Origin of the sequence: Bartonella sp. TT110JLCBS, assembly GCF_042193405.1 — a bacterium.
Classification (GTDB): domain Bacteria; phylum Pseudomonadota; class Alphaproteobacteria; order Rhizobiales; family Rhizobiaceae; genus Bartonella.
This window is the reverse complement of record NZ_JBHILT010000007.1, coordinates 1-55,918: the sequence shown is the minus strand read 5'-3', so window position 1 is coordinate 55,918 and position 55,918 is coordinate 1. Positions and strand designations below refer to the sequence as shown.

26 protein-coding genes, 3 tRNA genes and 3 pseudogenes are annotated in these 55,918 nt (G+C 36.6%); 16 read left to right on the top strand and 16 right to left on the bottom strand.

Features of this window, described 5'->3' with window-relative positions:
• Both ACFILW_RS04480 and gpsA read left to right on the top strand, forming a co-directional pair.
• Positions 1-228, top strand: a pseudogene (locus tag ACFILW_RS04480) (cytochrome o ubiquinol oxidase subunit IV); the annotation flags it as partial.
• 397 nt (positions 229-625) lie between these two features.
• On the top strand, positions 626-1,633 hold the full coding sequence (gene gpsA / locus ACFILW_RS04475) for an NAD(P)H-dependent glycerol-3-phosphate dehydrogenase (protein WP_375621955.1): 1,008 nt from the start codon (positions 626-628) through the stop codon (positions 1,631-1,633).
• A gap of 1,648 nt (positions 1,634-3,281) precedes the next feature.
• Here gpsA and fabI read toward each other — a convergent pair.
• The 3 genes from fabI to fabA are packed head-to-tail and all read right to left on the bottom strand — an operon-like array spanning position 3,282 to position 5,936.
• The gene (fabI, locus tag ACFILW_RS04470; protein WP_375621954.1) at positions 3,282-4,100 is read right to left on the bottom strand and encodes an enoyl-ACP reductase FabI; all 819 of its coding nucleotides are present in this window, start codon (positions 4,098-4,100) and stop codon (positions 3,282-3,284) included.
• Between the two features lie 48 nt (positions 4,101-4,148).
• Positions 4,149-5,369, bottom strand: coding sequence for a beta-ketoacyl-ACP synthase I (gene fabB, locus ACFILW_RS04465; protein WP_375612835.1), 1,221 nt, complete (start codon positions 5,367-5,369; stop codon positions 4,149-4,151).
• A 57-nt stretch (positions 5,370-5,426) separates the two neighbouring features.
• Positions 5,427-5,936 carry a 3-hydroxyacyl-[acyl-carrier-protein] dehydratase FabA gene (gene fabA / locus ACFILW_RS04460; protein WP_273722474.1) on the bottom strand — a complete coding sequence of 170 codons (510 nt, stop codon included), beginning with the start codon at positions 5,934-5,936 and terminating at the stop codon, positions 5,427-5,429.
• 231 nt (positions 5,937-6,167) lie between these two features.
• Here fabA and irrA point away from each other — a divergent pair, with 231 nt between their 5' ends.
• Entirely contained in the window at positions 6,168-6,680 is a 513-nt protein-coding gene (gene irrA, locus ACFILW_RS04455; RefSeq protein ID WP_375621953.1) for an iron response transcriptional regulator IrrA, read from the top strand.
• Between the two features lie 46 nt (positions 6,681-6,726).
• On the opposite strand, the gene ACFILW_RS04450 is transcribed toward irrA, so the two are convergent.
• The 4 genes from ACFILW_RS04450 to ACFILW_RS04435 form a co-directional block, all read right to left on the bottom strand.
• Positions 6,727-7,293 carry an SH3 domain-containing protein gene (locus ACFILW_RS04450; RefSeq protein ID WP_375621952.1) on the bottom strand — a complete coding sequence of 189 codons (567 nt, stop codon included), beginning with the start codon at positions 7,291-7,293 and terminating at the stop codon, positions 6,727-6,729.
• Between the two features lie 1,611 nt (positions 7,294-8,904).
• Positions 8,905-9,138: a 30S ribosomal protein S21 gene (rpsU, locus tag ACFILW_RS04445; protein WP_100128225.1), complete on the bottom strand. Its 234-nt coding sequence runs from the start codon at positions 9,136-9,138 to the stop codon at positions 8,905-8,907.
• Between the two features lie 186 nt (positions 9,139-9,324).
• The gene (locus tag ACFILW_RS04440; RefSeq protein ID WP_375621951.1) at positions 9,325-10,998 is read right to left on the bottom strand and encodes a formate--tetrahydrofolate ligase; all 1,674 of its coding nucleotides are present in this window, start codon (positions 10,996-10,998) and stop codon (positions 9,325-9,327) included.
• Positions 10,999-11,716: 718 nt separating this feature from the next.
• Positions 11,717-11,793 (bottom strand) — tRNA-Arg (locus tag ACFILW_RS04435).
• A gap of 367 nt (positions 11,794-12,160) precedes the next feature.
• On the opposite strand from ACFILW_RS04435, the gene ACFILW_RS04430 reads away from it, so the two are divergent.
• The 3 genes from ACFILW_RS04430 (at position 12,161) to pgi (ending at position 18,286) form a co-directional block, all read left to right on the top strand.
• Positions 12,161-13,300 carry an efflux RND transporter periplasmic adaptor subunit gene (locus tag ACFILW_RS04430; protein ID WP_375621950.1) on the top strand — a complete coding sequence of 380 codons (1,140 nt, stop codon included), beginning with the start codon at positions 12,161-12,163 and terminating at the stop codon, positions 13,298-13,300.
• Complete coding sequence (locus ACFILW_RS04425) at positions 13,297-16,431, top strand: efflux RND transporter permease subunit (RefSeq protein WP_375685240.1); 3,135 nt, start codon at positions 13,297-13,299, stop codon at positions 16,429-16,431. Before ACFILW_RS04430 ends, ACFILW_RS04425 begins: the two co-directional genes overlap by 4 nt.
• Before the next feature lie 190 nt (positions 16,432-16,621).
• On the top strand, positions 16,622-18,286 hold the full coding sequence (pgi, locus tag ACFILW_RS04420; protein WP_375645688.1) for a glucose-6-phosphate isomerase: 1,665 nt from the start codon (positions 16,622-16,624) through the stop codon (positions 18,284-18,286).
• 341 nt (positions 18,287-18,627) lie between these two features.
• Here pgi and ACFILW_RS04415 read toward each other — a convergent pair.
• The 4 genes from ACFILW_RS04415 to rplU all read right to left on the bottom strand — a co-directional run bounded on the left by ACFILW_RS04415 (position 18,628) and on the right by rplU (position 25,067).
• A tRNA-Ser gene (locus ACFILW_RS04415) sits at positions 18,628-18,717 on the bottom strand.
• A 1,621-nt stretch (positions 18,718-20,338) separates the two neighbouring features.
• On the bottom strand, positions 20,339-22,870 hold the full coding sequence (gene ptsP / locus ACFILW_RS04410; protein WP_375685239.1) for a phosphoenolpyruvate--protein phosphotransferase: 2,532 nt from the start codon (positions 22,868-22,870) through the stop codon (positions 20,339-20,341).
• Between the two features lie 1,435 nt (positions 22,871-24,305).
• Entirely contained in the window at positions 24,306-24,575 is a 270-nt protein-coding gene (gene rpmA, locus ACFILW_RS04405) for a 50S ribosomal protein L27 (protein WP_375621946.1), read from the bottom strand.
• Between the two features lie 12 nt (positions 24,576-24,587).
• Positions 24,588-25,067: a 50S ribosomal protein L21 gene (gene rplU, locus ACFILW_RS04400; protein ID WP_375685238.1), complete on the bottom strand. Its 480-nt coding sequence runs from the start codon at positions 25,065-25,067 to the stop codon at positions 24,588-24,590.
• 285 nt (positions 25,068-25,352) lie between these two features.
• Between rplU and ACFILW_RS04395 the strand changes: the two genes are divergently transcribed.
• Positions 25,353-25,442, top strand: a tRNA-Ser gene (locus tag ACFILW_RS04395).
• Positions 25,443-25,916: 474 nt separating this feature from the next.
• Here the strand turns inward: ACFILW_RS04395 and ACFILW_RS04390 are convergent.
• The 4 genes from ACFILW_RS04390 to ACFILW_RS04375 all read right to left on the bottom strand — a co-directional run bounded on the left by ACFILW_RS04390 (position 25,917) and on the right by ACFILW_RS04375 (position 30,485).
• Positions 25,917-26,900 carry an MFS transporter gene (locus ACFILW_RS04390; RefSeq protein WP_375685237.1) on the bottom strand — a complete coding sequence of 328 codons (984 nt, stop codon included), beginning with the start codon at positions 26,898-26,900 and terminating at the stop codon, positions 25,917-25,919.
• Positions 26,825-27,136 carry a hypothetical protein gene (locus ACFILW_RS04385; RefSeq protein WP_375672781.1) on the bottom strand — a complete coding sequence of 104 codons (312 nt, stop codon included), beginning with the start codon at positions 27,134-27,136 and terminating at the stop codon, positions 26,825-26,827. Before ACFILW_RS04385 ends, ACFILW_RS04390 begins: the two co-directional genes overlap by 76 nt.
• 926 nt (positions 27,137-28,062) lie before the next feature.
• Positions 28,063-29,268, bottom strand: a complete 1,206-nt coding sequence (locus tag ACFILW_RS04380; RefSeq protein ID WP_375621943.1) for an ATP-grasp domain-containing protein — start codon at positions 29,266-29,268, stop codon at positions 28,063-28,065.
• Positions 29,265-30,485, bottom strand: coding sequence for a hypothetical protein (locus ACFILW_RS04375; RefSeq protein ID WP_375685236.1), 1,221 nt, complete (start codon positions 30,483-30,485; stop codon positions 29,265-29,267). Before ACFILW_RS04375 ends, ACFILW_RS04380 begins: the two co-directional genes overlap by 4 nt.
• Before the next feature lie 1,856 nt (positions 30,486-32,341).
• Between ACFILW_RS04375 and ACFILW_RS04370 the strand changes: the two genes are divergently transcribed.
• Entirely contained in the window at positions 32,342-33,553 is a 1,212-nt protein-coding gene (locus ACFILW_RS04370; protein ID WP_375685235.1) for an MFS transporter, read from the top strand.
• 319 nt (positions 33,554-33,872) lie between these two features.
• Here ACFILW_RS04370 and ACFILW_RS04365 read toward each other — a convergent pair whose 3' ends face one another.
• Positions 33,873-34,142, bottom strand: coding sequence for a hypothetical protein (locus ACFILW_RS04365; protein ID WP_375621941.1), 270 nt, complete (start codon positions 34,140-34,142; stop codon positions 33,873-33,875).
• Between the two features lie 1,286 nt (positions 34,143-35,428).
• Between ACFILW_RS04365 and ACFILW_RS04360 the strand changes: the two genes are divergently transcribed.
• From ACFILW_RS04360 to ACFILW_RS04325, 8 genes and pseudogenes are all read left to right on the top strand, one after another.
• Entirely contained in the window at positions 35,429-41,533 is a 6,105-nt protein-coding gene (locus tag ACFILW_RS04360; RefSeq protein ID WP_375685234.1) for a Vomp family autotransporter, read from the top strand.
• 630 nt (positions 41,534-42,163) lie between these two features.
• A complete protein-coding gene (locus ACFILW_RS04355; RefSeq protein ID WP_375685233.1) occupies positions 42,164-44,503 on the top strand; it encodes a hypothetical protein in 2,340 nt (779 codons plus the stop codon).
• On the top strand, positions 44,460-46,124 hold the full coding sequence (locus tag ACFILW_RS04350; protein WP_375685232.1) for a hypothetical protein: 1,665 nt from the start codon (positions 44,460-44,462) through the stop codon (positions 46,122-46,124). Before ACFILW_RS04355 ends, ACFILW_RS04350 begins: the two co-directional genes overlap by 44 nt.
• 38 nt (positions 46,125-46,162) lie before the next feature.
• Positions 46,163-46,630: pseudogene (locus tag ACFILW_RS11235) on the top strand (adhesin); the annotation flags it as partial.
• 171 nt (positions 46,631-46,801) lie between these two features.
• Positions 46,802-47,911: pseudogene (locus tag ACFILW_RS04340) on the top strand (YadA-like family protein); the annotation flags it as partial.
• 415 nt (positions 47,912-48,326) lie between these two features.
• A complete protein-coding gene (locus ACFILW_RS04335) occupies positions 48,327-48,569 on the top strand; it encodes a hypothetical protein (protein ID WP_375621938.1) in 243 nt (80 codons plus the stop codon).
• Positions 48,570-48,887: 318 nt separating this feature from the next.
• On the top strand, positions 48,888-49,259 hold the full coding sequence (locus ACFILW_RS04330; RefSeq protein WP_375685230.1) for a hypothetical protein: 372 nt from the start codon (positions 48,888-48,890) through the stop codon (positions 49,257-49,259).
• A gap of 383 nt (positions 49,260-49,642) precedes the next feature.
• The gene (locus tag ACFILW_RS04325) at positions 49,643-55,699 is read left to right on the top strand and encodes a Vomp family autotransporter (protein ID WP_375685229.1); all 6,057 of its coding nucleotides are present in this window, start codon (positions 49,643-49,645) and stop codon (positions 55,697-55,699) included.
• Positions 55,700-55,918 lie beyond the last annotated feature (219 nt).

The following is a 55,918-nucleotide window of genomic DNA, read 5'->3' as shown; positions in this document are numbered from 1 at the left end:
GAAATGCCCATGGGGCAGGGTCTAAGTACGCAAACTCCTGTAGATCAAGCACCTGGTTCAGAAATGCCCATGGGGCAGGGTCTAAGTACGCAAACTCCTGTAGATCAAGCACCTGGTTCAGAAATGCCCATGGGGCAAGGTCTAAGTACGCAAACTCCTGTAGATCAAGTACCTGGTTCAGAAATGCCCATGGAGCAAGATCCAAATACGCAGTTTCCTGTGAAGTAGTTGTTAGAAATATCTATGGAGCTGATGCGGTATGTATCAGCTCGTAGAAGAAATTCGTAGGATATAAAAAAGGAGATAAGTACAAGATATCAGTGGAATAAGTATCATGATTTTGAATATACTTTTAGTTTAAAAGAGAAAGTCCGTGGGGTATTTAGTCAAGCTTTAATTTTTGAGACAAATAGCTATTTGTAGAATATACAAAAAGTGATGTTTGTAAAATTTACTACAAAGAAAGAGAATGTGCGAAACAAGTTTTTATATTGTGTGAGATAAAAAAGCTACGAAGCAGTAATATTTTTAGATTTAAAGAATTTATATTAAAGATAGCATTAAAATTATTGTAATAATAATATGCAATTGAAATCAAAAATTTAGAGAATAATCAGAAAATTTAATGAAAACCGTTGCAATGACAGTTATTGGTGCTGGTTCTTTTGGTACTGCATTAGCGATTGCTGTTGCCCGTAATGGTCATAGTGTTTTACTTTGGGGGTATGATCCTCAACATATCAAAGAATTACAGGAACAACGTTGTAATCAAGTATATTTACCCGATATTCGATTTCCTGAAAATTTATTACTTGAAGCTTCGCTTGAAACTGCAATAACAGCAAGTCACAATATATTAATTGCTGTTCCAAGTCATGTATTTCATCAAGTTTTGTATAATGTTCAACCTTATTTGGATCAGCATTCACGTGTTATTTGGGCAACGAAGGGTTTAGAACATGGTACAGGACGTTTCTTACAAGAAGTTGCTCGTGAGATTTTAGGTGAAAAAATTCCTTTAGCTGTTTTTTCTGGACCCACTTTTGCTAAAGAACTGGCTATAGGTTGGCCTACTGCAATGACGATAGCAGCGTCTGATGATGTATTTGGTAAAGAATTGCAGCAACTTTTTCATTGTGACAAAAGTTTTAGAGTTTATAAAAGCTCAGATATGATTGGTGTTCAATTAGGGGGAGCAGTCAAAAATATTATTGCTATTGGTGCAGGAATATCAGATGGCATGGGATTTGGGGCAAATGCCCGAATAGCTCTCATCACACGAGGATTAGCTGAAATCAGTCGTTTAGGGGGGGCTATGGGTGCTGAACTTTCTACATTTATGGGAATGACAGGCTTAGGTGATCTGGTTTTGACGTGTACTGATAATCAGTCGCGTAATCGCCGTTTTGGAATACTGCTTGGTAAAGGAATAGATATAAAAGAAGCGGAAAAACAAATTGGTCAGGTTGTGGAAGGATATTTAAATACCAAGGAAGTACATATGTTGGCGCAGCGTATTGGGGTAGAAATGCCCATTGTAGAACAAATTTATCAAATTCTCTATTGTGGTAAAAACATAACTGAAGCGGCAAACACATTATTAAACCGCACCCTCAAGGACGAAATACAATGATGTTCTGTTTTTTTAATAATTCCAATCGTAAAAAATAGAAACATGCTATGATAGACATATAAAATAGATTGTATTGATGGTTGTATAAGACAGTCATATTCCAGCAAGTTATAGATTCATATCATTCGATTCTTTATGAAACATGGCTGAAATATAAAAGTTTTGGTTTTTGTCTAAGAGCTATCTCTTTGAAGATAAATTATCGTTTCCACTTACACATGTTTATGTAATGTAATGAACAAGATATTTTTATTGTCTCTTAAATTCATCTCACAATGATATTTGCAAACAGAATAATACAAGACTCATTAGATAGAAGCATCTTATTTATGTAACGTATAAGCTAAGAATATCGGGGCAGGGATATTGTGTATCTCTGTTTTTGTAATTCTTTAAAACAAGAAGACAATCTATTTTGAGAAGAAGATGAAATTTTAAAGATGAAAACCAGTTCCCATTTCTACAATCATTTTTAAATTCAGTTTTACGCTATCTAAAGCAATATCTTTTAAATAATAGAGATTATCTCACACCTTTATTTTCTCACATGTCAATTCTGTTTTTTATATGCAAGAAATGATTTTTGGAATTATAACTTTGAAAGTCTAAGATTGAGAAAATGTTATTGTACTTGTTTGTGACTGTCAGTTAAACTAAAAAATAATGTGATTATAAAGATAATAAATTGATTTATATGAATAATTTATTTTATTTTTGTATTGAGTTAATTAAAAAATATGTGTTTTCTTGTCACAAGCGGGTTAGTATATGGATAAAAATTATTAAAAATACTTCTAATGAATCATCTCAAGTGTCAAGTGTTGTTTCAACACATGGCAAGTAAAATGACGGTGTCAGTTTGTCATCTGTATAAACATTAAAATGGTGATAAAAAAAGGATTTTATATACTTCACAGGGATTTTTTATACGTTTTACAGGTACCATTGTGAAATGGAATGGCGTGCATTGAGAGATATCTTTTAAAAAAATGCATGAAGGAGCAACAGCTATAGTGTTTTTGGGTGTTCTATTTTACCTGACATATCAGAGAAACGCTTTCATTAAAGAACGAGCAAAATAAAGGTGTGAGGTAAAGAGTAATCTCCATTATTAAAAAAACATTGATGTAGATGCTTTTAAAATCGTAAAATCTCATTAAAGAATAATAGTAAAATTAACGATTGATTTCTTTACGCCTTCATATTCTTCCTAAATTAGATTGTATTTGCGTTTCAAGAATAAATCAAACGGTAGAAATATTTTTTTCAATTTGCTACACAACAGCTGAAACTAAGGATTTTAATAATTCTCTAATCTCTGTTTCAAACTGCGGTGACATGAGGGTTGGATATTGATTTATAAGCAATGGCAAAAGCGTATACTTTAGTAAGGTAAATGACGTAATAAAACACAAACTTTATCAACCATGAATTGAAGAAATATTCCGGCTTTTTATAAAATATTTTGCGAAACAAGGCATCGTACATCTGGTTTTGTATTCACTTATTCTTACAAACACTTGTACACATGCCTTACGTCATATTATTATAAGTCAATACACTGTTATATAGCTGAGAAAGTACTCAATACCCGATTAAAGCACTATGCACATGATTGATTTTATTTTTTAGTGCAATGAAATAAAAATTATCCTTCTTGAGAATCGTCACTTTTTTTTAGTTCTTCAAGTATTGGCATAGACATGATGTTATAGCCTGAATCAACATAATGGATTTCACCTGTAACACCTGATGATAAGTCAGAGAGTAGATAAAGAGCAGATTTTCCAATTTCATGAATATTTACGGTACGACGTAATGGGGCATTACGGCGTTGATGTGAAAATATTGCACGTGCAGCTGCAATACCATTACCTGCTAAGGTTCTAACAGGACCAGCTGAAATTGCATTGACGCGGATATTTTGAGGACCAAAGTCCGCTGCTAAATAACGTACCATAGCTTCTAAAGCGGCCTTAGCAACGCCCATGATGTTATAATTAGGGACGACTTGCTGTGAAGCACCATAGGTAAGAGTTAGAAGTGTTCCTCCATTGGGCATAAGCTTACCGGCGCGCTGGGCAATTTCAGTAAAGGAATAAGCTGAAATCACCATCGTGCGTTTAAAGTTTTCACGTGTTGTAACATCAACGTAACGCCCTTTTAGCTGATTTTTATCTGAAAAACCAATGGCATGGACAATAAAATCAATTGTTTTCCATTCTTTTTCAAGTTGCTCAAAGACGTAGTCAACGTCTTCAATTTTTTCAACATCGCACTCTAACACTAATTTGCAGCCCAGTTTATCTGCTAGGGGATGAACACGTTTTCCAAAAGCATTTCCTTGATAAGTCAACGCTAATTCAGCTCCTGCTTGTGCGAGCTGACAGGCAACGCCCCAAGCAATTGAATGGTCATTCGCAATTCCCATAATAAGGCCGCGTTTGCCCTCCATCAAACCTTTCATATTATTCTCCGTAAGACCGTATTTTTTTCAATTACTAAGAACTTTTGTTTATACATAACGTTGGAAAACAAGCGTTGCATTGGTACCGCCAAAGCCAAAAGTATTTGACAATACGGTATTCAGTTGTTGATGATCACGTCGTTCACGAACGATAGGCATATCAGCAAAAGCTGGATCAAGTTCTTCAATATGGGCACTTTCACAAATAAAATTATGATTCATCATTAACAATGTATAGATTGCTTCGTGAACACCTGCTGCTCCCAAGGAATGTCCTGTTAGAGATTTGGTAGCTGAAATAGGGGGGCATTGATCACCTGCTCCAAAGACACGACGGATAGCTTCTATCTCAGGAGGATCACCAACAGGAGTTGCTGTCGCATGGGGATTGATATAATCAATTTTATTATTGACTGTTGCAAGGGCCATGCGCATGCACCGCTCCGCTCCCTCTCCTGATGGGGCAACCATATCATGTCCATCGGATGTCGCACCGTATCCAACGATTTCTCCGTAGATTTTTGCACCACGTGCTTTAGCAAGTTCTAAATCTTCAAGGACTAAAACGCCAGCCCCTCCAGCAATGACAAAACCATCACGATTAACATCATAAGCGCGTGAAGCTTTGTGAGGGGTGTCATTATATCTGCTGGACATAGCGCCCATGGCATCGAATAAAACAGAGAGTGTCCAATCCAAATCTTCGCAGCCACCGGCAAAGATGCGCTTCTGTTTACCATATTGAATCATTTCGTAAGCATTACCAATACAATGATTGGAGGTAGCACAAGCTGAAGAGATTGAATAATTGATCCCCTTTATTTTAAAGAAAGTTGCTAATGTTGCAGATGCTGTAGAACTCATCGCTTTAGGGACAACAAAAGGTCCAACACGTTTTGGACCTTTTTGGCGTGTAATGTCAGCAGCTTCTACGATTGAATGTGTTGAAGCACCTCCAGAACCCATAATAATACCCGTGTGTTCGTTCGATACTTCATGCGGTTCTAGACCCGCATCAGCAATTGCTTGATCCATAGCGATGTGATTCCATGCTGTTCCACGCCCATGAAAACGTAGAGCACGTCGATCTACGAGTTCTTCTATATTAATATCAGGTTTGCCATAAACTCTGCTACGAAAGCCTAATTCGGCATATTGAGGTGCGTAAGAAATTCCGGATTTTGCTTCGCGTAAACTGGTTAAAACAGCTCCAGGGTTATTTCCAATCGCGGAGACAATTCCCATTCCGGTTACAACAACTCGACGCATTCATACCTCCTCGTTCCATATAGAATAGTGAAAAGTTCTTTCTGACGGAAATAACGTTCAATCTTCTTTGAATAAAGCAACGCGTAAATCATTCGCCTTATAAATAGTCTCTCCATCTGCTTTTAGCCACCCATCAGCTATTCCTAAGACTAAATTTCCACGTCGAATACGCTTAAAATCTATTTCATATTCAAGAATTTTAGTTTGTGGAGTTACCATCCCTGATAACTTTACTTCACCTGTTGATATCGCTCTTCCTTTTCCTGGTTCGCCTAGCCAACCAAGAAAAAAACCTGTTAATTGCCACATACCATCCAGTCCGAGACATCCTGGCATGACGGGATCGCCTATAAAGTGACAATTAAAGAACCACATGTCTGGTGTAATGTCAAATTCGGCGCGAACCATTCCTTTATCGTATTTACCATCAGTTTCACTAATTTGAGTGATTCGATGAATCATCAACATTGGCGGTGCTGGCAATTGCGCATTACCTCTACCAAACATTTCGCCGCGAGCGCAGCTTAGAAGCTCTTCATAAGTGTAGCGAGACTTTTGTTCAGCCATTGTTACTCCATTTATTTCCATATATCTTTATTTCTGCGCTTTTCCCAACCTACTTTTAGAGCAAATTTTAAAGAGAGGGAAATGATTTTATATCATTTTTAATGACAAAAGCCTTTTTTTATGTATTCTACATAGGTAATTATTTAAAAATGGAATACAAGATTACACCATACTATTCCCATTTTTTTGTATTTTGATCTTATTTAGCAGGAATATATTTGGGTTTGTAATATGTCAGTGAGTGCAGACAATTTAGATATGAATGAAGAGCAACAGTGCACAAAAGAGTGTGGAAAAATTGTGCAATATTATTCCATTTCTATGTTAGAAAAACGTTTGCGTCAAAATGGTCTGCGTCCAACACGTCAGCGGTTGGAACTTGCACATATGATTTTTTCTCAAGGAAATCGTCATATTACTGCTGAAGAGCTCTATGAGGAAGCGGTGAGGGCAGGTGTACCTGTATCTTTAGCAACGGTTTATAATACGCTTCATCAATTTACGGAAGCGGGATTATTACGGATTATTGCCGTAGAAGGCTCAAAAACTTGGTTTGATACCAATACCTCTGATCACTACCATTTTTATATAGAAGGTGAAAATCGTATTCTTGATATTCCTTACAATTTGGAAGAATCTCCCATTATTAGAAATTTGCCTAAGCCACCAGAAGGTATGGAAATTTCACATGTTGATTTAATCGTGCGATTGAAACCAAAAAATCGATCTTGTGATAGGCAGTGAGGATATTCAATGAGGAATAAAAATTAAACTTGTTGAGTTTGAGTATTCACCAGCCTTTTACTTTTACTTTTTCATCAGGATAGATTCCCCATAACTGTGGTTGTTGAAGCCATCCGCGCGTATTATTAATATTTAATTCGCACCATTGTCCATCACATTGGCGGATATTACCAATGACATTAGGTTCTACTTCTGCCACAAGTTCTGCGTTGTCGGTGGGATTTTTTCGTAGCATTAGTCTTTTAGTTTTATCTTTTTGCCATGGAATAGTTATAGCAGTTCGCTTTCCCGATAAAAGCGATTGATACACCCACCCCTCATCGCCTTCTGCATCACGAATTTTGCGCCATTGATCATATTCTTGAATGATTTCAATAGGTAAGCCCTTCTTTTTGTAAGTAAAAATGATAGAATAGTTGCTTCCTGGTCCGACGCGTACATTAACGCTGGTGGGTTTAATCGAAGCAAATCGCGGAAGTGGTAAACCACTGGGCCCTAAATTTTGATTAAATGTTTGTGCATGCAACAAATGAGGTGAAACGAATACAATGACTGTTGCTATTAAGATACATGATGCGAGTATTGAAACGCGAAACCAACGAGAATTTTGCACACCGAACTCCTTTATTTCATCATATATTGGAAATTTAAAATCTGAAAGATAAGACTGGAAACTGATAAAAAGTATGACACACTGCTCGTTAAAGAGATCTAAACGATTAGAAAATTGCTACAAAAATATCAAAATAAGGAAAACAAAAGCTTGTATTTCTTAGTGCATATCTTGTTTATGAGAAAATGACTGTAAATAAAATTGGATTTTTATGGAGCTATATGCATACGTGATAAAATAGTAAAGTATATTTGGGTCGTAGCAATTTTTGTGCAGTAGATTAGGGTTGAAGTGTTGTATCTCTTTTCTGGGTTTATTTTTCGAAATAAAAATATAGGTATACATATTATGAACAAAAAACTGTTCAGTGAAGGGGTTATTGTATAGCTTGAAAAGAAATTTTAAATGAACCAAATAATACGATGAATGAAACATTTAAGCGTAAAAATATGCGCAACATTATAGAGTAGATTGATATATGAAGGGCTAACAGGACACTTTTTCGTGATAATCCATTTTATAAAATTTGCTATAATCTTATGCCATGATAATGCTTATCCGTATTAGTAGATAAGCGGGCTTCATCGTTCTATTTACCAGCTTTCAATGTTATGCAGTTCCTATTATTTATAGTGTTCATAAGAAGCCTTTTTGTTTTTTCTTAAATAGCTTTTATTCTATTTGCGTACGAATCCCGCTTATGATGTACAAGAAAATAATCTTCATTGATTCAATATGAGAAGGTGTTGAGAAATTTTATGTTATTAAGAATTATTACTTAATATGAAAAATGATTACTTATAATAACAAATCTCCGCATTAAAAACTTTAACTCGTTATTTAAATTTTAAAAATATTTCCATCAAAAATGGTAATAAAAGGCACATTCATCCATATTAAAAAACAGAGTTTTCTCTGTTTATTATCAATTTTCTTTTTCTCTAACTCAGTATAGAAGAAAGTTGAATGAAATAGAAAGGCTTATTCGATACATTTATGAGGGGAATTACATAAGTGATAGATAAAAGAAATTTATCAAGAAAAAATCTGTAGTGCAGTGGTTGAAATTCGTCATCCTTTAGAAGAGACAGAGTCAAGAGATATAAAAGTTATGGAATTATATCGTTTTGTTACATAACTGAAGGGAAAGAGGATTATGAATTTGATATCATATATCTTACACACAATTGCATATTGCGATAGTTATTTTTGTTTTGTAATCAGACCTAGGATGATCGAAAGATGTAGAATATTTAATGACAAAATTCATCATGAAACTTGTACATAAGAAGCAAGCTATTTAAGAGATATCCAGAAGGAAAAAAGTTATAGCAAAAAATGATAATAAAACACCTCATACTCAATTCACATAGAAAAAAGTCGCTTAAAGATCTAAAGTGTAGTTTGCTATCTATTTTTTAAAATATATAGAGTGAAATAAAAAACATCTCTATGATAGAAACTTTATTATTATTCAAATAACTAACATATTAGATAATATTGTACACAAAGCCCACACATAAGCACTTTATTACAATCGCCTATAAAGATAAAATTTTCTAGTAGCTTATTATCTATTGCTGATACAGTTACATAATATCATAAAGTGTATTACTTTACCGCAACAGCTCGTCCGTTACTAACAAAACCTTCTCTTTGCGCACGCTTACGAGCAAGCTTACGTGTACGACGAATAGCTTCAGCTTTTTCACGAGCACGCTTCTCAGACGGCTTCTCATAATAACTACGCATTTTCATTTCACGGAAGATACCTTCACGCTGCATCTTTTTTTTCAACGCACGGAGCGCTTGGTCAACATTATTATCACGAACGAGTACTTGCACTATCTATCCTGCTTTTTTCAGAGTCATAAATGATAGGAAAAACCTACGTCCTTTTAAAGGCATATCCAAAAGGACAACTACTTATATCATATAAATAAGACATTTGTCTATATCGCTTTTTAAAATTCTATTCTTTTTGCAATAAAATGCTTTTTATAATGAATGATAGAGTTTACGGTTATAAATTTATGAAAGCCCTTGTATTTGATCATTTTCGTCAAGATGAATTTTTTCAGCCGTGGGATAATGGGGTAGTCCCGGCATGGTCATAACATCTCCACAAATGACCACAATAAAGCCGGCTCCCGCACAGAGACGAACTTCTCGTATAGGAATTTCAAAATCAACAGGAGCACCATATTGCTTGGGATCAGAAGAAAAAGAATAAGGTGTTTTTGCCATACAAATAGGGTAGGCGCCAAAACCTTCTTTTTCCCAAGTTTCAAGTTGTTTGAGAATAGGGGCTGAGATGATGGCGCCACGTCCACCGTATAGCTTTGTTATAATACAATTAATTTTTTGAACGAGGGGAATATCATCTTGATAGAGAACTTTAAAATCAGAATCGTGCTTTTCAATCAAGGTAACGAGTTCTTGTGCAAGTTCTATAGCGCCTTTCCCACCTTGTTCCCAATGCTTACAGATAATAGCTTTGTGTCCAGTTGTTGCAACTATTTTTTGTAATGTTTTTATTTCAGCATCGCTATCGCTGTCAAAATGATTGATAGCTACAACACAAGGAATACCGTAGTGCTTCATATTTTTTATGTGTCGTAAAAGATTGGCTGCTCCTTTTTCTAAAGCGGTAATATTTTCTTCTGTCAGGTTATTTTTATCCAGACCACCATTCATTTTTAATGCACGAATAGTTGCGACGATCACTGTAGCATTTGGTACAATACCTGCTTGCCTACATTTAATATTGAAGAACTTTTCTGCTCCCAGATCTGCTCCAAACCCTGCTTCGGTGACAACATAATCAGCAAGTTTTAAAGCAGTTTTTGTTGCTATAACTGAATTGCAACCATGAGCAATGTTGGCAAAAGGTCCTCCATGAACGAGAACAGGATTATTTTCAATTGTCTGTACGAGATTGGGCTGTATAGCATCTTTAAGAAGAACGGCCATTGCACCTTCCGCATTGAGATCAGCAACGGTGATGGGCGTTTTATCATAACGATAAGCAACAATAATTTTTTTGAGTCTTTGTGTAAGGTTTTCTAAATTTTCAGAGAGACAAAGAAGCGCCATAATTTCTGATGCAACAGTAATATCAAAACCTGTTTGGCGTGGAAAACCATTTGTTATGCCCCCCAATGAAATAACAATATCGCGCAATGCACGGTCATTCATATCCAGCACGCGTTTCCAAACAATGCGACGTGGATCAATGTTTAGAGTATTTCCCCAATAAAGATGATTATCTATCATTGCGGCAAGAAGATTATGAGCAGCTGTAATAGCATGAAAATCACCGGTAAAATGTAAATTAAGGTCATCCATTGGAATGACTTGCGCATAACCACCACCAGCAGCACCACCTTTTACACCAAAACAGGGACCTAAAGACGGTTCTCTCAAGGTAGCTATTGTTTTTTTACCAATAAGATTAAGAGCATCACTGAGTCCAACTGTTGTTGTTGTTTTGCCTTCTCCAGCAGGTGTGGGATTGATAGCTGTGACAAGGATAAGTTTACCATCTGGATTTTTATTAAGCGATTTTATGTATTCAGAAGAAATTTTAGCTTTATCATGGCCATAAGGAATGAGATTTTCATGTGAGATACCAATTTTTTGTGCAATTTCAACAATATGTTGCTTTTTAGCAGTGCGAGCAATTTCAATATCTGTTTTAGGCATGGAAAAATTCTTTAACTTAGCTTTTATTAATGTTCGAGATCTGTACCTCATGGATTAATTAGAAAAATTCATAGAGAACAGAAAACATTAAGATATCATAGAAGTTGATGATATGCCATGCAAGAGATAATGCTAAAGAATCAACTTTGCTTTTAAGCAGTAAAAATACGTTTAATTCAATTAAAAATATTGCGAAAAGAAGCTGTGGTTTACAACAAAATGCTGATGATATTAATGGATACCATAAGTGTTTTATAGTGGTACGTTTGAGAAGTAGTTTATTTATTCTTTCCAATAACACATTAAAAAAGTTTTACATGGTGGTACACCGGAATTTATGGCGGCACATCTGAAGTCCCTTTTAAGATGGAACTGCTAGGAATAAAAATATTCAGAAATATCTAGTTATGGAACAATTAGAATAAGCACGTAAAAAATTACCTAACTGATTAGAGAGTATAATCCGGAAGAGATCAAAAATAAGCGCATAGATTGAAAAAAGAAAATAACAACACACGCTACTCATGCAATCGCTACGATTATGAGCTAATAAAAACGCCTTAAAGCTGAATTGAAGGACTCATAATATTTTATTCTAGCAAAAAAGACTCACAACAGAATGAAATAACAAAATACAAAAAAACAAATCACAAAATAAAGAATTTAAAAAGTTTGCTTTATAAGAAGATATTGTTGATTAAGAAGATATTGTTGATAATGGCGCACCCGAAGAGATTCGAACTCCTGACCCCCAGATTCGTAGTCTGGTGCTCTATCCAGCTGAGCTACGGGTGCATACATTTCAATTTTTTACATTGTCTAAGACAAAGGGTTCCTAATCGTTTCATTAAAGAAATGCAAGTGAAACTTGAGTCGTCATAAAAAAAATCTCTCTTTTTTATGATATATTTTAAAAAAGGATATAAGATATTATGGCTTCAGTTGGTTTTGATATGAACATTTTTTTGTCATGACCATACAAAGCAATATGAACGATAGTTAACTTGACGTTTTAATCTATGAAAGATAGTCAAGCAGAGATGAGATGTGTTTTTTGCGGTGGGGGTAAGATATACACACCCGCTATTGGGTTTTTGTGTAAAACGCCGATATTACTGTTGAAAACTATTTCAGATGAACATGACACAGCAAGGGCGGATGTATGGCGTTATTAAAAAAGAGCTTTCCATTAGTGTTTTTAATCGTTGTTTTAACGGTTACTTATTGGGCTGGAAAAAAGAGTGCAGACCAACCCATTTCTATGGTGGATAAAACAAGAGTATCGGATAAAGATTCAAATGAAAAAATGGGAAGGCCACCGGTAAATGTGGTCGTTGATCTTGTAAAAGTTCAAGATCTTTATGAACAACTTAACGTTCTTGGGAGTGGAAAAGCTCTTGCAGAAGTCGAGCTTACCCCTTTATCCTCAGGTGTTATTGATAAGCTTTTTGTATCAGCGGGTACAAAAGTACAAGCCGATGATGTGATTGCAAAGCTTGATTCTAAAAAAGAAGAAATAGCGGCTGCAAAAGCAAAAGTGCAACGTGATAACAATGCGTTAACGCTTTCGCGCATTCTTAAATTACGCGCCAGCAATACAGCAACGGAAGTTCAAGAAATTATGGCGCGCTTAGAGTTGGATAACGCAAATTTAGTTTTGCGTAATGCTGAATTAGATCTCGATCGGCGAACAATTCGAGCACCGATTCCTGGAGTTGTTGGTATTTTGCCCGTTGATGCGGGGAATAACGTGACCCTTAATACTGTAATAGGCCGTATTGAGAATAGAGAACGTATTTTGGTCGATATATGGGCCCCTGAACGATATGTGTCGCGCATCCATAAAGGAGATGAGGTAACGGCAACGTTAATCGCGCAGCCAGATAGATCTTTTGTTGGTCATATTTATGCGATTGATAATATCGTTGATCCAGAAAGTCGCACACTTCATGCTCAGGTTGAAATCAATAATGAAAAAGATACGCTCATGTCTGGTATGTCTTTTTCTGTTGCCTTGCAATTTCATGGTGGTTCTTTTCCTGTCGTTAATCCTCTTGCAGTTCAATGGAATAGTAAAGGGTCATTCGTTTGGCGTGTGAGAGAAGGGAAAGTAGAGGCTATACCCGTATCAATTATTCAGCATAAAGCAGATCAAGTTTTCGTAAAAGCACCTCTAGAAAATGGTGATCAAGTTGTCATTCAAGGAGTACAAATGCTTTATCCAGGAAGTAAAGTAACGATTGATGATCCAAAGTCTCATCAACAGCAATTACCAGCAGTTTACGGAACGGATATACAATGAGCCAAGAATTGAGCACAAAACAGCCGATGTCACAGGCCGAGCAAGGTGGTCTCATTACCTTATTTATTCGCAGACCGGTTTTTACTTTTGTTTTAAATGCTATGATCATCATTGCAGGATTTGCAGCATGGTTAAATGTTGATGTAAGAGAATTACCCGATGTTGATACTCCCGTAACGACGGTTGTGACGGTGTTTTCTGGTGCGTCGGCAGAAACAATTGATCGTGAAGTTACAAAAGTTATAGAAGATGCCGTTTCTCGTGTTTCAGGTGTTAAGACGATTTCTTCAACGTCTTCTTTTGGGCGCTCCCGTGTACAGATTAATTTTAATGTTGGTGTTGATTTGAATGTTGCAGCATCTGATATTCGTGATGCTCTCTCCCGTATTACCTATTCTTTACCGAAAGATGCGGATTCGCCTTTGATTATTAAAGCAGATTCGAATGCTGCTGCCATGATGTATTTGGTTGTGACGTCACCAACAATGAGTGTTGATGATTTAACCACGATTGTAAACGATCAGATTGTTGATGCAATTTCTGCTGTTGATGGTGTTGGTGATGTACAGGTCGATAGTGCTCGCACAAAGATTTTTCAGATTGATATAGATCAAGCAAAACTTGCAAGTTATGGATTAACTGTAGCAGATATTTCACGTGTTCTTGCTGATATGACAACGGATGTGCCAGTAGGATCATTACGCAATTCTAAACAAACTTTAGTTGTGCGTGCTACTGCACGTTTAACAACACCAGAATCTTTTGAACAAGTTGTTTTAAAGCCTCATGTGCATCTTGGTGATGTTGCGCATGTTACTTTATCGCCGGATATAGAAACGGTTATTCTTCGTATTAATGGAAAGACAGGTATTGGATTAGGTATCGTGCGTAAAGCACAATCCAACACTCTTAATATTTCTGAAGGTGTAAGAGCCGTTGTTGATAATCTCAAAAGTATTGTTCCTTCTTCTGTACATATAGACGTTATTAATGACGATGCAGTTTTTATTAAAAGCGCTCTTCATGAGGTTGAAGTTGCGTTGGTCATTGCTATTTTGAGCGTTATCTTGGTCATTTTTCTTTTTCTCAGAGACATTCGTATAACGCTGATACCTGCTGTATCTCTTCCTGTTGCTTTGATTGGTACCATTGCAGCTATTTATCTTGTAGGATTTTCATTGAATATTCTCACATTTTTAGGACTTGTTTTAGCAACAGGGCTTGTTGTGGATGATGCCATTGTTGTTCTTGAGAATATTGTTCGGTGGCGCAACATGGGATTAGGTTCCAGAGCAGCAGCGGTGATAGGAACACGTGAAGTATTTTTTGCTGTTTTAGCAACAACACTGACATTAGTGGCTGTGTTTGTTCCTATTTCCTTTCTTCCTGGGCAAGTTGGAGGTCTTTTTAGAGAATTTGGTTTTGTTTTGGCAATTTCTATTTTGCTTTCTTCAGTTGTTGCCTTAACGCTTTGTCCCATGTTGGCTTCGCGTTTTCTCAAAGAACATATTGAGGAGAAAGAGGAAAAGTCCCATCATTTTGCTTTTTTATATAAATTAGGTACTTTTTTTCATAAGGCATATACTTACAGTTTGCATAAGTGTTTAGAAAAGCCTTGGGCTGTTGTTTTTGCTTCACTTATTTTTGCGGGTCTTTGTGTTGGAGGCTATACGAAGCTACAACAGGAATTAACGCCAGCAGAAGACAGAGCTGTGATCTTTTTGGTTATTAATGGACCACAAGGTATTTCAACACAATATTTGAACGAGCAAATAGAGCAAATTGAAGCAAGTCTACAGCCATTACGTGATGCAGGGGAGATTGCTAACAGTTACTCTATCGCGGGTGCTGGTGGTTCACCCAATACTGCTTTTTTGATTTTATTGCTTTCATCTTGGGATAAACGGTTACGTAGTCAGCAAGAAATCGTGAAAGATGTTAATGCAAAGGTTAAACAGTTTCCCGCAGTTTTTGTATTTGCTGCGCAGGGAAATTCTTTGGGTGTGAGAGGAACTGGGCAAGGATTACAATTTGCAATTCTTGGCAATGATTATGCAACATTACAACCTATTGCTGATAAGCTGGTGAGTACTTTACAAGATGATCCGCGTTTTATTCGCCCACGTCTTACTGTTGATGCAACACAACCGCAATTTTTTATTGAAATCAATCGAAAAAAAGCCTCCGATTTAGGGATTGATATCACCAATTTGGGCGATACATTACAAACAATGTTGGATGGTAAAAAGATTGGTTCCATTAACGTGGATGATCATTCTTACGATGTTAAATTGATATCGCGTACAAATTCTATGAAGAGTCCTAGCGATTTAGAAAATATTTTTTTAAAAACCAAAGACAATCGATATGTTCCTTTATCGGTTATTGCGCGTTTACATGAAAAAGCTATTGCTCCTCAATTAAAACGGGAAAAACGCATGAGTGCTGTTATTTTAAGCGCAAATCTTGCTCCAGATATCGCTTTAGGGGAAGCTTACCAAACTGTACAGAAAATTGCTTCTCCTTTGTTATCAAAAGGGACCTACTTGGTTCCCTTAGGGGAAGCCGAAACGCTTAATGAAACATCTTCCAATTTTATGATTGTTTTTGGCATTGCTTTTTTGATTATTTTATTGATTTTGGCTGCTCAGTTTGAAAGCTTTATTTCAGGATTCATTATCATGGCCACTGTCCCATTAGGGATTGGTTGTGCTGTAATTGCTATGCTATTAAGTGGTGTAAGTCTTAATATTTACAGCCAAATTGGATTAATTTTGTTAATTGGTGTTATGGCAAAAAATGGTATTCTCATTGTTGAATTTGCAGATCAATTACGCGATCAGGGAAGAAGTGTGCGTGAAGCCGTAGAAGAAGCAGCAAACATTCGCCTTCGTCCAGTTTGTATGACAATGATTTGTGCCATTTTAGGAGGTATTCCTTTGGTTTTGGCCAAAGGTGCTGGCGCAGAAGCTCGTATAGCTTTAGGTTGGGTTATTGTTGGTGGCTTAGGTTTAGCAACTATTTTTACGCTTTATGTTACACCGGTTGTTTATCTTTTTTTAGGGCGTTTTATAAGACCAAAAGCAGAAGAAGATTTACGTTTAACAAAAGAACTCAATCAAGTTAAATGATGTGTATGATAGAAAAGATTTGAAAGTTTATTCTTGTAAAAATATCATTTTCGGATCTTATCCTTTATATTTTGTATATTCCTTCATTTTTATGTGAGCAGTGAAAATAGCGAGCAATAAAGGAGATGCTTTCTGCTTTGTTATTGTTTGGGCATAGATTTCATTATCAATAACTGTATAGGATAACCTTATGGGAGATAGCTTTTCGATTCGAAATGAAAAGGCTTTTGAAGCCACATTAAAAGCTTTAAGAAACCATGCCGCAAAGGATGGGGTTTATGATATTCGTCGGCATTTTGTAGAAGATGAACAGCGTTTTTCCCATTTTTCCCTCAGACTTGATGATCTTCTTTTCGATTTTTCAAAATGTGGGGTGACATTTAAAACATTGCAACTTTTAGATGATTTAGCGGTCGCAGCAGATGTGTTAGGCCGGCGTGATGCAATGTTTTCTGGTAAGGCGATTAATACAACGGAAAAACGCTCAGTTCTTCATATTGCATTACGTTTACCTGCTGCTGAAATTTTCATGTTGGATGGTCATAATCTTATTCGTGATATTCAAGACGTCCTTGAAGATATGGAAAGATTTTCTGAAAAGGTGCGTGATGGCAGCTATAAGGGAAGCAGTGGCGAGAGAATAAGTGATATTGTCAATATTGGTATTGGTGGTTCTGATCTTGGTCCTGTAATGGTCACATACGCCTTAAAACCTTATCATGATGGTCCACAGTGTCATTTTGTTTCTAATGCTGACAGTGCGCATATTTCTGATATTCTCTCTGTTTTAAATCCAGCAACAACGCTGTTTATCATTTCTTCTAAAACTTTTACAACGGCTGAAACAATGGTAAATGCTCAAGTTGCACGTCAGTGGATTTGTTCACATTTAGGAGAAGAAGCCGTTTGTACGCATTTTGTTGCTGTTTCAAGTGCTCTTGATAAAGTGGCAGAATTCGGCATAGATTCCACAAGAGTTTTTAAATTTTGGGATTGGGTTGGAGGGCGTTATTCAATTTGGTCAGCTATCGGTCTTATTGTTATGTTAGCAATAGGAGGGCAGAATTTTCGCCAATTTCTGAAAGGCGCCTTGCAGATGGACCAACATTTTAAAATAGCGCCTTTGCATAAAAATATTCCTATTCGATTTGCTCTTTTAGGGTTTTGGCACCGTGTTATTTGTGGTTATTCATCACGTTCGATTATTCCTTATGCACAGCGTTTAATACATTTTCCAGCTTATTTACAACAGCTTGATATGGAATCAAATGGTAAGCAAGTCTCGCTGGATGGAAAACCATTAAGTTTTTCAAGTGGTCCAATTGTTTGGGGGGCTTCAGGAACAAATAGTCAACATGCTTTTTTTCAGCTTCTGCATCAAGGAACAGATATTATTCCTGTAGAATTTATTTTGTTTATAAAAGGGCATGAGAAAAATTTACATTCTATGTATGAGATGTTGCTAGCAAACGGTTTGGCACAATCAAAAGCATTGATGAAGGGGCGTAGTATTGAAGATGCTCGGCATATCTTGATAAAAAATGGAGTTGATGAGGGTGAGGCAGATCATTTAGCACTTCATAGAAGTTTTAAAGGAAACCGTCCCAGTATTACGCTGGTTCAAGATTTATTAACACCTTTTGCACTCGGTCGTCTTATTGCGCTTTATGAACATCGTACTTTTGTTGAAGGGATTTTAATGAATATTAATTCATTTGATCAATGGGGTGTTGAACTTGGTAAAGAATTAGCAAACGAGTTACTACCAATTCTTCGTGGAGAAAGTAAAGCGGATAATCGTGATAGTTCAACATTAGGGTTGCTGGCACATATTCAGGCAAGACGTGCAAAATAAATATAATTTTACAGTAGTTTTTGTACTAACTAAGCAAAAGTAGAATGAGAAAGAAATATGAGATAATTCTTTAATTTTACTATGCGTTCTCTTATTATCTGGATTAGATTTATATAACAGAAAATCAAAAAAGTGTAAAAATTGTAAAAATGAGAATTTATTCGCAAAACGATAAAGACCTTTGAGTGGTCTTTGAAGACCCTTTGAGAACACCTTTAAAACTCTTTGAAAAAAAATAAATTGGTACAAAAACTAGTGTCAAATTATACAAAACCCGCTGGCAATCTACAACCGGCAAGCTACGATTAAAGACAGTTTTAATAATATCGCTTTATAAACTGTGGCGGAGAGAGAGGGATTCGAACCCTCGATATGGTTTCCCATATACACGCGTTCCAGGCGTGCGCCTTCAACCACTCGGCCACCTCTCCAGAAGTTTGCACTATACCCAGAAAGAAATAACGTGCAAGTCTAAACTACACATTCAAAACCCAAAAAACAAATTCATTTATTAAAGTAATAGCTTATATCTGTTGAATAACAAGCACATCCCTTCTTTTTAAGAAAAAACTTTTTTCGTGGATAGGTTTGTAGAATACAATAATGGGAATAAAAAAATTGTCACCAGTTATAAACTTTCATGCTCATTTACGCACTTTCTGCTTCACAAAAAAATACTTCTCTTAAAATTGGCATACAATCCATGATTTTACATAACCAAATCATTAAATACCTCTCGCTTCACACCATTGATTACCCTAATAATAAATAGAATAATAACGATATAAACTTCTTATATCCCTAATATTAAAATTGTTTATTCAGATAATAAATTTCATTTCAATAAAATCATTTTCAACCTCCTTCTTGCCTCCAAGGATGAAAGTCCTTAATCACTATAACTTTGATTACAAACAACTCTTTCTTGAAATGAGATCTACCTGCTAATCACTTTTATGTTTAAGACAATATATAATATATTGACTTATAATGATAAATTATCGTTTACACATCATAAAAACCTCGAATATCGTAAATTTTTCTCATCAGACCCCCTTTCATATTGAATGAATTAAAATCACTTGCTTATGCGTCATAGGAAGGGATGATATGTGGGGGAAGAACATTTTAAGAGAGGATAAGTGCCTCTTATGCATTTTTTTAAATAGCACGAATTTTTGCAACATTGAGAGTTGTAAAATAGTGTGATGGTGTCAGTCTTCTCTTTCATAGGATTACATAATAAGCTCTACTCTAAATCCTCTATTCAATGTCACACTTCTATATTTAGTTGATACTAAAGAAAATAAAATTCAGACAAAAAAACTTTGCATTTTTAATTTAATATGTATGAATATATCTTATTTTCTGAAATGAAAAAATAGTCTCATTTTGGTCAAATACAAAATCATAAAAATGCAAACCTGTTTTCATTTTTACCATATATTTTTAAATTCAGCTTTACAGTTTTCAAAATATCTAAAGTAGTCTCCATTATTTAAAAGAGAGTACGTATTACTTCATACTTTTGATTATCGCATTCTTTAAGTGGGATATGGTCTCATAACAAAACAGAATACTCTAAAAATATATTTTTTTCTCATCCACACGTTTGTTAAAAAACATCTCTTAAAGCTTGTCACATCTACCTCATACGGTGTCTATGAGTGGTATAAAATTTATTGGATAGCATCATCTTTTCTTAAATAAAAAGGAAAAGCCAAGTACGATCACGCTATTTATCCCCTAATGTTACAACATCCCCTGCTATTTAAGAGAATGCATAAAAGGCATTTATTCTTTCCTAAAGTGTTTTTATCCATACATTACTCCTCCTTGTAATGTATAAAAGAATAATTTTTATTAATTGAATATAGAGAAATTTAAAACGAACAAACCTTACGATATTTAGAGCTCTCATTATGTAAAACGATAAACTACCATTATAAATTAATATGTTGTTAATAATCGTCTTAAAGGATAATGTTTTACAGCACTAAAGATCTGATTACTGTGCAAAATGAGCTCGTTCTTTTCCCTTAATGTTCTTTATCACCTTATATCCTTGCTTAGAGCACGTACAGCTCGTGCAGTTTCACATTGTAATGCTTTTTGTGCTAAAATTTTCATATCTTCAAAACTATGAGTCTGTAAACACGCCTTTACTGGAGAAATATCGCAAGATATCATAGAAAGCTCATGAATTCCCAATCCAGTCAAAATCATTGCACCAAAAGGATCTCCAGCCATACCACCACATACACTAACCCAACACTTATGTTGTGCAGCTCCCTGAATAGTCTGATAAATCATACGCAAAACTGCTGGATCAAGGCTATCAGCTTCAGACACAAGGTACGGATTTTGCCGATCAACAGCCATTGTATACTGTGTTAGGTCATTGGTTCCAATTGAAAAAAAATCAACATAGGCGCTTAATACATCTGCCATAATAGCCGCTGCTGGAACTTCGATCATAATACCAAGTTTTAATTTTGGTGCATCAATATCGTTGCGGATTTCCTCTGCAATCTTTTTTATAGCGACAATCTCTGAAACAGACATGACCATCGGAAACACAATCCATAGATCTCCGCCCTCTTTTGCTGCTCGATATAAAGCACGTAATTGAGGAACCAAAAGATCACGTCGACGTAACAAAAGCCGCGTTCCTCGAACACCTAAAAAAGGATTGTCCTCTTTAGATAAATGTAAATGCGTAACCTGTTTATCTCCACCAATATCAAGCGCACGAATAATTAATGGCTTATCTCCTACAGCTGTAATCATCGCCCGATATATATTAAATTGTAGCTCTTCATCCGGAATATATGGATTCTCTAAAAACAAAAATTCCGTGCGCATGAGTCCAACACCTTCAGCCCCCAAATCAAGCGCAACAGGAACCTGATTTGCGTAGTTGACATTAGCCATGATACGAATTCTTTGACCATCTATCGTTTGCGCTGGTAATCTACACGCACTTATTTCACTGACACGTTTTTGCGCAACAGTATCAATATGCCTTTGAGCATCTTCAACGTCTTCAAGCGTAGGATCAAGGTAAATAAATCCGTTATCGCCATTAATAATAGCCTGAATATCAGACTGAATCGCTAAAATATCATCACCTGCAGCAACCACCATTGGAATACCAAGAGTACGCGCCAAAATAGCTGTATGAGATAATGGACCTCCCCATGCTGTTGCTAATCCTTTTACCCTTGTACAATCAAGTTGTGCTACATCAGAAGGAGAAAGGTCATTTGTAACCAGAATTACACCATGTGGAATATCATTTAAAAAGAACGATTTATAGGATGGATTGATTTCACCTAAAACACGTCGACCAACATCAACTAAATTAACAGCACGTGCTGCTAACAAAGGATTATCTACCTTAAAAAACATATCTGAAAATTGACGAACCGCTCTATCCCAAGACCAAGCGACACCATGACCTTCCGCTATAAAACGACAAGCTTGAGCTATTAAATTTTCATCTTCAAGCAAAACCATTTGCGCAGAAAAAATCGCAGCAGAATCTGCTCCCATACGCACTGTAATATCAGAAATCACAGATGCCATTTTATGTTTTGTTTTTGTAAGAGCATTTTCAAGACATGCTGCACCAGCTGCAAAATCAATTGGCTGATCTATTATGGAAATATCATTTTGCCTTAAAACAAAAATCTTACCAAATGCTAATCCTGAACTCGCTCCAACACCAGAAATGCCTTTTTGCATAGAGCGTGGATACCAACCATGAAAAGCCTTTGTTTGAGATTCCATTGCTCTCATCAGACATTTTTCACTAATACTCACTTTTTTCGCAATAGCAATGGCATCATTGAGAAGTTGTGCTCCTTCTGCAGCATCTGTAGAAAAAATCAGAACATCACCGTTTTTTGCTCCTAATTGCAATAAACCAACCAAATTTTTCATTTCAACGGTATATTGACCATGGCGAACTCTGATAGAATTTTGAGCCTTTTTTGCAAAATCAACCCAAAGAGAAGCTGGTCGTGCATGAAGACCACTTGGATAATCTAAAGTCCATTCCTGACACACCGAAAGGTCACCAATAAAAGTTTTTTCTATCTTCATATCTTGGTCAAACAAAGTTGTAACAATTCGCTGTTTGTCCATAGTTGTTGCAAGTACTTCAAGCTGTTTTTTATCAAATAAAAGAGACGTCAATTTCTTACAAATTTCTCTATAGCGATCTGGACACGCTGCAATGGCAATAACCAAATGTGCTTTTTTTCCATCATGCCACTCAACACCAGCAGGAACCTGTATAACAGCAACAGCATCCTTGATAATTAAATCACGATTTTCAGCCATACCATGAGGAATGGCTATACCATTTCCAAGCCAAGTATTGGTTGTTTCTTCACGTGCAAGCATGCTTTCCAGATAACACTTATCAACTGCACCAACCTGCACAAGCAATTCAGCAGCAGCATAAATTGCATCATTTTTATGATCAAAAGCAGCTGCAAGTTGTACAGATCTTATAGACAAGATTTCACCATCAGCAAAATCTACATTCATTGCTTCTGCTTTCTCATATCTCATCATGAATTCAAATTGCCTCACATTTGAACACCAATATCTCTGACACATTCCTTTTCAAAGCTGCATTTCCCAAAATACAATCTATAAATACCACCACAGCTTTATTTATATTTTACGGAATATAGCTAAGTGAGGTGCTTAGATACCTCAATATAACCGATAAAACAATTGGATATTATTATCTAGCGAAGTGCTTAAAACCATTATAAGCAAATCTGCCTCTTACTCTTTTACTTTACAAAGACAAAACCCCATTTCCTACAGAACCAATCACCTGAAAAACTATGTTTTCAAAACACTCTCATTATCCTAAGTTATCCAACATAACTTTTCATTATTCTTCTTACAAGAAAGCATACTTCCCAATCATCCGTAACTTCAGCTAATATTTTAATTGATTCCTCAAAGTTTATTTAACCTATTATCCCTCTTTATAAATTCATGACATAATTACAAATTGCTCCATGCAACTTACCATCTTTAAAATTCCGTGCTGCCCATCTTATGATATCAAACCCTCAATATATAATATTTATGTATTTTAAGCTACACCTTTACTTCAATCAATATCGAAAATACACAATGCCCTCTGTCGCACATTTGCAAAGTACGAACATCCCCCAAGCACCATCACCAACTACTAAAATCAAGAAAAATTCTACAAATCATCTTATTTTCTAGATATTTCGATAACTGAGATAAATAAAGTACAAAAATGAAAAGTAATTATTGCCTTAACCCTAGCTCTTATGCTTATTTATTTTCAACAATACACAATAATAGTGAAATCAGAAAAAATATTCTTGAAGGGCGCTGATTGCACGTTGGTTATTTTTATATCTTTAAACACCGTCCTCCTTAAAAATATAATTTCACTCTCGATTTACCGAAAGCCCCTTAATGCACGTCACTTTCAAAGTAGTTTTGGCTGCCTTCTTATGGATTTTTTATCCCTATGTCTTTTTAAATGAATAGTCCCACCTATCCACACTACCACCTAAAAACAGTATGACAACTCATCAATACCACAATGCCGATAAAAAGCCCCATCTTTATCAAAATGATTACATAAAGAATGCTCTCATTAAATTTCTCATAATTTTCTGAAAACAAACTGCTTCTCTTATAAGAAATCACTAGACACTTCTTCATACATAAAAAGAAAGTCTCTCTCACTATTATTATACAGAAATTTATCAACAAATTCTATCATAATATCAATATGTTCAGTACTAAATACTAACATAACATCGCACAAACTTTTTCCTTCATTGAGAAAAGCCATTTCCTCAATTCTACCTTTTTCGTATATCTTCTACATTTATTATAGTACCAACGCAAAAAGGGAAAGATGAGACTCTATCTTTCCCTTTTAATACTTATAAAACCACAACTATAATTCAATGAAATCCTGTTGATTGCTAGAGAGTGTTACAGATTACTCTACTGCCTCCACCATAGGAATGACTGAAACATAGGAACGATTACCCGCTTTGCGTTGAAAAGAAACCTTGCCATTTGATAGTGCAAAAAGCGTATGGTCTTTTCCAATGCCGACATTGTTGCCAGGATGCCAACGTGTACCACGCTGGCGAATAATAATATTTCCGGCAATAACGGTTTCACCACCAAATTTTTTAACGCCTAGACGTTTCGATTCTGAATCGCGACCATTACGCGAGGAACCACCAGCTTTTTTATGTGCCATAGACGCTCTCCTTTAATCTTTCTTACTCTTTGACGCTACAGACGCTTTCTTCTGCGGCGCAGTCTTTTTTTCAGCCGTTTTTTTAACCGTCTTCTCAACAGAAGCAGCAGCTTTTGTTTCTTGTGGTGTAGTTGCTTCTTCTTTTATCGGTTTTGCAGCAACTTTTTTAGGTTTTGAACCACCCATTAAAATTTCTAAAACACGAAGCCTCGTAAATTCTTGACGATGGCCACGCGTGCGTTTAGAATTTTGACGACGGCGCTTCTTAAATGCGATAACCTTGCGCCCACGTGCCTGTTCTAAAATCTCAGCTGTCACCAATGCATCAGCAACGACAGGGGTACCAATAACTGCATTACCTTCTTGCCCAATCATTAATATGTCATTGAATTCAACAATATCACCCGCATTTCCACTAACTTTTTCAACTTTTACCACTTGATTAGCAACAATGCGGTATTGCTTACCACCAGTTTTAATGACTGCGAACATTTTTTATCCTTCCGTTCACTCCAGCTCTTATTTAATTTCTGCCTTAAAATAAGGGAAAATAGGCTGCTTTTTATCAGTCGTAATAGATCTTGAAGAAGGTTAAAACCTTCTTCAACACAAATATGCGCAGATTTCCCCACGCTTATATTTTGTATATATGAAGGAATTTCTATTCTCTGTCAATAAAGTCCCATAAAAAAGAAAAAAAGGTTGTACCAAAAACAATTGAAGGTTATCTACCCCTTATATACTCAAATAGTGCCGATTTTTGTTTCGCTTTATTATGGAGAGATGGCTGAGTGGTTGAAAGCACCGCACTCGAAATGCGGCATAGGGGCAACTCTATCGGGGGTTCGAATCCCTCTCTCTCCGCCATTAATTTAAAACGAACTTTCATATGCTTGATATGACATAGTTTAAAAAGCTCAGCATTTGCAGGATTTTTTATTGTTTGAAATTGACTAGTTCGCGCCGAGCTATGCCTGTCATTATGTACACTTAGAAATTACTATTGAATTTCCATAAATTTTATAATTTCTAAGCTCCTCTTCTCTCGATCTTTAGATAACCTGATCTAGCATAAACGATCTCTTCAAATATCATTAAAGGATTTTTGCCATTATCACTAACTTCTGGTAGAGCTTTTAGAATTAATGGTGATCATAGTGCTATTTGCAATTTCGTTGATTAACGGGCTAAATGCGTTTTATCCACATGAGAGGTAACGAACACCTCAGATTTTCTCACGCAATGTGCTTATTGAAAATTAATGTCATGAATATTTGTACAAAATTTTTATCTATACGATAATCAAAAAAAGGCTGACGTAATATAATAATTGAATATCATTCATGCGGCGCTTTCTTTTATCTTTAAGCTTTGTATGTAAATAGATAGTCCGTGCAAAATAAATAAAGGGGCGCAAAAGCCTATAAATACACATAGGACGTATAATATAGAAAATGAAAAAAATTTTCCTGCATATAAAAGCACAATAGAGAATAAAGCTGTTATGATGCGTACACTGGCATCGCCTGCCAAAATCACCTCGGCTAAATTTTCACTAGGTGTGATAGCTTGTCCAATTGTTATTCCCGATATCCTAAAATAAAATTGCCCAATACCTAATAAAAACCCCATAATATAAAGGGAATATTGAGTAAAATTTAAATATAAAACAAAAGAGATTGCGATCACAGCAAAAGCCGGTGCCCCCCATACAAAAAAACGAATTAAAGATGGAAATTTCTGTAAATAATAAGATGAGATAAGACCATTGATCACAAAACCCAGTGCTGACAAAGCAAAAATAGAATTTTGAATAGCTGTAAATTTTATATTATCTGATGTTATAGAAGCAAGAACAAGTGGCAATAAAACAATAGGCCCCGTATAGAGAGAATTATTCAAAATACGATTAATCGTTAAAAACCGCAACGCAGAAATCCGCCAAAGGCACCTGAACCCAACTTCATAAGCTTTTTGAGATGGCTTTTTTAATAGCTCTTTTACTCTGTTTAGTTGTTGTATAGACTTTATACGAAACCATAAGCAGGCATTCAAAAGATAGATAAATACAATAAAGGCTATGGCTATTTTGTGCCCCAAATGCACAATTATAAAATATATAAACAATGGGGATATAATAACAAAAAACTGACAGCAACTAGTGTAAAATGCAAAAATTCCAGCTTTTTGTTTGGGAGCTGGAACCAGCAGATTCAAGGCACTATTGTTATTTGGATTATCAGCCCCCATCAAGAGAGCAAGTAAAAAAATACAAATAAAATAAGTACTGGATTGTTCATAAATAATAAGAAAGACAATAAACAAGCGCAAATAATTTGACTATAAAACCCAATTATAAAGCCTTGATAGTGCGCCAACACGTTTCCCAAACATAAGCCAGCAATTCCAATTGCGATTAAATTAACAACATTTAAAGTAGCAGACGCTTCTCCCGTTGTATCTTGGAATTGTAACAAAGAAAGGCCAATAGATAATACACCACTAGCACAAAAACTCGTCAAACAACCAATCACAATCATAAGAAAAACAGAATTACGCAATAACTTTCTCTCTCTCAAACAGGGACTCAAGCCATTTTATGATTTTCTCCATTGTCGAATATGGTTCAGTACTAAATTCGAGTTTTTCATAAAATTTGAGTTCAAATGCGTTGTAGGTATTTATTTTTGCAAGGCATCTATCAGCATGAATTCTATACTTTGTAGCATCATTATATATACTTTTGTTTAATTCTAGGAAACTTAGTCATTATTGTACTCCATTGTAAGATATGGGCAAGGTGGGGGGCAGTACTATTATCCTGTAAGAAATATTGCATCCATTCTTTATTCTTTGGATTGTCATATTCCCATAAAACGGTGGATTTTATAATAATATCAAAAGGTTCAAGTTTTTTTCTACAATGGAGACATTTTTTTCTTTTTGTTCTGTACTGAGCAAATGAGAAAAAACCATCTGGGCTTGAAAGTCAAATAAATATAGAAATTTTTCTACTTATTCTGTTTATATGAGATAGTGTATTGCAAACTATGGATATAGGTTCGCCATGAAAGCAGAATTTTCATAGAGGGCTATCCATATTTTGAAGTATATACTTGGGCCTTTTCTGTTGTCAAGCGTTTGAAAATCTTTAAGTATGGACCCAAAATTCTCTCTATAAACTTCAACTTTTTTGTATGGGGGGATTCGAAAGTAATAAAAGATGTTTTTTCCAAAGCTCTTATAGTTATCGCAATAATTTATAAGGTTTTCTATAGTACTTTTTGCGGTCAACTTTTTGTGAGCCTAAATCTAAGCATGTTTTTTGGGTATTCATTTATCCAGAATAGACAAGGAAAAGGTCTGTTTTTGTTATTCATGGTTGCATTGAATTCTTTAAAAATGACTTGCTTCCATTTTTAATATTTGTCTATATTTTCAATTGATTGCGCTTCTGAATCCATGTTTTTCTCCCCCTTGCTGTATTTTATAAGAAATTGCTACGAATGATCCTCTCCAAAGCTGATAATTCATCATCACTGTGTCCCCAAATTGCTATAATAGCTGGACAGGTATTTAAATCGATGGTTAGGGGGAGGGGCTCGTTTTCTTTAAAAAAGAGCATAAAATGAACCACATTTTCCCAAGAATGAAGCTTTTGCCGCCATACATTAACATCTTTTATAATATGACTGTCGATCTCGTTGATAAGGAAGATAATACGCCCTTTTTTCTTAAATCGACTTGGTGTTTGCGAAAACACGCCTGCAATAAGGTTAACGGAGCTTTCAAGTAAACCATCTTCATAGCAATGCGTGAACAAGGTGGGTGCAATTCCTCCGTGGAGGCGGGCTCCTACTTCAATCATCACTGGACCACGAGCTGTTTGCATGATTTCCATATGCGCAGGTCCATATTCAATTCCCAGCGCGCGAATGCATTGTTTTGCATAAGAGATAAGAGGGGCATAAGAGGGATCTTGAGCATCAAGCACATCAAGCGATTCATAAACAAAAGCACTTCCATTATGAATACCTTTTTTATATCGTGACAAACTACATATTTTTATAGCCTCTCCCTTTACAACGGCGTCAACGATGTATTCCTCTCCCTCCAATCTTTCTTGGAGCAAATAGGCCTCGTTAGGTGCGCCAAAAACATTTTTTTTCTTCCAGTCGATTTCAGAGGTCCACGTTAATACTTCCTCAAGATTAGAGAAAAACAAAACACCATCACTCCCTGCAGAATCATTTGGCTTTACCACATAGCCGCTGTGGCTTTCAAAACCATCGAGAGTACAATCGTTTTTTGTAAGAATTTTTGATCGGATGTAAGATAAACCATTTTCACAAAGACGTTTTTGCATCGCTGCTTTTTTCCGTCGCCAATCGGTAGTCAAGGGGTTATTCCCAAGACAACCATAATAAGCCGCCAATTGCTCTGCACAATAGATACCTCTTTCGGCACCCGCTATTACAGCCTCTATCGTGCCGATAGGAAAGCGTTTCTTTATCTCATCGACACTATGAAGCTTCGCTTCTGCCATGCCCTTTCCCTGATAAGAAAGCATAAAGTGTGAAAAAGGAGCTGCTTGAGAGACAACACCATAACAAGCATAGCCTAATTTTTTCAAAGCAGGGCCATAGAGGGCACCCGTGGAGAAAGGGTCGACAATAAGAATAGGTTTTCTCATACTTTGTTCCGCTGTGATAAAAGGAAAAGAACATAAATAAAGATTATTAGCCCTATAAGGGGCAGAAGATAAACAGCTGCTTGAGGACCCATAAGGGCAGAGCTTGTAAGAAGACCAAGAATGACATAACCTGCAGATTGGGAGAGAGTATAAAGCATGCCGCTATAGCTTCCCACCAGCTCTGCTTGAGCCTCTGTTTTAGTCGCTTCAATCGTATGTTTGCGGGCATTAATTCGCATGGTATTCATTGAAAAGCCAATAAAAAAGCAAAAGACCACAGCCAAATAGGGCGATTGTGTGGTGCTAAAAATAAGATCAGCCATGCTCAACATAAGGGCTGGGAGAATAAATTCAAAACGAGGGATTTTGATAAAAGCAGCCAAAAAAGCGCCCACGCCTGCAACCGCACTGCAAAGCCCATAATATTCAGAACCAAAATTTTTCACACTCTGAAAAAGAATAGTTGCCAGCGTATTATAAGCGCAAATATGAAAGCCAATAAGTCCTATGCAAACGCATAAAAGTTTAAGCTCACGGGAGAGCCCATCCGCTTGCGGTGTAGGTGCTGGCTTCTTACCAGTTGTAAGTGCTGTGGTATCTGTAGCGTTATATTCATCGCAAAAGATAATATATCCGGCTATAAGGCTTATAATGATGTCAAACACACAAAGTGTCACAATCAAACCATTATAACCGATTTCAGCCGCTGCCCCTCGAGGGCTGGTCGCTTCTAAGAGATAACCACTCAGTGCTGCTCCCAAAAATGCGCCAATTTGCACCACTGTTTGCATAATGCGGGAAGCCTTTTGGGCGCTAATATAACCACTAAGTGCTAGTTTAGTATTATAAGTCTCGAGAGTGCTTAAGGTAATCAAAGAGAGATAGCCGATAGAGATAGAGACAGCGATAAAACCAAAGGGGGAATCAGCGTAATGGAAAAGTGCAATCAATAAAAGAAGGCTATAGATAATGATTCGCCTTTTGTATAAATCGACCAACCGCAGTGAGGCTTTAATGCGCACAAGACCGCTTTTTTTCAAAAGATAGGGCATAAGGGTACCCAAAGCCATGGTTACGCCTAGGAAAACCGATGAGGATGTTATGCGATAAGCATTCCACAGATTACTTAAAAATAAAACCATATCAGAAAGATACAGCAGGACAACAAGCCCATAAAACCGAAACATCAGTTGTTTGTGCACATTATCCCCCCCCATTTCAGAATCTCTTAAAAACACACAGTATTATAAATCAGCATACATGTTTACAAATAATAAATACACACACATATTACTGGGCACGTCAAGTTTTTTGGTAGGGAAAATTTGAACGCTGATGTCTATGGTAGTGATAGCTTATTATTCAGGAGAATGAATAGCGATAGAGGTTGGTATTTTTACTGCGTCTGTTGCGGGAGGCTTGCCAATAAGGGGAAAGCCAGATAACGAATATAACTATGTCCTAGAGATATATTTTGCGCTTTCAAGTTGATTTTGTTTATACTCAAGGTTGAGGTTTTTCTTTTGACCGTTGTTAGATGTTGTTGTGACAATAAACTTCGTTATTTGAAGGCTTATTATAATATTCTTAGTTTCAGTTTATGAATATACCGAAAGATATAGTGAAACATTTGATTCAAACGCTTTTGCAAGACATATTTCAATATCTCAGCGATGTTTTCTGAGAATTGCTCTGCTGCTTTTTGACGGGATTGGATATCAAATGCTTATAGTGAGGGCAGTGGTTTGAGAAAAGATAGAGTTGATTTCATTAAATTCCTATGGAGCGGCATCCAGTCTCAGCCCTTAGGGGCAATAATATATCTAGATCGAACTCATTTTTATACGCTTACACGACGCTATAGGAGTAATCCTCAGAAATTCTACTAGAATTCATTAGAAAATGGAAGGTTATGGAGTGTGATCAAAAAATATATTTTTTACAAATACTTAATCTCATTTTAAGTTGTCTAAAATATAATCTTATCTTAAAACTAAGTCTATATATCGCCATTTATCATAAAGTTAATAAGTTATACAAATGCGGGAGTATTGTGTTTTTCTGTTTAGAGACGAGTTAAAAAACACCTTATTGAACATTAAAAGATTTTAGACAAAAAACAATTTAACTTATGGAGAGTATATAGACAGAATGTATCTTGAAAAAAAGTTTATAACTCCATATGGTTCTTCAAAGAAATTTCTCGTCATTACTCAACAGAAAAACATATAATACAAATTTTTAACACAGTTCTTAGTATAGAAATAATCCATAAATTAGAGATATTTAGATAATGGAAAAGCAACTGATCCGTTGCTTTTAGCACTCTTAGCAAGACAGATAGACGCAAACATACGCTTGAAATTATTGAACCTTCCTTAGCTTCATTGCAAAATTTATTAATTAGCGATTGATCTGTTTATTCTAGTCTTGCTTATTTTTATGCTCGAGAGCTTTCTTTTGAAAGTGTCGTTAAATTAAATTCAATCTATTCCAAGACCCCATATTATATTTTATCTTCATTTATCGCCCACTACAGTACTGGAGCGGTTGCAGAAAAGGAATAGTTTAAACTTAAAATACGAAGAAAAACTCTCTTTTATTGAAAAAAATTATTTGGAAAACTAACTGTAATGGGTTTGTTTTAAAAGATTTAGAGAAGGGGAGTAGAAAAGTTATCAATATTTATCGTGAGGATAATAGTGTGTTTATTCTTTTAGAGCCAAAGTGTGGTGATAGAAGAACGACATGGAAGGATATACTCGAGCATATTTTAGTGCACGGAATAATAAGGACAATAATGTGAGTGAAGCTTCCATACCGTAAAATTGTTTTACATAATAAAGGTGTAGCTTCTGAATAAAATGCACATAAAATATTAATTTTGTTTTTGTGCATAAATGTTTTTTTCATAGAAGAATTAATTATACATCAGCGCGAAAATTGTAAAAGTCTCAAAAAAGAAATTTTGTTTTCTTAAATTTAATGATCTAAAATGAAAATTGTAAGAATGCATGTTTTTAAACAGGATGTATGATGCATATCAACTGGTATTTATTTTAAAGGATAGTTTATGTTCACTTCAAATTTGAAGGAACGCATTGCTTTATTTGAAAATAGAACTTTTCTCTATTTTACTTTGAGCGGCTTATTTGCTACATTTGGAAGTGGACTAAATTATATTACATTGTCATGGCTCGCTTACAATCAGACGGGCTCAATCCGTGGTGTAGCGTTGATGATGCTTTTTCTTTGGACGCCTGGCATTATTTTTGCGCCTATTTTTGGCATATTGGCAGATAAATATAATCGTAAAACGCAGATTATTATTTCAAATCTTGTGAGAGGTTTGGTAATCGTAAGCTGGGTAATGCTTTGGCATTTTGGTATAGAAATTGAATTGATGGTCTTATCTGCTCTTTTGGGTATTTTTATCCCTTTTTATATGCCATCAGCTATTTCTTTAATTCAAAGTATTGTGCTGAAGGAACAGCTCATCAATGCAAATGCAACCATCGATATGGTTTATGAACTTGGCACGATCGTAGGTATGGGCTTAAGTGGATTGATACTCGCCTATGCAGGAATAAAAGGAACTCTTCTAATAGGTGGTATATTCTTTATCATTGCTGGTTTATTTAATTTTGCAATGAAGGTACCTAAAAACCGAAGATCTAAAAATCAAAACCAGCAAAATTGGTGGGAAAATTATACAGCATCCCTTCATTATTTTAAACAGAATCCGGCTCTTTTTGTACCTTATATAAGCCAGATGATTATTATGACTCTTTTGATGACCATTCCTGTTATTCTCGTTCCTTATATACAAGAGGTTTTACATGCAGATAGCAGTATCTTTGCAATATTTGAGGTGCTTTATTCTATGGGCGTATTGACAGGTGCGTTTTTTTCACCACTTCTTTGTAAAGTTTTATCTATCAGGAAAACATTAGCCATTTTATTAGCTTTTATGGCTATTGGCCTCGCTATTCTATCTGTTAATACACACAATTTTGTTGTTTTTCCTGTTTACTTTATGATTGGATTTGGACTTTCGAGTTGGGCTCTTTCGATTTCTTTATCACAACTCTCTTGTGATCCTGAATACCAAGGAAGATTGCAGGCAAGTTTTAATGGTATCTCTGGATGCTTGATCCTCGGAGTCTACCTCATTATGGCAAGCGATAACAGTAGCATATCACCTCAATCGATATATTTTTTTCAAAGCATTGTTGCGTTTGTTGGAATACTCATAGTGCTGTTTTATAAACATGAAAAACAATAAATTACGTTTAAGAGTGGTCAATATACGCTATTTTATAAACATTTACGCTGCAGCACATTTCATATTTTGCTTTTAAAGGAGAGTTGAGAAAATGTAAAAGTTGGTGCTTAATGAACAAAGCATAAATTGATGTATAATAGAGAATACTCTCTATTTTTTGATAATGATCTAAAAGAATTGATGCGTTTCTTTAATTCATCTCACTGCTGTTAAGAAGACGAAAACGTAACACTTTAAATCTTCTTGAAAGTTTTTTGTTTAAGCGTAGTAGAAAGTAAAGCACTGAGGTAATATCGTATCATATGGGGAGAGTATTGTATTATTTTCGTTTTTCAAAATCCATATGAAAAATTGTATCAATTTCATCTTCATTGGAATGGGTATTTCTACGACGATGCAAGGTTTGCACAATCTCTTTTTTTAAAACAGCATCTGTTTCACTTAAACGATGAATACTGAGTTCCAATTCAAGAGATAACGCCAAATCCACGCACAATTTAAGCTCTTCTCCAATGTCGAAACCGCGTTGATAGTCGTCATAAAGACCAACCAGTGTGTCAGACAATTCTTTATCGCATAAAGAGGTCATGCTTAATTCCTCAACGTTGCGGGTTTCCATGCAGCTTTTTTAAGTATCACTCCACTATCATCACTTAAAATTGCCATGTATACGAACCTCATGGTTTTGTCAATTTTCTGCAAAATACGCGCTTTTAAATCAATGCCTATTAAAGATTTTATTACTCCAAGATTTTGAAGCGCTCAATTGTAAATATGGGTGGCAATGTGTTTATTATAGAACTTATAGCATAAAATACATTTCCAAAAGGCTTTTAATGTGCGTAGAGGAGGATTATTCTGACGATAAACAAAACACCTTAAAATCTCTATTGCCAATTACAGCTAAATCAATGCCATTAATATATTAAAATAAGCAAACAGGGTTTGTAAACGTCTAACTTTTTAATAACGAATGATAATCTCATTTTTTGTAGAATACCAATTATTTTGCTTAACAAACAAATTGATTAAAAAAGAAGCTAATATAGTGTCATTTCTGAAATGTTTGTTGGTTGAGGGAAAAGATGTTGACAACAGTGCAAGTACAGTGGGTTATGTGGGAGAAAAGCTAAAAAACAGCTTCTTTTCGATTTGTGATATTTAAAAAATTTATACAACAGTGAAAATACAATGACGATGTTTTGTTCCTATAGAAGGGTAACAGACATATACGCGAGAAGAACGAAAGATCATTTATAGCACTTTTGTCTTTTTATGAAGAGGACAAGATGAGCACGTTGGAACTTTTTATAGAGCGTGCATCATTATATTAAGAAAGATTTCTTTCAAAGATATGCAATTATATATTGAAACAGATTATCTCGCAACAAAGAGTGAGATTATCATGATAATCGTTATCTATTACATTGTGCTATAAGTTAAAAAAATCATAAATTTGTGTTTATAAGAACTGCTATTTTATTGAGAAGTATTTTTACAAATTTATAAAAAATTATTTTTTACACTCTTGCCATTTTGCTGATGCGCTTTATTTGAAAAGTAGAATTGCTCTTTAGTGAAACTATTTTGTTAAGAGATAAATCGCAGTATTTTTAAATGGAGATTATGGTATATTTTCAAAGTCTTGTGTTTTTATTGATTTTTTAGCTTGAATTCCTCTAGCTAAAAGGGTTGGGGACTTTTCTAGATTCGATGTTGTTGCAGAGATTTAGGGCGATGCCGTAAAGATAGCGGTATCGTAAGGGGGAGAGTTTTGTCTTGATTTATTGGTTTTTGAAGTGCGCAAACTAAGGGTTTTGCCGTGTGTGTTTTCGCGCGTTGTGATGATGTTGAACTCTGTTGGAGGAGGTTCTTATGAAAAAAAAATATTCCACACCAAATTTAATTAAAGTTGTCTCTCTTAGTACGGTAATGGCGACACTCTTATCGAGTGTTTCTCCTGTTTTTGCTGCGAATCTCTCAATAACAGGACAGACAGTTAGGAGCACAAATGGTGGTAATGTCATGTATCCACATGGTAGTCATGGGAGTGTTGTTTTTGCTGGTGATGATGACTACTGTGGTGCAGACAATGTTATTGGTCGTGGCGGCAAACAACAGCAAGGAGTTAATAATAGTCAACGAATAACCGCAGAGCAACAATATGAGAGATTTGTTGGTGAGAAAGTTTTTGGAGGTCGTAGTCCTTATGGTACGACCACCGAAAAGGTTACTTGGGTTGGTGATGGGGTAGTAAGTGATAGCACTAATGGTTATATGGGGACACCGACTGGTGGTATCGTTAATGCTATGCCTGAGGCTTATGGTGTTTATTCTTTTGCAACCGGTTGTGGATCTGCAGCGACGGGTAATTATTCAACAGCATTTGGTGCTGGTGCAACTACAAAGGCTGGTGGTGCACAAGCTTTTGGTGTTTCTGCGCTTGCAGGAGGTATAGCAAGTGTTGCTATGGGCGTGGGATCAGAGGCGTCGGGGAAATCTTCAGTTGCTATTGGAGGGCTTGCAACTGCATTAGGTACAAATAGTATTGCTTTAGGTACAAAGGTGAAGGCAGAAAAGAGTTATACGATTGCTATAGGTACAGATGCTGAAGCTTTAGGTTCAGGTTCTATTGCAATAGGGGGGAGGCGCTCTGACAGAACTGGAGAGGTTAATCCTAATAGAAAAGTAACAGCAAAAGGTGAAAATTCGATTTCTATAGGTACCTATGCTTACACTGAGAAGGATGATGCGGTTGCTATTGGTGTAAACGCGCAGGTCTTTCAGACTGATGGTGTTGCTATAGGGGGTGGTTCTGTTTCTAGAAGAGCAAAAGGTGTCGAGGCTTATGATCCTGCAACAGGTACAGTCTCGAACCAAAAGAGCGGTCTTGCATGGAAAAGTACAGCAGGTGCTTTTAGTATTGGTGAAGTAGGGGCTGAGGGTAATGATGGCAACGGTACTTTAACACGGCAAATTACCGGTGTAGCTGCTGGTAAAGAAGATACCGATGCGGTAAACGTGGCGCAGCTAAAAGCTATGAGAGAAGTTATAGCAGGGGGAGGGGGCTGGAAACTTTCTGCTAACGATACCGATCTTACAGACGTGAATCCAGGAAGTATAATAGATTTTTCAGTGAAAAGTAAAAACGACAAAGGAAAAGACAACTTAAAGATTGCAAAAAACACTGAAGGCACTAAGCATAAAATTGAATTTACTTTAAGTGATACTCTCACACTTACAAAAGTCACCACAGGCCAAAGCTCTATCAGTGATGATGGTTTTATTATTGATCGTGGGCCAATGATGACTATTGATGGTATTGATGCTGGCAATAAACAGATTACAAAGGTGGCAGATGCGACTGCAGATGATGAGGCAGTGAATTATAAACAGCTGAAAGAAGTAAAAGATGGTTTCAAAACAAGTTGGCAACTTTCTGTTAATGGTGCAGATGCTACGCATATTGGTCCAAACGGTGTGGTAAATTTGCAATCAGCTGGTCGCGAAAGTAACCCGAATATCAAAATTACCAAAAACGGTGACAATACTGTAGAATTTGGTTTGTCTGATGATATTAATGTAATGACTGTCACAGCAGGAGAGAGCGTTATGGATGCTGCTGGCTTTAGATTTAACAATGGCGAGGGGCCGAGCATAACTGTTCAAGGCATTCATGCTGGTAATAAAACGATTAAAGGGGTAGCGGCAGGGGAAGAAGATACCGATGCTGTCAATTTTTCACAGCTTAAAAAAATAGAAGGAATGATATCAGAGGCAGGAGGCTGGAAGCTTTCTGTTGATGGTAACGATGCTACAGATGTTAAAGCTGGGAGTACAGTAGACCTTATTGCGGCTGTGGGTGAAGACGGAAGCAAAAATATAAAAATTGCAAAAGACAGTAATAAAGTTACATTTTCTTTGAGTGATACTCTTAAGTTGACGAGTGTTACGACAGGCAACAGCATTATGAGCAACGATGGCTTTACGTTTATTGATGGTAATGGACCAAGCATAACTTTAAATGGTATTAATGCTGGTAATAAAAAAATTACAGGAGTAGCTAAGGGGGAAGAAGATACAGATGCGGTGAATTATAAACAGCTGAAAGATGTAAAAACACTTGCAGAAAATGGCTGGAAACTTTCTGTTGATGGGAACAATGCTACAGATGTTAAAGCTGGGAGTACAGTAGATCTTGTTGCGGGTGCGAGTGATGATGGAAGCAAAAATATAAAAATTGCAAAAGACAATAATAATAGAGTTACATTTTCTTTGAATGATACTCTTAAGCTCACGAGTGTTACGACAGGCAACAGCATTATGAGCAACGATGGCTTTACGTTTGTTGATGGAGGACCAAGCATAACTGTTGATGGTATTGATGCTTACAATAAAAAAATCACAAAAGTTGCTAACGGAACTGATGATACCGATGCTGTGAATTTTAAGCAGCTGAAAGATGTTACAGCGGGAATTAAAACGGGTTGGAAGCTTTCTGTTGATGGTGATAATGCTACAGATGTTGGGGCAGGAAGTACAGTAAAGTTTGTTGCAGTTAAGCAGAAGGACGATGATGATAATGAGAGTGAGAATACAAATATAAAAATTACCAGAGGTGATAACAATGAAGTAAAGTTTGATTTAAGCGAATATATTAAAGTTGGTCGTGTAGAAACAGGGGATAGCAGAATGAGTAATGCCGGTTTCATGATCAAGAATGGTCCAAACATGACGAAGGGTGGTATTTTTGCTGCTAATACAAAAATTACAGGAGTGCAAAAGGGTACTAATGAGAATGATGCCGTAAATGTTTCACAGCTGAATGACATAAAAGATCAAATAGAAGATAATAGCCTTGTTAAATGGCGTGAAGATCAGAAGCTTATTACTATTGGTGCCGAAAAAGGTGGTATCGAAATCGATATTACAAACGATGAAAACAGAGAGCGAATTATTTCTGGCGTTGCAGTTGGAAAAGTCAGTTCCGATTCAACAGAAGCAATAAATGGTCGTCAGCTGTTTAGTTATATTACTAATATAGTGGATTTTTTTGGTGGTGAGGAGACAGATATACTTAATGGTATCAAACCAACTTTTACTGTTCAGAATATAAAACACGACAATGTAACGGATGCTTTCGCTGCTGTTGATACTTCTATCACAGATATTTATAGTCAGATTAACAAGGTAACAGAAAATAGTCTTGTTAAGTGGAATGAGGGCGAAAAGCTTATTACCATTGGTAAAGAAAAAGGCGGTACGAAAATTGATATTACAGGTACTGATGGAGGGCGGCTCATTGCAGGTGTGAAAAATGGAAAGATTTCAGAAGATTCAACAGAAGCGATAAATGGTAGTCAGGTCAATAAGATATCTGGAGATGTTGCAAAATTCTTTGGTGGGGATGCAGCATTTCAGGATGGTACTTTTGTAGGCCCTAGATATAATCTATCTAAAGTGTCTGCAGATGGTAACGTAGAACAGAAAACCTTTGAAAATGTTGGTGATGCTTTGACAGGGCTTGATGCGAATGTCAAAAATGTGAATAGTCGTTTAACACATGTAGTCAATAATTTTACTGAGGAAATTCAGGGGCTCTCTAAAGATGCTTTATTGTGGAGCAGTTATGAGAGTGCATTTGTTGCACTACATGGACCAAATGGACGGAAGACAGATAGTAAGATTAAGTTCCTTGCGGATGGCGATATTTCAGGAGATTCAACAGATGCAATAAACGGTTCTCAACTTTATAAGATGGGTGATAAGATTGCGAATTATTTTGGCGGTGGTGCTAGCTATGAGAATGGAGTCTTTAGAGGACCGAGATATAATTTAACTACTATTGATGAACATGGCCAGGAAAAACAGATGGAACATAATGATGTTGGATCGGCTTTGTCAGGGCTTAATATGAACATCAGGCATGTTAATCAGCATTTGCTCTATGCAATAAATGATGTTGCTAAATATTTTGGTGGTGGTGCTGGGTATGATGACGCTGGTAATTGGCATGCTCCCACTTTCAAAGTTATCCAATTCAAGGCTGATGGCACTTCCTCTAAGCAGCCTTATTCGAATGTTGCTGATGCTTTTGAAGGTGTGAACAATACTTTTAGCGCAATTCACAATCAAATTTCTAATATCACAGAAAATAGTTTGGTTCAGCAAGAGGGAGAAGATGGTCTTATTACTGTGGGTAAAGCAACCGGTGGTACTAAAATCAGCTTCGTAAATAAAGGTGGTGAAGAAAGAACTCTTTCTGGTGTGAAAGATGGAACGATTTCTCGAACATCCACAGATGCTGTAAATGGTTCACAGCTTTTTGCTACGAATGAGAAGGTTACAACTGTTACTGACAATCTTAAAAAAGTTGCTGAAAATACATCGAAATATTTTGGTGGCAGTACAGATGTACTGAACGGTGTAGAGCCAACCTTCCTTATTCAGGATAAGGCATATAATAATGTTACAGATGCGTTTACTGGTGTGAATATTTCTATCCATAAGATTGATAATAAGATTTCCGATGTGGTAAAAAATAGTCTTGTTAAGCAAGATGGAGGTGCATCAGGTGTTATTACTATCGGTAAGGATACCGCTGGTACTGAGATCAATATTGCAGGATATGCTGGTGTAGCGCGTTCTATTTCTGGTGTTAAGGCAGCAGAAAAGGGTGATGAAGCTGTTAACAAAGACCAACTTGATAAAAGCATAAAGGATATTACGAAAGATATTGAGACAGCAAGTGCTGCAGCAGTTCTCTACGATAAAAATGAAGATGGTAGTATCAATTATGGTAGCGTGACCTTGGGTGGCAAGAACAATGTCGGACCAGTTGCTCTCCTTAATGTTAAAGATGGCAGAATTGCTGCGAGTTCAACCGATGCCATTACCGGTAACCAGCTTTATCTCATGAGCAACCAATTGGCTGCGTATTTTGGTGGTGGTGCTAAATATGAGAATGGCAAATGGACAAATCCTACTTTTAAGATTGTTCAAGTCAATGCTAATGGTACGACTGTTGAGAAAGAGCACCATAATGTCGCTGATGCTTTTGGTGATATTAATGATGGGATGTCAAATATTAACAACCGTATTGATGATGTCATCAACAAGGTCGATTCAGATGCTTTAAAGTGGAATGATAAAGAAAAAGCCTATGATGCTAATCGTGATGGCAAGCCGAATAAAATTATCAATGTAGCAGATGGTAAAATTGTAAAAGGTTCGAAAGATGCGGTCAATGGTGGACAACTTTGGGAAACTAATGAACGTGTCACGGGTGTCGAAAAAGATGTGAAGCATCTTACCAACAGAGTTGATAACATTTCAAATACGATTGCTGATATTGGTGATGTAGTTCTCAATATTGATACCAAAGTTGATAACATCAATAATAGAGTTGACGGTATTGAGGAGGACGCTGTTCGTTATGACAGAGATGAAAACGGCAAAAAGACTAATAAAATCACATTAGCGGGTGCTGATGCTAGTGAACCTGTTATGATTGATAATGTAGCTGATGGTAAAATTGAAAAAGGTTCGAAAGAAGCTGTAAATGGTAGTCAACTCCATGACTATACTAAAGAACAGATGAAGATTATTCTTGATGAATCCAAGCACTACACAGATCAACGGGTTAATAATATTGTGATTGATGCGATTGATGATGCTGTTGATCAGTCTAAACAATATACAGATATGAAGTTTAACGTTTTAAACTACAGTATTGAGAGTGTGAAAAAAGAGGCAAGACAAGCAGCGGCTATTGGTCTTGCGGTGTCTAACTTACGCTACAATGATACACCTGGAAAATTAAGCGTTGGATTTGGTACTGGTTTATGGCGTAGTCAGTCTGCATTTGCCTTTGGTGCAGGTTACACCTCAGAAAATGGGAAATACCGCTCTAATATATCCGCAACGACTTCTGGAGGTCATTGGGGTGTAGGTGCGGGATTCAATATGACATTGAACTGATAATAAACAAAATACATAAAAATTCCTTTTCACCCCTGTCTCATGAGGCAGGGGTGAATTGTTGTTACGTATGTAAAAATTATATATATAAATTGATAAGCGCTATAACGACAAATACAGGTTTAAAAAACAGAAAAAACCTATACACTTTCAACAAAATGAACTTCTTATTTCAAAATAAGATAATAAGTTTTTTCATAAATTATAAGTTCATTATTTTCTTCTTTAATTTTTAAATCTGAAAAATCTGTAGCACTCTACAGATAGAAAAAACCCTTTTGCTCTCTACAAATCTATTAAAAAGTTTTCTACTAAGATAAAAGTACACATTCAAATGTATTTCAATTTTACTGGAAGAAGTTATAAAACAATATACTAAATTAACTCTATCCCTTGCAAAAAACAACCAATAAGCTTAAAAGTTAAAAAAACAAATCACCACAAAAAAATTTACTTTCTTAGGAAATGTAAAAGAGCAAAACGCATTAACCTTAAAAACAACTTCTTTATCTTTTCAGTCAGGTACTAAATTTTTGAATACATTTAGAAAAAACAGCTTTAAAAGGCTCTATAGCGTTTAAATGTGTCTTTTTTGTGTTTATAGTTATTTCTTTCATTGGGGAGTTCATTATGAAAAAATTATATACAAAATTAGCAGGGAGCAATTTAAAATTTTCTCGTTTTCCTTTTATTAAAGTCCTATCCTTGACTTCGATAGCGGCACTTTTAGCCAGTATTTCCCCTGTTTTTTCGAATAATTTGGATTCTTCTAGTTCATCACAGGAAAATTATTTAACAGCGCTGAATGTTGCTTTGACATCCAAGGTAAGTGTTGCTGATGACTATGCAAATTTTTTAACCAAAACTCTTACTGGTGTAAGCGATTATAGTCCTATAGTGAATGTTTTGGCAGAAACCAGCGATTCGATACGTTCAATTGATATGAATGTTGGAAGTAAAAAAATAACAAGAGCAGCTTTAACTCCAGGAGTTGTAAAGGGAGACCAGATAACTAGGGATGAGAATTTGGGTAATCCTCTCGTCTATGGTGAACGAGCTCAGGGAGAAGCTCATGATGCTATTGTTTACGGGCAGGTAGCGCAGACGAAGGCTGACCAAGGGATTGCTATCGGCTTAACTGCTTTAGCTGGTAGTAGTAGAAATACTAAAAATAGCATTGCAATCGGCTCTTCTCTAACCGATAGTTATGATGAAAAAGAGAGAACAGCTTCATTAGGTGATTTTTCAATAGCCTTCGGTAGTAAAGCACATAGTTATGCAAATGAAGCGATTGCTATGGGGTACAATGCATATGCACAGGAGCAGGCGCCGCAGGGAATTGCTATAGGCGCTAGCTCTAATGTGACGGTTGCGGAAGGTGTTGCTCTAGGAAGCAATTCTATATCCGATAGGGCTGCTGGTGAGTTTGGCTACACTCCTTTGTTGCAGGGTCCTGCAACAAACATCGAGACACAATGGAAAAGTACGCGGGGCTCAGTTAGTGTTGGTGATGATAGTAAGGGTATAACCAGACAAATTACAGGCGTAGCTGCTGGTTCTAATGTTACCGATGCAGTGAACCTTAGACAGTTGCAGGACTTAGAACAAGTTGTAAGACAAAACGGTTGGAAATTCTCTGTTGGAGATAAAAATGCAACAACTGTTCTTATGGATAGCGCGGTAGATTTTTCCGCTGGAAGTAGCAACCTAAATATTACAAAGGGCGAAGATGACAATAAAGTAAAATTTGATCTGGCTCAAGACATTACGTTAACAAGCTTAAAAGCAGGTACAAATACCTTCGATGCCACGGGCTTAGTAGTTACTGATGGTCCGAAAATAACCACCGGTGGTATTGATGCTGGAAATAAAAAGGTAACGGGTGTTACATCTGGTGATCTTAGTGCAGATTCACAAGAGGCGGTAAATGGTAGTCAGTTGAATGTTGTAGCTACCCATATAGCTGGATATTTAGGCGGTGGTGTTAAATTTACGAATGGTCAATGGGATAATCCAGAGTTCAAAATTAAAACTTTAAATCCTGAGACGAGTGAGATTGAAGAAGAAAGTTTTCCAAATGTAGCAAAAGCCTTTGAGGGTGTGGGTAAGTCTTATGTAAATCTTCACAATGAGATTAAAAAAGCCGCTGATGATAGTGTTTTTAAATGGCATGCCGAAACGGAGAGCATTACAATTGCTGCCAGTGAGGGAAAAGGTGGGCAAGAAAGTATTGCTATAGGTAAGCTTTCAAGTGCAACTGCCGACAATGGTATTGCATTAGGTGGTTCTGCAAATGTATCTGGTGAAAATAGTATCGCATTAGGTGGTTTTGCAAATGCATCTGGTGAAAATAGTATTGCATTAGGTGGACTTTCAGCCGCAACAGCTAAAAATAGTATGGCATTAGGTTCAAATGTACAAGTACTTCCTGAGGGTGGTGTTGCTGTGGGTTATAAATCTGTTTCTCGTAACTCAGTGTCCGCAGTTGGCTATGATCCTTCCATAGGGAGCCAGTCAACGGATGATGGTGTGATATGGAAGAGCACTCAAGGAGCTTTTAGTGTTGGTGATACTCCGAATAAGATAACACGACAGCTTACAGGTGTAGCAGCGGGTTATGCAGACACTGATGCCGTCAACATTGCACAGCTGAAAAAATTAAGAGAATTTGTAGCACAAGGGTGGACACTTTCTCTTAATGATAAGGCTGTTTCAAACTTTCAGCCGGGTGATATATTAAATTTGGTTTCTGGAAGCAAAAACTTTGAGATTAAAAATAGTGATACAACAGACAATAAAGACAAAAAAATAACATTTGATTTGGCACAAGATGTCACATTGAACAGTGTAAAATTAAAAGGCGTCACTTTAGATAAAACGGGATTAACCATTGAAAATGGTCCCAAAGTAATAGCGGATGGTATTGATGCTGCAGGTAAAAAAAACACGTCTTGCGGGTGGAGATCTTAGCACAAATTCGACAGATGCCGTTAATGGTGGTCAGCTTCATACAATCACTGGAGATTTATCAAGAATTTTAGGTGGAGATGTATCCTTTGATGGAAAAAACTTTAAAGTACCAGGGTATAAATTATCGAATATTGATAAAAAAGGTGAAGTAACAGATAAATCTCATACCGATGTTGGTTCTGCCTTTAAAGGACTTGATGATAATATCAAGAATGTGAATGCTCGTATAAAGGAATTTGAAAATGACCTCTCTTCGAATAGTTTAAATTGGGATGGCAGTGTAGGTGATGGTGGTGCCTACAATGCTGCTCATGGTGAGAAGGGTGCGAGCAAGATTGTTAATGTCGCTGATGGTAAGGTAGAGAAAGATTCGCACGAAACTATAACAGGTTCCCAGCTTTATGCACTGGGCAACAAAGTTGCAGAATATTTTGGCGGCGATGCTACGTATGAGAATGGCGTATTGAACAAACCAACCTTCAAACTCAAAGTTTTCAACTCAGAGAGCAATGAAATTGAAGTTGAAGAAAAAACCTACAATAATGTAGCGGAAGCCTTTGACGGAATTGATAAGAATTTCCAGAGTGTGAATAAGAATGTGCAGAACATCGTTAATGATTTTAATGACAAAGTCACGAATATCAAAGAATCTGTCCAAGGCGATGCTCTGTTGTGGGATGGTAAAGAACAATCCTTTGTAGCCAAGCATGGGGAAAAAGATGGAGAAAGGGAAAACAGCAAGATCACATCGCTTGCCGCTGGTTCTATAATATCAGCTTCGAGTGATGCGATTAATGGCGATCAGCTTCATACAATCACTGAGGATTTATCAAAAATTTTAGGTGGAGGTGTATCCTTTGATGGCAAAAACTTTAAAGTACCAGAGTATAAATTATCGAATATTGATGAAAAAGGTGTTGTAACAGATAAACCGCATACCGATGTTGGTTCTGCCTTTAAAGGACTTGATGACAATATCAAGAATGTGAACGCTCGCATTAAGGAGGTCTCAGAGGGAGTTGCACAAGATTCTTTATCTTGGAGCGATGCTGACAAAGCTTTTGTTGCCCAGCATGGGGAAGGTGATGACAGAAAGGCAAGTAAAATCACATCACTTGCTGTAGGAGATATTACGAAAGAATCGATGGATGCCGTAAATGGTTCTCAACTTTATTCACTGGGCGATAAGGTTGCAAAATATTTTTCTGATGACGCTGAATATAAGGATGGGGAATTGAAAGTTCCTGATTTTAAGCTAAAAATTATCAATGATGATGGCACTGAAGCTGAATCAAGCTATAAGAATGTATCAGATGCATTTTCAGGTGTGGGTAAACTTTTCACAAAGGTTCAAACTGCGATCAGCGATGTAATCAGTAATCTTCTTGTTACGAAAAATGAAGATGTTATCAACATTGGTAAAGGAGTAGAAGGTAGTGAAATCAATATGGCAAACAAGAGTGGTAAGGATCGAACTCTTTCTGGTGTAAAGGCAGCAGAAAAAGCCAATGAAGCTGTGAACAAAGAACAATTTGATAAAGGTTTGAAGGATCTTTCTGATACCCTTCTGTTGTTCTTTACGATAAAACAACAGATAATCAAACTGATTATACAAATGTAACTTTTGGGAAAGGGAAGGATGCTACACCTGTTGCGCTCCATAATGTAGCCGCCGGATCGATTGCGGAAAACTCAACGGATGTTATCAATGGAGGACAGGTTCACATTCTTTCAATGGATATAGCAAAATTGTTGGGTGGAGATGCTGAATTTAAGGATGGTGCTTTTAAAGGGCCAACTTATAATTTATCCAGTATTGATAAAGGTGGTGAAGTAACAGATAAACCGCATACCGATGTTGGTTCTGCCTTTAAAGGGCTTGATGAGAATATCAAGAATGTGAACGCTCGCATTAAGGAGGTCTCAGAGGGAGTTGCACAAGATTCTTTATCTTGGAGCGATGGTGACAAAGCTTTTGTCGCTCTGCATGGGAAAGGTGATGACAGAAAAGCAAGCAAGATCACATCACTTGCGGCTGGCTCTATAGTATCAGGCTCGAGTGATGCGGTTAATGGCGGACAGATTTATGATCTGAATCAGTCGCTAGCAAAGTATTTTGGTGGTGATGCTAAATATGATGGTGATGGCTGGGCGCTTCCAGGTTTCAAGATAATGACTTTCCAAGAAGATGGAAGCTTTGAAGAGGAGGATTATGATAGCGTTGCAGCCGCGTTTGCCGGTGTAAATAAGGTTTTCAAGAATCTTCATAATGAGATTTCAGACAACATTGAGCAAAATGCGTTGTTGTGGAGTGATGATGCAGGTGCGTTTGTAGCACAGCATGAGAAAGAAGGTAACAAGGAAAACAGCAAGATCACGTTCCTTGCGAAAGGAAAGATATCAGAAGATTCGACGGATGCGATTAATGGTGGTCAGATTTATACTCTTCAACAAACATTTGCCTCATATTTTGGTGGAGGAGCTGGTTATGATAAGGAAGGAAACTGGCAAGGACCAAAATTCACTGTTCAGGTCTTTAATAAGGATGGTACGAAAGGTGATAAAGAGGAGCGTAATAGTGTCTCTGAAGCATTTGATGTTGTTAATGACAGCATGAGCACTATCAACGATCGTATAAAAGAAGTTGAAAAGGGTACCTCTTCGAATAGTCTGAATTGGAATGAAGAAAAAGGAAGCTATGATGCATCTCATGTTGATGCTCAGGGTGTTAAGAGTCCAAGTAAGATTATCAATGTAGAGGATGGCAAGGTAGACAGAGATTCAAAAGAAGCTGTGAATGGAGGACAGCTTTGGGAAACTCAGCAGATGATTACAGATCAGGTCAAGGATATTGAAAATAAAGTTACGGAGGGATCTGTACAATATGATAAAGATAAAGAAACGGGCAAAAAGACCAATAAAGTTACATTAGTTGGTGGAGATGACAGTTCTCCAGTATTAATAGACAATGTAGCCGATGGAAGGGTTGAAAAAGATTCGAAAGAAGCGGTTAATGGTGGTCAATTAAAAGATAAGATGGATTTTGTGCTTGAAAGTGCCAATAAGTATACGGATGAGCAAATTTCTCATCTTGTAAAAGATGGAGTTAGTGGGGCTAATTCGTATACGGATATGAAGTTTTCGACATTAAGTTATGCTGTTGAGGATGTTCGAAAAGAGGCAAGACAAGCAGCAGCTGTTGGTTTAGCGGTAGCTGGTTTACGCTATAGTGATATTCCTGGAAAATTAACAATCGCATTTGGTAGTGGTTTATGGCGTAGTCAATCTGCTTTTGCTTTTGGTGCAGGTTATACTTCAGAGAACGGTGATATTGGTTCCAACTTGTCAATTACCACTTCTGGAGGTCACTGGGGTATAAGTACAGGGGTTAATGTGATACTCAACTAATAAACGACTAAATCCATAAAATTGATTTGCCTTTTTCTTATTTAAGAAAAGGGCAAATTTTTTACTTTCTTCCAGAACTCTCTAAAGCTATTCTAAATGTATAAAACTCCCGTAATTATATAAAATCCGAATATAAAAAGCCTATGACAACTTTTGTTGAGAATAAAAGACCTTAATGGTAAAGATTTAAAAAATTGATTGCTATTATTTTGATTTATTAAAATGCTTCAAGAAATGTAAATACGAATATACCCTTTATTAAAAGAAGACAGTTTTAGCTTTTATTTTCGTATAGTTTTAAACGTATGCTTTATAATGCAACGCTCTACAGATATGCAACGTACTCCAAACACAAGTATTGCTTTAGGGTAGTGGAGCGCAAACGGAAAAAGAATGGAGCGTTGCTGTAGGCAATATGGCTCATGTTTTAGAGAAAAGCAGTGTCGCAGTAGGTGGTGAATATAATAAGAAGAGCGAACACGGGGAAAATGATTATACTCTTTCGAAGAGTGATTATTCAACAGTAGTAGGAGCTGTTTCTAAAGCTTTAGAATATGGTTCGATTGCTCTTGGTCACTCCGTGCATATGCATTTGCTCAAGAAGCTATTTCTATGGGCTTCTATTCAAAAGCAAAAGGGGGTGGAAGTATCGCTTTAGATTCCTATTCTAAAGAAAGTGATGGTTGATGGGGGGCTAATGGGGACAACTCTGTGTCTGGTAGGACTGCTGGCGTTTTTGGGGATACGTCTGTTCTGCAAGGACTGGCTAAAAACACCTAATCTCAATGGAAAAGTACGAAATTTGCAGTAAGTATTGGTATTCCTAGTAAGAACATAACGCGACAAATTATAGGCGTAGCAGCTGATAGCAAACCTGCCGATGCGGTGAACCTGAGACAGTTGCAAGATTTAAAAGAAGTCGTAAGAAAAAAAGAGTGGAAATTGTCTATTTCTGGTGAGGCAGCTAAAGATATAGGTGCTAGATAGTACAATAAATTTTTTATCTGGAGGAAGTAACTTCAGAGTTAAAAGAGATAAGGACGATGAAAATAATCTCATATTTGGTTTTGCGAATGATATAGCATTGAAAAGCATAACATTAGGAGAGAAAACAACAGTCGATGCAACAGACTTAGTAATCACTGATGGTTCGCAAATAACCACCGGTAGTATTAATGCGGCAAGTAAAAAAGTAACAAATATTGCAGAAGGAACTAGTAATATTGATGCAGTAAATTTTTCACAACTGAAGGGAATAAAAGAACAAGTAGCAGTGAGTATTTTTGTAAAACAGGATACAGCAACGAGACACATTACTATTAGTAAGGATATAGATGGGGCATTTTAGTAAAAAGCTTTCATAAATCCTCTTATGAAATAAAAAAATCTTATTCACGAAAAATAAACTGATGCCTAAGCGGATGATCAATAGGCACAAAAAATTATACCTCTTTCAAAGAGATCAAAGCTAAAAACGACACACAACCTTTGATAGAAAAACGAAATCCATTCTAATATTAAGTATTTTTTTACCTTCCTCAAATTGACTTTCACGAACCTGCCCCTAATTACCCTCTAAAGACACTGTAGAAACAACAGTTTATGTCTTAATTTTATTTATGTCCTAAAACACGCTGTAAAAGCAGGAACACGCAAAGAAAATAAGAAAGCTTTAGAGTTCTAGAGCATACCTTTTTTGTGTTTTTAATCTATTATTATGAAGGGGGTATTATGAAAAAATTATATACTACACAAAATCTGCGTGATTTGAGTTTTTCTCGCTCACATCGTCGATCATCATTGTTTAAAGTAGCTTCGTTGGGAACTGCGGTTGCCTTGTTTTTATCGAATGCTGCTCCTGTTTTTTCAGCAAATCTCGATTTAACAAAAGCATCTCTTGAAAATGTGAAGAATGCTGCCGTGGTTTATCCGCAAAGTACTCTTTCTGCTTATAATGATTATACAAGTGGTATGGGGGGGGAAAATTCTGTCATAAATGTTTTAACAGTCGACGGAAGGTCTGTATGGAAAGATGCGCAAAATATCTTTACAGTGGGTGGCGCTGTTATTTTAGATCCAGAGGAATATACGGAAAAGGGGAAAAGTGTAGCTATAGACTCTACAGCGCACGCTTTAGGACTAGGTAATATCGCAATAGATGCCGGATATAATAACCAAGATGATAATAGAGATGCATTCGTAAATGCTTATTCTTTACGAGTGAGGGCTGATGGTGATGAAACTGTTGCTATAGGGTCTGGGCCTGAAACGCGGGCGTATGGCAATGTTGTTCTTGGGGACGGTTCTTCGACTACATCGCTTGCTGGCGCTAGCGGTTACAGTCCTATCGAGCTAAGCGAAAAAAATAAAAACAGTGAGGTATGGAAAAGTACTGCGCATGCAGCGACTATTGGTGATTATAAAAATAAGGTAACACGCCAGCTTGAAGGAGTGGCTGCTGGTAGTTATTCTACCGATGCCGTTAATGTTGCACAGCTAAAAGCGTTAAAAACTTACGTAGACCAAGGTTGGCAGCTATCTATTGGGGGTAAAAATGCTAAAGCTGTTGGTGTACAAGATACTGTAGATTTGTCAGCGGCAAGTGGCAACCTTACGATTATAAAAGGTGAGGAAGACAATAATGTAAAATTTGATCTAGCTAAGAATATTAAAGTGGAACGAGTTACCGCTGGAAGAAGCTCTATAAGTGATGATGGCATTCTGTTTGCTAATGGGGCTGGTATAACTGTGGATGGTATTGATGCTGGCAATCAGCAGATTACAGGAGTGGCAGCTGGGGAAGAACCTGATGATGCAGTGAATTTTGCGCAGCTACAAGAGATAAAAAATCAAATAGCAGCAAATAGTCTTGTTAAGCAAGATGGTGGAGAAGAAGGTCGTATCACCATTGGTATAGAAACAGGTGGTTCTGAAATCAATGTTGCAAACAAATTGGGTGAAGATAGGATAATTTCCGGTGTGAAGGCTGCTGTAAACAATAACGACGCTGTTAATAAACAACAGCTCGATGGTCAGATTGCAGATGTTGTTGACACTATAAAAAGCAATAGCCTTGTTAAGCGAGAAGAAGAGACAAATCGTATCATCATCGGTAAGGAAATAGAAGGCACAGAGATTAATATTGCAAACAAATCAGGTGATGCTCGTGCAATTTCCGGTGTGAAAGAAGCAGTTAAGGATGATGAAGCCGTTAATAAAAAACAACTTGATGGTGAAATTGCAGATATCACGGACAGTATTAAGGTCATTAAAGAAGCAAATAACTTTGCGGTTCTTTATGATAAAAATGCAGATGGCACCATTAATTATAATAGCGTGACTTTGGGTGGTGATAAGACTACGGCACCAGTTTCTCTCCATAATGTACAAGCTGGTACAATTGCAAAAGGGTCGAATGATGCAATTAATGGTAGCCAGATTGAAAAAATATCTGGAGATATAGCAGGTATTTTTGGTGGTGATGCGGACTTTCACGACGGTATCTTGTTTGGTCCGCACTATCATTTATCGCACATTTCTGAAGATGGTGCAGCAGTAACTAAGGACCATAATAATGTTGGTACAGCTTTGACAGGGCTTGATGAGAATATAAACAATGTGAATGGTCGCTTAACACATGTAGCTAATGAGTTCACTCAGAAAATTGAGGGTGTTTCTAAAGATTCTCTATTGTGGAGTAATGATGAGCAGGCATTTTTGGCACAGTATGGAGAAAACAAAGAAAACAACAAAATTAAATTTCTTGCCAATGGAGATATTGCTGAAGATTCAACCGATGCAGTGAATGGTTCGCAGCTCTTTGCTACTAATCAGAATGTTACCACTGTTACGAATGATCTAGCAAAAATTTCTCAAAATACATCTAAATATTTTGGTGGTGGTGCAGATATATCTAACGGTAAGGCTCCCACTTACACTATTCAGGGTAAGCCACATAATGATTTTGAATCTACTTTTAATGCTGTTGATACTTCTATCACGAATATCCAAAATCAAATCACTAATGCAGCAAAGAATAGCCTTGTTAAGCAGGAAGGAGATGCAGGTACTATTACCATTGGTGTGATAACGGGGGGGACAGAAATTAATGTTGCAAACAAATCTGGTGATGCTCGTACAATTTCTGGTGTAAAAGCTGCAGAGCGAAATGATGAAGCTGTTAACAAAGCCCAGCTTGATAAAAGTATCGAGAAGATTTCTAATGATATTAATCTTACAAGTGCTGCTGCAGTTCTTTATGATAAAGAAAACGGTACCGTTAATTATGGTAGCGTAACTTTAGGTGGGATGGATAACCAAGTCCCTGTTGCTCTACATAATGTTAAAGATGGGAAAATTGCTGAAGATTCGCATGATGCGATCAATGGGAACCAAATTAATAAAATATCTGGAGATATAGCAAATTATTTTGGTGGTGATGCCTCGTTCGAAAATGGTGCCTTTAAAGGACCAAACTATAGTTTATCTGTTATTGTTGAAGATGGTCAGGTGGCAAAAGCCAATTATCATGACGTTGGCTCAGCTTTGAGTGGTCTTGATGCGAATGTGAAGAGTGTGAATACGCATCTGACGAATGTGGTAAAAGATGTCAATGAAAAAATCACAAATATTTCACAAGAAGTTAAAGGGGATGCTTTGTTGTGGAGTAATGATGAGCGGGCATTTGTAGCACAGCATGGAGACGGAAAAACCAATAGCAAAATTAAATTTCTTGCCAATGGAGATATTACTGAAGATTCAACCGATGCAGTAAATGGTTCGCAGCTCTTTGCTACTAATCAGAATGTTACCACTGTTACGAATGATCTAGCAAAAATTTCTCAAAATACATCTAAATATTTTGGTGGTGGTGCAGATATATCTAACGGTAAGGCTCCCACTTACACTATTCAGGGTAAGCCACATAATGATTTTGAATCTACTTTTAATGCTGTTGATACTTCTATCACGAATATCCAAAATCAGATTGCGAATGCGACAAAAAATAGCCTCGTTAAGCAGGAGGAAAATGAAGGTACTATCACCATAGGTAAGGCAACAGGAGGTTCTATAATTAATATTGCAAATAATGCAGACAACGATAGGATAATTTCTGGTGTGAAGGCAGCTGTGAATGGTAATGAAGCTGTTAACAAAGCCCAGCTTGATAAAAGTATCGAGAATATTTCTAATGATATTAATCTTACAAGTGCTGCTGCAGTTCTCTATGATAAAGAAAACGATACCGTTAATTATAATAGCATAACTTTGGGTGGTGATAAGACTACAGCACCAGTTTCCCTCCATAATGTTAAAGATGGGAAAATTGCTGAAGATTCGCATGATGCGATCAATGGTAGGCAGATTGAAAAAATATCTGGAGATGTAGCAAACATTTTGGGTGGGAATGCGGAATTTAGCGACGGTATTTTGTTCGGTCCGCTCTATCATTTATCGCGCATTTCTGAAGATGGCGTAGCAGTATCTAAAGACCATAATAATGTTGGTGACGCTTTGACAGGGCTTGATGACAATATCAACAATGTGAATAGCCGCTTAACACATGTAGCAAATGAATTTACTCAGAAAATTGAGGGTGTTTCTAAAGATTCTCTATTGTGGAGTAATGATGAGCAGGCATTTGTAGCACAGCATGGAGACGGAAAAACCAATAGCAAAATTAAATTTCTTGCCAATGGAGACATTTCTGAAGATTCAACCGATGCAGTGAATGGTTCGCAGCTCTTTGCTACTAATCAGAATGTTATCACTGTTACAAATAATCTGACAACAATTGCTAAAAATATATCAAAGTATTTTGGTGGAGGTGCAGATGTATCTAACGGTAAAGCACCAACTTACACAATTCAGGGTAATTCTCATAATGATGTTGGTTCTGCTTTTAATGCTGTTGATACTTCTATCACGAATATCCAAAATCAGATTGCGAATGCGACAAAAAATAGCCTCGTTAAGCAGGAGGAAAATGAAGGTACTATCACCATAGGTAAGGCAACAGGAGGTTCTATAATTAATATTGCAAATAATGCAGGCAACGATAGGACAATTTCTGGTGTGAAGGCAGCTGTGAATGGTAATGAAGCTGTTAACAAAGCTCAGCTTGATAAAAGTATAGAGAAGATTTCTAATGATATTAATCTTACAAGTGCTGCTGCAGTTCTTTATGATAAAGAAAACGGTACCGTTAATTATGGTAGCGTAACTTTAGGTGGGATGGATAACCAAGTCCCTGTTGCTCTACATAATGTTAAAGATGGGAAAATTGCGCAAGGATCGCATGATGCGATCAATGGGAACCAAATTAATAAAATATCTGGAGATATAGCAAATTATTTTGGTGGTGGTGCCTCGTTCGAAAATGGTGCTTTTAAAGGACCAAACTATAGTTTATCTGTTATTGTTGAAGATGGTCAGGTGGCAAAAGCCAATTATCATGATGTTGGCTCAGCTTTGAGTGGTCTCGATGCAAATGTGAAGAGTGTGAATAGTCATCTCACGAATGTGGTCAATAATTTTACACAACAAATCAATGATATTACACAAGAAGTCAAAGGGGATGCTTTGTTGTGGAGCAATGATGAGCAGGCATTTGTAGCACAGCATGGAGAGGAAAAAAACAATAGCAAAATTAAGTTTCTTGCCAATGGAGATATTTCTGCTAATTCAACCGATGCTATAAATGGTTCGCAACTTTATTTGATGAGTAATCAGCTTGCTGCATATTTTGGTGGTGGCGCTGGCTATAATAATGGAGAATGGACTGCTCCTACTTTCAAGATAGCACAATTCAAGGCTGACGGGAGCTCTGGTGAAAAGAAGGATTATCATAACGTTGCCAGTGCTTTTGACGGCGTAAGTGAGAGTATGTCTAAGATAAACGACCGTATTCAAAGTGTTGAAAACAATGTCTCGTCCAATGGTTTAAATTGGAATGAGCAGAAAAAAGCTTATGACGCTAGCCATGATGGTCAACCAAGTAAGATTATCAATGTAGCAGATGGTAAAATTGCAGAAGGTTCAAAAGATGCAGTCAATGGTGGACAGCTGTGGGAGACCAACGAACGTATCACTGGCGTTGAAAAAGATATTAGGCATATTGAAAACAGAGTCGACAATATTTCCACTACGGTTACGAATATTGGTGAAACGGTTTTCAATATTGAAGACAGAGTTGATAATATTGAGAACACGGTTAATAATCTTTCTGATGGTGCAGTTAACTATGATAAAGATGCTGATGGTAAAAAAACCAATAAGATCACTCTAAAAGGTGGCAACGAAAGTGAACCTGTTATGATTGATAATGTTGCCAATGGTCGCATTGAACAAGGTTCGAAAGAAGCTGTGAATGGTGGTCAACTGCATGATTACACTCAGCAACAGATGAAAATTGTTCTCGATGATGCAAAAAAATATACGGATAGTCGGGTGGATAATATTGTTATTAATGCCATTGATGATGCTGTTGATCGGTCTGACCGATATACAGATATGAAGTTTAATATTTTAAGTTATGATATTAAGAGCGTACGCAAAGAGGCAAGGCAAGCAGCCGCCGTTGGTCTAGCAGTATCCAACCTACGTTACTTCGACGAGCCAGGATCTTTGAGTGTCTCATTTGGTAGCGGCGCATGGCGTGGGCAATCCGCATTTGCTCTTGGTGCTGGTTATACATCTGAAAACGGAAAAATCCGCTCTAATCTCTCTGCCACGAGTGCTGGTGGTCATTGGGGAATAGGTGGTGCAATTACTCTGAAAATAAAATAATACGAACAACGAAAATAGAACAAAACATCCACCCTTATTTATTGAAATAAGGGTGGATATTTTTTTTACAGACGCACAGTATTTATCTAGAGATAAGCATAATATTTGATGAGGCTATAAACTGTGAGGTTTTATAGAAGATTTTTCTATATTTTGTTGAAAAAAGATCACAGTAGAATCCATATTGCTAAAAAGTTATATTTTTATGTTGCTATTTTC

Excerpts from the sequence above, each read along its gene's own strand:
- ACFILW_RS04370 (WP_375685235.1), top strand. The coding sequence starts at position 32,342 with ATGTTCACTTCAAATTTGAAGGAACGCATTGCTTTATTTGAAAATAGA.
- ACFILW_RS04350 (WP_375685232.1), top strand. The coding sequence starts at position 44,460 with ATGCTGCAGGTAAAAAAAACACGTCTTGCGGGTGGAGATCTTAGCACA.
- gpsA (WP_375621955.1), top strand. The coding sequence starts at position 626 with ATGAAAACCGTTGCAATGACAGTTATTGGTGCTGGTTCTTTTGGTACT.
- ACFILW_RS04365 (WP_375621941.1), bottom strand. The coding sequence starts at position 34,142 with ATGACCTCTTTATGCGATAAAGAATTGTCTGACACACTGGTTGGTCTT.
- fabA (WP_273722474.1), bottom strand. The coding sequence starts at position 5,936 with ATGGCTGAACAAAAGTCTCGCTACACTTATGAAGAGCTTCTAAGCTGC.
- ACFILW_RS04325 (WP_375685229.1), top strand. The coding sequence starts at position 49,643 with ATGAAAAAATTATATACTACACAAAATCTGCGTGATTTGAGTTTTTCT.
- ACFILW_RS04375 (WP_375685236.1), bottom strand. The coding sequence starts at position 30,485 with ATGGGGGGGGATAATGTGCACAAACAACTGATGTTTCGGTTTTATGGG.
- ACFILW_RS04440 (WP_375621951.1), bottom strand. The coding sequence starts at position 10,998 with ATGCCTAAAACAGATATTGAAATTGCTCGCACTGCTAAAAAGCAACAT.
- ACFILW_RS04425 (WP_375685240.1), top strand. The coding sequence starts at position 13,297 with ATGAGCCAAGAATTGAGCACAAAACAGCCGATGTCACAGGCCGAGCAA.
- ACFILW_RS04360 (WP_375685234.1), top strand. The coding sequence starts at position 35,429 with ATGAAAAAAAAATATTCCACACCAAATTTAATTAAAGTTGTCTCTCTT.
- irrA (WP_375621953.1), top strand. The coding sequence starts at position 6,168 with ATGTCAGTGAGTGCAGACAATTTAGATATGAATGAAGAGCAACAGTGC.
- rplU (WP_375685238.1), bottom strand. The coding sequence starts at position 25,067 with ATGTTCGCAGTCATTAAAACTGGTGGTAAGCAATACCGCATTGTTGCT.
- fabI (WP_375621954.1), bottom strand. The coding sequence starts at position 4,100 with ATGAAAGGTTTGATGGAGGGCAAACGCGGCCTTATTATGGGAATTGCG.
- ACFILW_RS04430 (WP_375621950.1), top strand. The coding sequence starts at position 12,161 with ATGGCGTTATTAAAAAAGAGCTTTCCATTAGTGTTTTTAATCGTTGTT.
- rpmA (WP_375621946.1), bottom strand. The coding sequence starts at position 24,575 with ATGGCACATAAAAAAGCTGGTGGTTCCTCGCGTAATGGTCGCGATTCA.
- ACFILW_RS04355 (WP_375685233.1), top strand. The coding sequence starts at position 42,164 with ATGAAAAAATTATATACAAAATTAGCAGGGAGCAATTTAAAATTTTCT.
- ACFILW_RS04380 (WP_375621943.1), bottom strand. The coding sequence starts at position 29,268 with ATGAGAAAACCTATTCTTATTGTCGACCCTTTCTCCACGGGTGCCCTC.
- ptsP (WP_375685239.1), bottom strand. The coding sequence starts at position 22,870 with ATGATGAGATATGAGAAAGCAGAAGCAATGAATGTAGATTTTGCTGAT.
- ACFILW_RS04335 (WP_375621938.1), top strand. The coding sequence starts at position 48,327 with ATGGCTCATGTTTTAGAGAAAAGCAGTGTCGCAGTAGGTGGTGAATAT.
- fabB (WP_375612835.1), bottom strand. The coding sequence starts at position 5,369 with ATGCGTCGAGTTGTTGTAACCGGAATGGGAATTGTCTCCGCGATTGGA.
- pgi (WP_375645688.1), top strand. The coding sequence starts at position 16,622 with ATGGGAGATAGCTTTTCGATTCGAAATGAAAAGGCTTTTGAAGCCACA.